The organism is Phycisphaerales bacterium (genome assembly GCA_029268515.1).
Lineage (GTDB): Bacteria > Planctomycetota > Phycisphaerae > Phycisphaerales > SM1A02 > JAQWNP01.
In genome coordinates this window covers 1-57,671 of the sequence record JAQWNP010000003.1, presented here as the reverse complement: position 1 = coordinate 57,671, position 57,671 = coordinate 1, and the positions used below count along the sequence as shown (strand labels likewise).

Annotated in this window: 47 protein-coding genes and 2 tRNA genes (1 of these 49 running past the window's edge); 33 read left to right on the top strand and 16 right to left on the bottom strand. The window is 51.7% G+C overall.

Going from position 1 to position 57,671, the window contains the following annotated elements:
* From P8J86_02615 to P8J86_02590, 6 genes are all read left to right on the top strand, one after another.
* Positions 1-3,232, top strand: the 3' portion of a protein-coding gene (locus P8J86_02615) for a PQQ-dependent sugar dehydrogenase (protein ID MDG2053578.1). Its footprint begins 437 nt before the window's first position; only the last 3,232 of its 3,669 coding nucleotides appear in the window; the start codon falls outside the window, past its left edge; the stop codon is at positions 3,230-3,232.
* Positions 3,233-3,550: 318 nt separating this feature from the next.
* Positions 3,551-5,068 (top strand): GC-type dockerin domain-anchored protein, encoded by a 1,518-nt coding sequence (locus tag P8J86_02610; GenBank protein MDG2053577.1) that lies wholly within the window; start codon positions 3,551-3,553, stop codon positions 5,066-5,068.
* A 27-nt stretch (positions 5,069-5,095) separates the two neighbouring features.
* Positions 5,096-5,374: a hypothetical protein gene (locus tag P8J86_02605; protein ID MDG2053576.1), complete on the top strand. Its 279-nt coding sequence runs from the start codon at positions 5,096-5,098 to the stop codon at positions 5,372-5,374.
* Between the two features lie 229 nt (positions 5,375-5,603).
* Positions 5,604-6,779 (top strand): PHB depolymerase family esterase, encoded by a 1,176-nt coding sequence (locus P8J86_02600; GenBank protein ID MDG2053575.1) that lies wholly within the window; start codon positions 5,604-5,606, stop codon positions 6,777-6,779.
* 27 nt (positions 6,780-6,806) lie between these two features.
* Positions 6,807-6,977, top strand: coding sequence for a hypothetical protein (locus tag P8J86_02595; protein MDG2053574.1), 171 nt, complete (start codon positions 6,807-6,809; stop codon positions 6,975-6,977).
* Between the two features lie 145 nt (positions 6,978-7,122).
* Positions 7,123-8,013 carry an ROK family protein gene (locus tag P8J86_02590; GenBank protein MDG2053573.1) on the top strand — a complete coding sequence of 297 codons (891 nt, stop codon included), beginning with the start codon at positions 7,123-7,125 and terminating at the stop codon, positions 8,011-8,013.
* A gap of 36 nt (positions 8,014-8,049) precedes the next feature.
* Here P8J86_02590 and P8J86_02585 read toward each other — a convergent pair.
* From P8J86_02585 to P8J86_02570, 4 genes are all read right to left on the bottom strand, one after another.
* Positions 8,050-8,123, bottom strand: a tRNA-Met gene (locus P8J86_02585).
* A gap of 76 nt (positions 8,124-8,199) precedes the next feature.
* Positions 8,200-10,104, bottom strand: coding sequence for a CTP synthase (glutamine hydrolyzing) (pyrG, locus tag P8J86_02580; protein MDG2053572.1), 1,905 nt, complete (start codon positions 10,102-10,104; stop codon positions 8,200-8,202).
* A 54-nt stretch (positions 10,105-10,158) separates the two neighbouring features.
* Positions 10,159-10,896 (bottom strand): 3-deoxy-manno-octulosonate cytidylyltransferase, encoded by a 738-nt coding sequence (gene kdsB, locus P8J86_02575; protein MDG2053571.1) that lies wholly within the window; start codon positions 10,894-10,896, stop codon positions 10,159-10,161.
* A 48-nt stretch (positions 10,897-10,944) separates the two neighbouring features.
* Positions 10,945-12,402: a hypothetical protein gene (locus tag P8J86_02570; GenBank protein ID MDG2053570.1), complete on the bottom strand. Its 1,458-nt coding sequence runs from the start codon at positions 12,400-12,402 to the stop codon at positions 10,945-10,947.
* A 133-nt stretch (positions 12,403-12,535) separates the two neighbouring features.
* Between P8J86_02570 and def the strand changes: the two genes are divergently transcribed.
* The 3 genes from def to P8J86_02555 are packed head-to-tail and all read left to right on the top strand — an operon-like array spanning position 12,536 to position 14,589.
* Positions 12,536-13,075 (top strand): peptide deformylase, encoded by a 540-nt coding sequence (gene def, locus P8J86_02565; protein MDG2053569.1) that lies wholly within the window; start codon positions 12,536-12,538, stop codon positions 13,073-13,075.
* Between the two features lie 5 nt (positions 13,076-13,080).
* On the top strand, positions 13,081-13,998 hold the full coding sequence (gene fmt, locus P8J86_02560) for a methionyl-tRNA formyltransferase (GenBank protein ID MDG2053568.1): 918 nt from the start codon (positions 13,081-13,083) through the stop codon (positions 13,996-13,998).
* A gap of 15 nt (positions 13,999-14,013) precedes the next feature.
* Positions 14,014-14,589, top strand: a complete 576-nt coding sequence (locus P8J86_02555; protein ID MDG2053567.1) for a hypothetical protein — start codon at positions 14,014-14,016, stop codon at positions 14,587-14,589.
* Here P8J86_02555 and P8J86_02550 read toward each other — a convergent pair.
* A complete protein-coding gene (locus tag P8J86_02550) occupies positions 14,569-15,012 on the bottom strand; it encodes a hypothetical protein (GenBank protein ID MDG2053566.1) in 444 nt (147 codons plus the stop codon). The genes P8J86_02555 and P8J86_02550 overlap by 21 nt on opposite strands.
* Positions 15,013-15,256: 244 nt before the next feature.
* Here P8J86_02550 and queA point away from each other — a divergent pair, with 244 nt between their 5' ends.
* The 4 genes from queA to mraY all read left to right on the top strand — a co-directional run bounded on the left by queA (position 15,257) and on the right by mraY (position 20,601).
* Positions 15,257-16,354 carry a tRNA preQ1(34) S-adenosylmethionine ribosyltransferase-isomerase QueA gene (gene queA / locus P8J86_02545; protein ID MDG2053565.1) on the top strand — a complete coding sequence of 366 codons (1,098 nt, stop codon included), beginning with the start codon at positions 15,257-15,259 and terminating at the stop codon, positions 16,352-16,354.
* A gap of 122 nt (positions 16,355-16,476) precedes the next feature.
* Entirely contained in the window at positions 16,477-17,925 is a 1,449-nt protein-coding gene (locus tag P8J86_02540) for a UDP-N-acetylmuramoyl-L-alanyl-D-glutamate--2,6-diaminopimelate ligase (GenBank protein MDG2053564.1), read from the top strand.
* Positions 17,919-19,358: a UDP-N-acetylmuramoyl-tripeptide--D-alanyl-D-alanine ligase gene (murF, locus tag P8J86_02535; protein MDG2053563.1), complete on the top strand. Its 1,440-nt coding sequence runs from the start codon at positions 17,919-17,921 to the stop codon at positions 19,356-19,358. Before P8J86_02540 ends, murF begins: the two co-directional genes overlap by 7 nt.
* Before the next feature lie 73 nt (positions 19,359-19,431).
* Positions 19,432-20,601, top strand: a complete 1,170-nt coding sequence (gene mraY / locus P8J86_02530; protein MDG2053562.1) for a phospho-N-acetylmuramoyl-pentapeptide-transferase — start codon at positions 19,432-19,434, stop codon at positions 20,599-20,601.
* A 13-nt stretch (positions 20,602-20,614) separates the two neighbouring features.
* Here the strand turns inward: mraY and P8J86_02525 are convergent, their stop codons facing one another.
* The 3 genes from P8J86_02525 to P8J86_02515 all read right to left on the bottom strand — a co-directional run bounded on the left by P8J86_02525 (position 20,615) and on the right by P8J86_02515 (position 23,721).
* Positions 20,615-21,784, bottom strand: a complete 1,170-nt coding sequence (locus P8J86_02525) for an RluA family pseudouridine synthase (GenBank protein MDG2053561.1) — start codon at positions 21,782-21,784, stop codon at positions 20,615-20,617.
* Between the two features lie 71 nt (positions 21,785-21,855).
* Entirely contained in the window at positions 21,856-22,590 is a 735-nt protein-coding gene (locus P8J86_02520; protein MDG2053560.1) for a hypothetical protein, read from the bottom strand.
* Positions 22,591-22,770: 180 nt separating this feature from the next.
* On the bottom strand, positions 22,771-23,721 hold the full coding sequence (locus P8J86_02515) for a phosphotransferase (protein ID MDG2053559.1): 951 nt from the start codon (positions 23,719-23,721) through the stop codon (positions 22,771-22,773).
* 105 nt (positions 23,722-23,826) lie between these two features.
* Between P8J86_02515 and P8J86_02510 the strand changes: the two genes are divergently transcribed.
* On the top strand, positions 23,827-24,726 hold the full coding sequence (locus P8J86_02510) for an HAD-IIB family hydrolase (GenBank protein MDG2053558.1): 900 nt from the start codon (positions 23,827-23,829) through the stop codon (positions 24,724-24,726).
* A 14-nt stretch (positions 24,727-24,740) separates the two neighbouring features.
* On the top strand, positions 24,741-28,142 hold the full coding sequence (locus P8J86_02505) for a hypothetical protein (GenBank protein MDG2053557.1): 3,402 nt from the start codon (positions 24,741-24,743) through the stop codon (positions 28,140-28,142).
* Between the two features lie 3 nt (positions 28,143-28,145).
* Here P8J86_02505 and rlmN read toward each other — a convergent pair whose 3' ends face one another.
* Positions 28,146-29,237 (bottom strand): 23S rRNA (adenine(2503)-C(2))-methyltransferase RlmN, encoded by a 1,092-nt coding sequence (gene rlmN / locus P8J86_02500; GenBank protein MDG2053556.1) that lies wholly within the window; start codon positions 29,235-29,237, stop codon positions 28,146-28,148.
* On the bottom strand, positions 29,238-30,296 hold the full coding sequence (gene ispH, locus P8J86_02495) for a 4-hydroxy-3-methylbut-2-enyl diphosphate reductase (GenBank protein ID MDG2053555.1): 1,059 nt from the start codon (positions 30,294-30,296) through the stop codon (positions 29,238-29,240).
* Positions 30,297-30,417: 121 nt separating this feature from the next.
* Between ispH and hpnC the strand changes: the two genes are divergently transcribed.
* From hpnC to hpnE, 3 genes are read left to right on the top strand one after another with little or no spacing between them, the layout of a single operon-like run.
* On the top strand, positions 30,418-31,389 hold the full coding sequence (gene hpnC, locus P8J86_02490) for a squalene synthase HpnC (GenBank protein MDG2053554.1): 972 nt from the start codon (positions 30,418-30,420) through the stop codon (positions 31,387-31,389).
* The gene (locus tag P8J86_02485) at positions 31,386-32,273 is read left to right on the top strand and encodes a phytoene/squalene synthase family protein (GenBank protein MDG2053553.1); all 888 of its coding nucleotides are present in this window, start codon (positions 31,386-31,388) and stop codon (positions 32,271-32,273) included. Before hpnC ends, P8J86_02485 begins: the two co-directional genes overlap by 4 nt.
* Positions 32,270-33,673 carry a hydroxysqualene dehydroxylase HpnE gene (hpnE, locus tag P8J86_02480; GenBank protein MDG2053552.1) on the top strand — a complete coding sequence of 468 codons (1,404 nt, stop codon included), beginning with the start codon at positions 32,270-32,272 and terminating at the stop codon, positions 33,671-33,673. Before P8J86_02485 ends, hpnE begins: the two co-directional genes overlap by 4 nt.
* Before the next feature lie 58 nt (positions 33,674-33,731).
* On the opposite strand, the gene P8J86_02475 is transcribed toward hpnE, so the two are convergent.
* The 3 genes from P8J86_02475 to hutI all read right to left on the bottom strand — a co-directional run bounded on the left by P8J86_02475 (position 33,732) and on the right by hutI (position 38,233).
* Entirely contained in the window at positions 33,732-35,897 is a 2,166-nt protein-coding gene (locus tag P8J86_02475; protein ID MDG2053551.1) for a prolyl oligopeptidase family serine peptidase, read from the bottom strand.
* Between the two features lie 204 nt (positions 35,898-36,101).
* Positions 36,102-36,917, bottom strand: coding sequence for a type I methionyl aminopeptidase (gene map, locus P8J86_02470; protein ID MDG2053550.1), 816 nt, complete (start codon positions 36,915-36,917; stop codon positions 36,102-36,104).
* Positions 36,918-36,973: 56 nt separating this feature from the next.
* Positions 36,974-38,233 carry an imidazolonepropionase gene (gene hutI, locus P8J86_02465; GenBank protein MDG2053549.1) on the bottom strand — a complete coding sequence of 420 codons (1,260 nt, stop codon included), beginning with the start codon at positions 38,231-38,233 and terminating at the stop codon, positions 36,974-36,976.
* A 260-nt stretch (positions 38,234-38,493) separates the two neighbouring features.
* Here hutI and P8J86_02460 point away from each other — a divergent pair, with 260 nt between their 5' ends.
* Positions 38,494-38,883 (top strand): STAS domain-containing protein, encoded by a 390-nt coding sequence (locus tag P8J86_02460; GenBank protein ID MDG2053548.1) that lies wholly within the window; start codon positions 38,494-38,496, stop codon positions 38,881-38,883.
* A 14-nt stretch (positions 38,884-38,897) separates the two neighbouring features.
* Here the strand turns inward: P8J86_02460 and hutU are convergent, their stop codons facing one another.
* Together hutU and hutH are read right to left on the bottom strand one after the other, a co-directional pair.
* Positions 38,898-40,562 (bottom strand): urocanate hydratase, encoded by a 1,665-nt coding sequence (hutU, locus tag P8J86_02455; GenBank protein ID MDG2053547.1) that lies wholly within the window; start codon positions 40,560-40,562, stop codon positions 38,898-38,900.
* A 90-nt stretch (positions 40,563-40,652) separates the two neighbouring features.
* Complete coding sequence (hutH, locus tag P8J86_02450; protein MDG2053546.1) at positions 40,653-42,209, bottom strand: histidine ammonia-lyase; 1,557 nt, start codon at positions 42,207-42,209, stop codon at positions 40,653-40,655.
* Between the two features lie 83 nt (positions 42,210-42,292).
* Here hutH and P8J86_02445 point away from each other — a divergent pair, with 83 nt between their 5' ends.
* From P8J86_02445 to P8J86_02395, 11 genes are all read left to right on the top strand, one after another.
* Positions 42,293-43,120: a hypothetical protein gene (locus P8J86_02445; GenBank protein ID MDG2053545.1), complete on the top strand. Its 828-nt coding sequence runs from the start codon at positions 42,293-42,295 to the stop codon at positions 43,118-43,120.
* A 93-nt stretch (positions 43,121-43,213) separates the two neighbouring features.
* Complete coding sequence (locus tag P8J86_02440) at positions 43,214-44,764, top strand: acetate--CoA ligase family protein (protein ID MDG2053544.1); 1,551 nt, start codon at positions 43,214-43,216, stop codon at positions 44,762-44,764.
* Positions 44,764-45,684, top strand: a complete 921-nt coding sequence (locus P8J86_02435) for a CoA-binding protein (GenBank protein MDG2053543.1) — start codon at positions 44,764-44,766, stop codon at positions 45,682-45,684. The genes P8J86_02440 and P8J86_02435 overlap by 1 nt, the downstream gene beginning before the upstream one ends.
* Before the next feature lie 30 nt (positions 45,685-45,714).
* Positions 45,715-46,482, top strand: a complete 768-nt coding sequence (locus tag P8J86_02430) for a citryl-CoA lyase (protein ID MDG2053542.1) — start codon at positions 45,715-45,717, stop codon at positions 46,480-46,482.
* A gap of 86 nt (positions 46,483-46,568) precedes the next feature.
* Positions 46,569-47,174: an HDIG domain-containing protein gene (locus P8J86_02425; protein ID MDG2053541.1), complete on the top strand. Its 606-nt coding sequence runs from the start codon at positions 46,569-46,571 to the stop codon at positions 47,172-47,174.
* Complete coding sequence (locus tag P8J86_02420; protein ID MDG2053540.1) at positions 47,174-48,187, top strand: hypothetical protein; 1,014 nt, start codon at positions 47,174-47,176, stop codon at positions 48,185-48,187. The genes P8J86_02425 and P8J86_02420 overlap by 1 nt, the downstream gene beginning before the upstream one ends.
* Positions 48,184-48,753, top strand: a complete 570-nt coding sequence (locus P8J86_02415) for a hypothetical protein (GenBank protein MDG2053539.1) — start codon at positions 48,184-48,186, stop codon at positions 48,751-48,753. Before P8J86_02420 ends, P8J86_02415 begins: the two co-directional genes overlap by 4 nt.
* 33 nt (positions 48,754-48,786) lie before the next feature.
* Positions 48,787-50,742 (top strand): homoaconitase, encoded by a 1,956-nt coding sequence (gene lysF / locus P8J86_02410; GenBank protein MDG2053538.1) that lies wholly within the window; start codon positions 48,787-48,789, stop codon positions 50,740-50,742.
* 142 nt (positions 50,743-50,884) lie between these two features.
* Positions 50,885-52,033: an isocitrate/isopropylmalate dehydrogenase family protein gene (locus tag P8J86_02405; protein ID MDG2053537.1), complete on the top strand. Its 1,149-nt coding sequence runs from the start codon at positions 50,885-50,887 to the stop codon at positions 52,031-52,033.
* Between the two features lie 48 nt (positions 52,034-52,081).
* Positions 52,082-53,512 (top strand): MmgE/PrpD family protein, encoded by a 1,431-nt coding sequence (locus P8J86_02400; protein MDG2053536.1) that lies wholly within the window; start codon positions 52,082-52,084, stop codon positions 53,510-53,512.
* A 2-nt stretch (positions 53,513-53,514) separates the two neighbouring features.
* Positions 53,515-54,426 (top strand): PfkB family carbohydrate kinase, encoded by a 912-nt coding sequence (locus P8J86_02395; protein MDG2053535.1) that lies wholly within the window; start codon positions 53,515-53,517, stop codon positions 54,424-54,426.
* On the opposite strand, the gene P8J86_02390 is transcribed toward P8J86_02395, so the two are convergent.
* Positions 54,415-55,326, bottom strand: a complete 912-nt coding sequence (locus P8J86_02390; protein MDG2053534.1) for an N-acetylmuramic acid 6-phosphate etherase — start codon at positions 55,324-55,326, stop codon at positions 54,415-54,417. The two genes, P8J86_02395 and P8J86_02390, sit on opposite strands and share 12 nt — an antisense overlap.
* 14 nt (positions 55,327-55,340) lie before the next feature.
* On the opposite strand from P8J86_02390, the gene P8J86_02385 reads away from it, so the two are divergent.
* The 3 genes from P8J86_02385 to P8J86_02375 all read left to right on the top strand — a co-directional run.
* Positions 55,341-55,429, top strand: a tRNA-Ser gene (locus tag P8J86_02385).
* A gap of 238 nt (positions 55,430-55,667) precedes the next feature.
* Complete coding sequence (locus P8J86_02380; GenBank protein MDG2053533.1) at positions 55,668-56,024, top strand: HU family DNA-binding protein; 357 nt, start codon at positions 55,668-55,670, stop codon at positions 56,022-56,024.
* 591 nt (positions 56,025-56,615) lie between these two features.
* Positions 56,616-57,671, top strand: a 1,056-nt coding sequence (locus tag P8J86_02375) for a hypothetical protein (protein ID MDG2053532.1), incomplete at its 3' end; no start/stop codon positions are given.

Sequence of the window (57,671 nt, the reverse complement as noted above, 5' to 3'; positions counted from 1 at the left end):
GGGCCCAAAGTATGAAATCAATGCATATGAAGGTAGCCATATTGCAGCTGCCGACTGCCTCAGTTGTACTGGCGATACGGTTTTTAAGCGTATTCAGATTCCGCATGCTGACTTGGATCCAGCGCTGAATGACGGCTGCCTCTACTTCGCCACGGCTCAGTACATCTCTCCAGACGATGCTGCAGCGGGCAATCACTTTAACAATGAGTCTTATCGACCAGCAACTGTAAGCCAGACATCGAGCTCGTACACAATGCAGGTAACTGGATCCACCCAAATAGGGCAATCTGCTGCTCAGATTTGGCAGGACTATGACGCAAGCGTGACCGAAACAGACATCTTTATCCCGGATGAAGGCCTCCTGATTATGGCGGCAAAGGCGACTGAAACATCGCCTGGTGTATGGCGGTACGAATACGCATTGCAGAATTTGAATTCACATCAAAGTGTCCAAAGCCTGTCTATTCCTTTTGCAGATGGCGCCAATATCTTCAATGTTGGCTTCTCGGATGTTGATTACCACAGCGGTGAGCCATACGACCTCACGGACTGGGGCAGTAATGTTGATTCTGGCAGTAATACAATCACTTGGACCACGGATAGCTACAGCTCAAATCCAAATGCAAATGCGCTTCGCTGGGGCACCATGTACAACTTCTGGTTCGATGCAAATGTTGAACCGGGCTCGAGTACTGGCCTGGCATCCATGGGATTGTTCCGCCCACCATCGACGCGAGCTGGAGCAACCTCTGTCTCCGGCCTGACTGTGCTGCCTCTTGGTGATAGTTCAGTGGCCGACTGCAATGGAAATGGCATTGATGACTTCGATGAAATTGCCAACGGTACGGTTGCAGATTGCAACAGCAATAGTGTCCCCGATGAATGCGAAGATCTTGGTACCTGCACTGTGGTACTCAATCAAGTTGCCTCGGGATTCACAACGCCAACCTATGTCTGCTCGCCACCAGGTGATTTTGATCGCCTCTTTGTTGTTGAGCAAGATGGCTTGATCAAGATCTTAAATCTCAGCGATGGTACGACCAATAGCACGCCGTTCCTCGATATCACAGGGCTAACCAACGGTTCTGGTGAACGAGGCTTGCTCGGCATGGCATTCCATCCAAACTATGACAGCAATGGCAAGTTCTATGTGAACTACACCAACGGCAGCGGTAATACAGTCATCGCTGGATATGAAGTTTCGAGCGGCAATCCGGATGTCGCTAATTCGAGTAGCGCAACCAACATCTTGGGCATCACCCAAGATTTCTCGAACCATAATGGTGGCTGCCTTACCTTTGGCCCAGATGGCTATCTTTATATTGGCATGGGCGATGGCGGCAGTGGTGGCGACCCGAATAACAGAGCACAAAGCAGCAATAGCCTATTAGGTAAAATGCTGCGTCTCGATGTGGATAATCCAGGGGGAAATTATATTCCTGCTGACAATCCCTATGTAGGCTCCTCGGAACGAGATGAGATTTGGGCCTTTGGGGTGCGCAATCCCTGGAGATTTAGCTTTGACCGATTGACCGGTGATATGTATATCGGCGATGTCGGCCAGGACGCGCGGGAGGAAATCAGCTTTGAAATAGCTGATAGCGGTGGCGGTTACAACTTCGGATGGAGATGCTATGAGGGAGATGCGAACTACAACACGTCTGGATGTAGTTCTTCTTCAGCTTATACCTTCCCGATTCTCGATTATGCTCATAGTGGCGGCGTTTGCACAGTGGTCGGTGGCTATGTCTATCGCGGCTGCGATATTCCTGGGCTGCAAGGCACTTATTTTTACGCCGAGTACTGTGCCGATTGGATCCGCAGCTTTGACTATGATCCGGCATCGGACTCGCTGAGTAATGAGCAGGACTGGACCAGTTCTTTGGGTTGGTCGGGCTCCAATGGCGCCATTATTTCATTCGGTGAAGATGCTGCTGGCGAACTCTATATCGTTACCAGCTCTGGTCGTATTTATAAGTTCGCTTGTGATGACGGCGGCACTGATCCTGTCTGTGGAAATGGCATCGTTGAGCAGGGCGAGGAATGTGACGATGGCAACAATGATGCTGGCGACGGCTGCTTCAATTGTCAGTTCGAAGACCTTGGTGATAACAACGATTGTGGTGGCGCTGTTCTAGTCAGCGATGGCGTATGGCCTGTTGATACAACCAATGCAACCACTGATGGCCCAAGTGAAACCGGCTGTAAGTGGGATGGCTCCTATAACGATATCTGGTATCTCTACGAAGCTTGTGGGAGCGGCACACTCACTGTGAGCACCTGCAATCAAGTGAACTACGATTCTGATCTCATGATCTACTCTGGTGATAATTGTGCCACAATGACGCTCCTTGAATGTCAGGATGACACCGATGGGTGTTCTGGCTATTCCTCGATTCTCAATGCTGAAGTGGTCGCTGGCGAGATGTATACCATCAGAGTTGGTGGCTGGGATGAGTCAGAAGCAGGTACTGGCACGATGACTATTACGGGTCCTGGTGATAGTCCTTGCAACAGCGAGCCCAAAGACTGCAACGGCAATCTTATTGATGATGATGAAGACATCGCCAGTGGCACCAGTGAGGACTGCAACCTCAATGGTATTCCTGATGAATGTGATATCGACAGTGGCGCCTTTGCCGACTTCGAAGGTGGACCTGTTGGCAATTTACAGAATGGTTCCATCGTGATGGCCGAAAACAACTGTGCTTTCTGTCACCTTCCTGATGGCAGTGGGCAGACTGGTCCTAATATCCAGAATGCGTCACGCTCCTTCTTGTGGGTGAAGCTCGCTCCAGGGACATCTCACGCAGGTGGCTCTCATGAGCTGACTGAGCAGGAGTTCGCAGACCTTGAAGCCCATCTTTCGCAGAATGGTGGACGAGGCCGACCGGATGGTATTCTTGATGATTGCGCCGCCGTCTTGAGTGACTGTGATCTTGATGGAGTCAGCGATGGCGCTGCGATGGAAGCAGCATTCTTGGCTGGCTCTTACTTGGATATCAATTACGATGGCCTTCCTGATGATTGCACATGGCCAACATGTTCCGCAGACTTCGATCGTGATGGAATTGTTGGGCTGTCTGACTTCAGTATGCTGCTGCTCTTTTATGGCACTCCAGGCCCACCAGATATTGCGGGTGCTGGCAAGGGTGGCACGCAACCAAATGGCGTCGTCGACCTTGCTGACTTCTCACAGCTTCTCATTGATTGGGGATGCACTTCAGACTAACCCTGATCGCGCCGTGTTAATTTAGGATTTTTTCGAGGTTGCCCGCCCTTTACATCGAGTAAGGGGCGGGCAACCTGTTGTTTTGGGGTGATCATTCCGCCATCGTTTAATGTAATTATTTAACTCGGCAGCAGAGCATGGCATACGAGCACCGTTGTCGCTTAGAATGTGTCTTCAGTCGATTAGGAAACAAAAGATTGAGTTGGGGTAGGACTTACCCTTGGATCGGACGGGTTGAACTGTCATGTATCAGTAGAGTTTGAATTTTTCAGTGAGGCCCAGATCTGAGAGATGTGTTTTCAGAAAGAAAGAAGAACTATGCATACTTGCTTACGATTGATTCCTGTGATCTTGGTTTTGGGCATGATGGCCAATACCTCCTTTGGTCAAAGTGATTGTGGTGGAGGTCTTGGTGCTGATGTTGTTGTGAGCGACATCCCCAACGGCCGTGGCTACGGAAGCCTAGATGGAAATGCAGCTTTTAGCATTGCAACAATCGCCGCAAATATCGGCACTGAACAATTGTGGTGGCACGATAATTCAAATGAAAAACCAGTGATCTCCCAACATGTTTATGTTCTTAAGGATGGGCGACTGCGCCAGATTGGCATTGGTTGGCTCAAGCATGGGTTTGGGGCACTACAGCAGGCATACTGTGAATGTGTACCCTCTGGTAGCTTTTATGAACTCGGTGTTGGTTGCGCCGACACCTATACCAGTGGGCTCAATGGCAACCAAAGTCTGCTCGGGCCGCGATTTGAAGTCAATGCGCACAGTGGCTATCACCCCTGGCCAGCGACGGACTATAACCAGACTGGTGATGTGACGTATAAGCGCCTACGAGTAAGCGAAAGTGAGATTGTTGAGGGGCTCAACGACGAAACAAAATATTTTGCCACCTCGCTTTATATCTCTCTGGATGATGCCACCAATCAAAATGGCGACAACAACGAATCGTATCGGCGCATGTATTTCGATACGTCAAGCAATGGTGATTGGGATATTGATATCAGCAGTAGCCATGATCCTCAGGTTGGCCAGGCAGCGGTACGGATCTGGCAAGATCACGATCCCGAGGTTGTCGAAACCGACGTGCGCGTGAATCATGAAGGCCTTGTGATTGCCGCTGGTAAGGCGACTGATCTTGGCAATGGCGTGTGGCACTATGAATACGCTGTCGAAAATCTCAATAGTCACCGAAGCATTCGGTCCTTTAAGGTGCCTATTGATCCAAGTGTCAATGTCACCAACATTGGCTTCAATGATGTTAATTACCATAGCGGCGAACCATTTGATGCCACCGACTGGCCTGGCTTTGTTCATCCAACGGGGCACATTTTGTGGGCAACTTCAACCTATGAAGAGAACCCAAATGCCAATGCCATTCGCTGGGGTACCACCTACAATTTCTGGTTTGACGCCGAAGTTGCACCGGAAGATGGGGTGATAGAAATGGATTTGTTCCGCCCCCAGACTGTTCGTGGGCAGGGAAATTCCGTCACCGCTCAAATGGTGGTTCCAGGCAACACAACTGTTGTCAACTTTGACTGCAACGCAAATGGCGTTGAAGATGCAGATGATATTACGACCGGGACAAGCGCAGATATCAATGGAGATCTCCTTCCAGATGAATGCGTTTGGGAGTGCCCTGGAGATATCGACCGCAACGGCATTACTGATGTGGACGACTTCTCTGTCTTCCTGATTCAGTTTGGTGGCTCGGGTACAGCTGACATTGCTGGCGGTGGAGCCAGTGGCAACGGCCCAGATGGAACCGTAGACCTGACTGATTTTTCTGCTTTCCTTGTCAGCTTCGGCTGTGTTGTTTCGGACTAAGCAAATGCGTATCCGTGGAGGTGGCACTTGAAGCGTTTATTCGTGACCTCAATTGGCCTTGTGGGGGCTTGCGCCCTATGCGGGTGTGAAGCGCCCGTTTCAACCGAGAATCTTTCTGCTCAACAAGAGCAGCTAGAGATCAAAGGACATGCAGCTGAAATGGGGCAGCTCGCGGGTTCCAATGAAACTGATATGCAGGAACTAGAACCAACTCAACCGGAAGGGACTGTTGGGTGGTTTGATGCAGATCCTTGGAGCGAAGCCGAGTCGCAAGAACAGATGCACGAAGCAATGGAAGACGAATAGCAACATGCTCCTTAAAGCGTGAGGTAATGCCAACGCAATGCGAAATCGTGTCCCTACGCCAGCGGCACACAAAAACTCATTCTTAACGAAACCCAATCATTACCCAGAATGACAGTTATAGGAGCTGGAACAATGTTAAGGATGGCCATTTCTGGCTGCTGTAAATCGTGTTTTGGCTAAATGCTCATTTGCCACAAGGCGACCCCGTAAGTCCAGGTATATTAGTCTTATGCTGAAGCTATTTATTCTTCTTGTCTGCGCGATGCCTGCTGTCACTGCAAGTGCACAAAATATTTCATTCCAGCACGATGGACTCGACCGGAGGTATCGGATTCATATTCCGGACTCACTTCCGGGAAATTCGCCGCTGGTCGTGGCGCTGCATGGGTATGGCGGTAACAACAACGACATGATGAATAACTATGGCTGGACGGAGCTTGCCGACGAGGAAGGCTTCGTTGTGGTGTTTCCCAACGGCACGCGCGACCAGTCCAACAATCGATTCTGGGATGTCGACTACGACTTTCATCAGGGAATCGATATCGACGATGATGGCTTTCTCTCTTCACTTGCCATTCATCTTCAGAACCTGCATGGTCTTGACCCAGAGCGAACCTTCGTCACCGGATTCTCGAATGGAGCGGAGATGTGCATCCAGCTCGCCTGCCGAGAACCAGAAACCTTCACCGCTTTTGCCCCAATCATCGGCATGATGCTCGACACCCTCTTCACAAACTGCAACCCCGCGGTAGTCCGGCCGATTCTGTCGATGAATGGAACCTCCGACTCAGTCACGCTCTACAAGGGGGACATGAACAACAGCGGTGGATGGGGTGCCTATCGATCGATCCCTGAAACGATGGCGTTCTGGGCGGACATCATGGAGACGCCCACGATGACTCGGACGTTCCTGCCTAACTCGGATCCTAACGATGGAAGTACGGTCAGGCTCGATATCTACACCTCGACCGAACATGATCGGTCGCTCTGGTACTACCTGGTGATCGGGGGCGGGCATGATTATCCCGGCCAGTGGGGCAACATGGATATCGATGCGACTCGAGAAGCATGGAACTTCTTCAAGTTGATTGATCCGTGCACAGATTGCATTGTTGACTGCAATGACAACGGTATTGCTGATTCAGACGATATTGCAATGGGAGAAGGCGCAGATATCAATGGAGATCTTCTTTTAGATGAATGTGCTTGGGAATGCCCTGGTGATATCGACCGCAACGGGATTACTGATGTGGAAGACTTTTCTATCTTCTTGATTCAGTATGGTGGCTCGGGTACAGCTGACATTGCTGGCGGTGGACCTAGCGGCAACGGTCCAGATGGAACCGTAGACCTGACTGATTTTTCTGCTTTCCTTGTCAGCTTCGGCTGTGTTGTTTCGGACTAAGCAAATGCGTATGTGTGGAGGTGGCACTTGAAGTGTTTATCGGGGACCTCGATTGGTCTTGCGGTGACTTGTGCACTATCCGGATGTAATGACCCCGTTTCAACCAAGAATCTTTCTGCTCAAAAAGAGCAGCTAGAGCTCAAAGGACATGCAGCTGAAATGTGGCAGCTCGCGGGTTCCAATGAAACTGATATGTAGGAACTAGAACCAACTCAACCCGAAGGGACTGTTGGGTGGTTTGATGCAGATCCTTGGAGCGAAGCCGAGTCGCAAGAACAGATGCACGAAGCAATGGAAGACGAATAGCAACATGCCCTTTAAAGCGTGAGGTAATGCCAACGCAATGCGAATCGGAATCGATCTCGGTGGGACAAAGATTGAAGGCATTGCTCTTGATCATGCTGGCGCCGAGCTGTTGCGGCATCGTGTGCCTACGCCAGCAGCTCACTACGACTCAATCTTGGCTGAAATCAAGAATCTAGTCCTTTACTTAGAGAATCACTTAGGCAGCGCGGATTCGGTCGGTGTCGGATCACCTGGAGCGATATCCGCTGTCACTGGATTGCTCAAGAACTCGAACACGGTCTGCTTGAATGGCAAGCCCCTTGATGTCGATCTCGAGAAGATCCTTGATAGGAAGATTCAATTGGCCAATGATGCCAACTGCTTCGCACTGTCCGAATCAATCGATGGAGCTGCAGCAGGGGCCAGATGTGTCTTTGGTGTGATTCTTGGCACTGGTGTAGGTGGTGCAATCTGTATTGACCAAAAACCAGTTGTTGGAGCGAACTCTATTGCTGGTGAGTGGGGGCATAATCCAATGCCTTGGCCGACAAGCCAAGAGACACCAGGGCCCGATTGTTATTGTGGCCGACAAGGGTGCTTAGAAACCTTTCTCTCTGGCAAGGGTATGACTCAAGACTATGTATCGCTTGGCGGGGCGCCTCTGGATGCAGCTGAAATCTATCTGCGTGCCGAAGCGGGTGAGCCGCTGGCGCAAAAGTCCGTCCATCACTATGAAGAGCGTCTTGCAAAGGCCATTGCAACTGTGGTCAACATTCTGGATCCTGATGTTGTCGTGCTGGGAGGCGGCCTCTCTAATATGACTCGACTCTACAATCGCATTCCCGAATTGTGGGGACAGTGGATTTTCAGTGATGCAATTGCCACACGCCTCGTCAAAAACCAGCATGGTGATTCCAGTGGTGTACGAGGGGCCGCGATGCTTCAGTAGCGCGCGGGCCAATATCGAATTGGGAAGCAATAGAAGTGGCGGTAGCTGGATTCGAACCAGCGACCTAGGGCTTATGAATCCCTCGCTCTAACCAACTGAGCTATACCGCCAGAGTACTTTCGAGATAGAGGGCCAGTCTAGGAAACCTCAAGCAGGGGTCAACCCACAAGCGATACAACACTAGAATCAGACCGCTGATGGAACTGTTTTCGTATCTGATGAGCTGCCACCACCGTTGGCAATGGGCAGTAGCCATCGTGTGGAAATCGCTGATGCAGCCAGGTTGGGATAGGCGTGCGCAATCGCATTGGCCAGGAGGCCACAGAACATCGGGTGGGGGGCCAGCGGCCGGCTGGTGAGCTCGGGATGAAATTGACACCCAATGAAATAAGGATGCACCGTCTGAGGCAGCTCCATGATTTGCATGATTGGTTGGCTTGGATGCACGCCAGAGAAAATCAGTCCCTTTGAGGTCATGGCCTCTATGTAGCCGGGATCAACTTCATAGCGATGGCGAAAACGTTCTCGCACCGCGGCCTGGCCCGCATACAAAAAGGAAGCCAAGGTCTTGCTTGTTACTTGCACATCTTGGCCACCAAGGCGCATGGTCCCGCCGAGCCCTTCAATGGCTTTTTGGTCAGGAAGTTCTGATATCACAGCTTGATCGGCAGAGGGAATAAACTCAGTCGAATGAGCATCCTTCAGGTCCACAACATGGCGTGCAAATTCGATCACTGCAACCTGAAAGCCAAGGCAAATCCCTAGGAAGGGGATCCCTGAATTGCGCACGTATTCAACACATGCGATCTTGCCTTCCACGCCTCGTTCGCCGAAGCCACCAGGCACGATGACACCGTCAATTCCTTTTAGTCGATCTGCAACATTATCAGGGTTCACATCTGAGATGTCGATCCAGGAGACATCAGTGTCTGCTGAAAGATGCGCCGAAGCATGCTCAATCGCTTTGTCGATCGACGCGTATGCATCACGGAGTGCCGCATATTTTCCCAAGATGCCGATTTTGATTGAATGCTTACGCCGACCAGAGAGCATGCCTGTAAAGTCTTGCCAATTTGCTCTTGCCCGATCTTCCTTGCGTGAATCCACACGATGGTGCAGATCCAATACCGTCAACACTTCTCTATCAAGCCCCTCAGCTCGCATCGAATCAGGGATTGAATAGATTGAATCACGATCGTGCATTGAGAAAACGCGCCGCTGAGGCACGTTCGAAAACATCGCAATTTTCTCCTGGACGGTATCTGACACGAGGTGGTCAGCCCGACAAGCAATCATGTGTGGCTGTATTCCTGTCTCCATCAATCTCTTGATGCCAAGTTGGGCTGCTTTTGATTTCTGCTCGCCCAATGTTTTGGGCTCGAGAATGTAAGTGAGCGCTACAAAGCAAACAGAGCCTGCACCCTCTTCGAAAGCTAATTCACGGAGCGCTTCAATATAAAAGCCATTCTCATAATCACCGACGGTGCCGCCAACCTCAACAAAGACAATGTCTGCTGAGCCTCCGTTAGGGCCACCAGTCATCGCCAATTCTCGCAACTGCCTTTTTACCTCGCCAGTCACATGAGGAATCATCTGTACGTCTCGTCCAAGGAATCCGCCTTGGCGTTCCTTGGCTAGGATGTCAGTGTAGATCTTGCCTGCAGTTGTAAAATTTCGATGCGTGAGGTTTTGGTCAAGCATGCGTTCGTAGGTGCCAAGATCCATGTCGCACTCAGTGCCGTCATCCAGCACAAAGACCTCACCATGGCGATAAGGATTCAGAGTCCCCGAGTCAATATTGAGGTAGCCTTCAAGTTTGATTGGAGCAACAGAAAGGCCTTTGTCCTTGCAAAGCTTGGCTAAAGAAGAACTAAAGATTCCTTTGCCCAGGCCAGACATAACTGTGCCAAGTACAACAACAAAGTGATGGCGGCCGCGCTGATAGCCATCCGGCTCTGGCGAGTGGAATTCACTATTAGCAACTGAGCGGCTGGTGCTTTGTAATAACGAAGAACCCGCCCGTCCATCCGCTTGGTGGCCCGGGGCGTCGTCAGATGTGTTTGACTTGGGGTGCATGATGGAGTGTAGCACGACGAGGCCACTTCACTCAAGCTGCCCCCTCAGTTTTGCATCGAATCATGCTTCTCATGATTGAGGTGATTGAGTACATCGCGATACAAACTGAGCATACTGTTCAGGCGTGTCAATTCCTTGGTGTTGTACTGGGTAGGTCGCAACGGCGATCGGTAGACCGTGCTCGATAAGTCGTAGTTGTTCCAGCTTCTCCGCTTGTTCTAAGGGCGTCGCTGGAAGATTCAGATAAACAGGCAGGATTGCTCTTCTATAGACATATAGCCCAATGTGCTGCATGGGTTGGATCTGGCCCAGCCCATCTCGATCGTAGGGAATCAGACTGCGTGAAAAGTACAAAGCTCGCCCATGACAATCACTTACAACCTTTACTACGGAAGGATCTAGGGCCATAGATTGATCGGAGAGGGGTGAACACAGGGTAGAAACGTGGGCTTCTGGATCAGCTTCGAGCGCAGCGACAGCCGCATCAATAGCAAGGGGTGGAATCTCAGGTTCATCAGCCTGAACATTGACCAAGATCTCCGCGTCGATTTCAGCCGCTGCCTGGGCAATCCTGCTGGTGCCATTGGGGTGGTCACTGCTCGTGAGGATTGCCTCAGCACCAAAGCTCGCCGCAGCAGCCATGATCTCCTGAGAGTCAGTGGCAATGACGACTCGGTCAATGCTCGTCGCTTTACAAGCCTGCTGATAGGTGTGCTGAATCAGTGGCTTCCCTGTTTCGTCGGCCAGGACCTTGCCAGGGAATCGTGTCGAGTCAAGGCGTGCGGGGATAACAGCTACGACTGGCACTCGATTTAGATCCTCGCTTACTTGGGAGCAAATTTCAGGCTGCTCGCTTTAATCATTTGATTCGCGCAGTTGTTTCAGGAGTTGATCAATTTCCTTACGGCGATTGCGGATATCAAGATAAGTAATGTCTTTACGGGCGATACTAGAGCAAATCTCCAGTGCTTCACGGGCCTGCTCTTCTGATTGCTCCGAAGAAGCCAGATCAATCATCGATACCATGAGATCGTATCGAATAGGCAGTTCCAGATCTGATTGCGAAGAATCAAGGGACGCGATCGCCTCTTTGTACTCAGCAATGGCCTCTGCATGCCAGGTCTCAGCAGCAAAACAGCGTCCTAATAAATGCCCAGCCTTGACCTGCAATTTAGGTTCGTCTTTGGTCCGCTGAAAGCACTCTGTGGCAAGTTCAATATTCCCAGCTCTAAGAGCAACCTGGCCGAGTCGGAACTTGAGGGCCCGGTCTGTCGGATACTTCGCGCTTCTTTCCTGGAATTGGGTTAACTCAGTATTAGCAAGTTCGGCTTTGGCCGTTTCTTTGGCCTCATCATCAGGCATTTCGTCGAGCTTGGCCCGCATCTGTGCAAGCTTGATGTCATCGCCATGCATTTTAAAGCGGAACTCGCCAGTTGCCTCATATCCGCTCATATAGATCCCGATGGCCTCAACTTCAGCCTCCTGGCCACCTTGTTTCTTGACCAATTGGGCCAGTCTATTAATGACATCAGGGGAGTTGGGATTGTTTTCATAATCATCGCGGGCTTGGGCCAGAATTCGCTCTTCGGTGGACTGATTCCCAGAAATCTGATCTGCATCGCTGAGGGCTTGCTGCTTATCCATGTCCTTAACGAATTTTCGGAAGCCGCCCTCCTTACCCACACTCTCTTCATAGCCACCCTGATCCATAGCTCTTTCGGCGGCCATTTCCTTCAGTTCACGGTCAAGCTCAGAATCTGTGGGATCTAATTGCAGCGAGGCGGTGCCAGCAGCGATTGCAACATCCCAAGCACCGACGCTGCTCGCAAGCTGCTTGATTTGCATCAATGAGCCTCGAGAAACACGTTTTGCCCGTCGCGATAGATTCAGTGCATGTGGGGCTACCCAGTGCCCAAACTCTAGAATATCTGCCTTGATAGCGGCATCCATAGCTTTGACAGCAAGTGAACCGTTTTCAATATCCTTCATCCAAGCGAATTCAGCAGCCGCAAACTTGGAAACAGCATTGCTTTCTCCAATTGATCGAACCTCTTTTCCAGAGGCCGGCTTACCGCCGTCTTGCCGGTAGCGCAAGGCAACTTTCATCATTTCTTCATGAGCGGGCATCCGAGACGGGTCCAGTTTTATGCCATTGGCGTAGTAGACCAGGGCCGAGTCATAATTAAATGAGTCAGCCATTGTTCGAGCATGCTCAAACCACTTGCGGGCTTTTTCAGGAGATGGCGTAAAAGCCGATTCCTGAGGTTCAACACCGTCTTCTGATTCACCTTTTTTTCGACCAAAAAGTGCCATGCCGTCCTTTCAATGAATCCCCCCTGCTCGGGGCAGGGTTGGGACGATGCAAGGTAGGAGGATTCTAAGAGGCGGTCAATCTGAATACGAAAAACGGGGCAAATGTTCTGCCCGCAACATAGCATGAGCACATATGCCCATCGATATCTCCAAACTCGAATTGGTTTTCTTTCCAGCAACCATCCTGAAGCAGCCTGCAGAAGAGATCAATGAGATTAACGATGAGGTCAGGGCTGTTTCCAGACGGATGATCGAAATGCTCTATGAACACAAAGGCGTCGGCCTTGCTGGACCGCAGATAGGCCTTCCGTGGCGGATCTTTGTCACCCGAGCTCAGCCAGATAGTGATGAGAACATAAAGGGCTCGGGCAGGGTCTTTATCAACCCAATTCTGACCCTCGATCCCAAACCGCTTGGCGAAATGGAGGAAGGCTGCTTGAGTCTTCCTGATATCCACATCAATATTATGCGACCAATGAGTGCAACCATCAGCGCATTTGATGAGAATGGCAAGGCTTTCGAGGATCAAGATAATGGCTATTGCGCACGGGTATGGCAGCATGAGTTTGATCATCTCAATGGCACGCTCATTATCGATCGAATGACACCAATGGACCGGTTGGTGACACGCAAAGCCATCAAGAGCTTACGTGACTCCCATAAGGAGGCTTAGCCAAGATGCGTGTCGTGTTCTACGGTTCCGGTGCTTTCGGCCTACCGACTTTGTCATGGCTCAAAACCAACCATGAAGTTGTACAGGTGGTCAGCCAACCTGATCGACCAGCTGGTCGGGGTCGAAAGTCAACGCCAACACCGATTACCTCTTTTGCACGTGAGCACGGACTTGACCATGTAACTGTTGAGGATGTGGCTGATCCATCCGTTGTCGAGCAGCTTTCACAGCAGGATGCAACAGCCAATGTCGTCATTGCCTTTGGGCAGAAAATGCCTCAGTCAATCTTGGAACAGCGCTTCGCATGTAATCTCCACGCTTCACTTTTGCCATCGTTTCGTGGAGCTGCTCCGATTAATCGAGCCATCATGTCGGGCAAAAAGGAAACGGGCTTAAGCGTCATTGCTTTGGCGCAGCGGATTGATGCCGGCGAGATCTATCATCAGATTGCTTGCCCATTAGACCCCAGTCGCACTGCAGGTGAGATTCATGATTTCCTTGCCGAGATGGGCCCGACAGCAATTGATTATGTTCTCAATGCTTTGGACGATGGCTCTCTGCAGGGCGAGGCTCAGGATGAAGCACTTGTCACACATGCAGCCAAACTGTCTCGAGATGACGGCCTGGTTCGCTTTCAGGGCGACGCCGATCAAGTTCGTGCGCAGATCCATGGTGTTACGCCATGGCCGGGCGCTCGGGCCAAGTTGGGGCCCCGACCATGTAAGATCGGGCGTGTCGAAGTAATTACTGAGAATGAAGCAGGTCGAACTAGCGGGCAGCTGCGAAGTGACTTTGCAATTCAGTGTACAAATGGTGCTGTAAGGCCGCTTGAGATTCAACCAGCAGGGTCTCGAATGATGCCCTTTGCTGCATTCTGTAATGGGGCCGAACTGACGCCTGGTTCATGTTGCACGATAGACTGAAAGTGGTGCGAGAGGTTGGACACATTGAAACGCTTTGCCACAACACTTTGGGACTTGCTTAAGACACCGCTCAAGAGCGCCGCGCCGGTAAGCCCGTCGGATGTGAAGGTTCTGCGTTCACCTCGAAGCAAGAACAAGTCGGCTGAAAATACAAAGCCGATGCAGCGACGTTACGACGCGCTCGTCGACGAAATGAAAACCACCTATGAGTTCAAGGTACGCAAATGGCGAAGCAGTACTTCTGGCTGTGCTTGGGAGGTCAAAGGCGTTGATGGGAGCTTGGGAAGACTGATCGAATCGCCTTATCCACGCGGGCCCATGAGCTGTGTTGTCTTCTTACATGAGGTTGGACACCATGCCATTGGCTTCAATCGATACCGACCGCGCTGCTTGGAGGAGTACCACGCCTGGGAATGGGCGCTTGCGATGATGAAGACCAAGCAATTTAACATAACGAAAGCAGTCCTCCGACGTCGGGATATAGCCCTCCGTTATGCGGTCGACAAAGCCCGGCGGCGAGGTCTCAAGCGGCTACCTGTTGAGCTCATTCCATGGAAGGGCCATTTGGTCCTAACAGAGGACATCCATTAGCGAGCCGAGATTGCTTATATAGGCATAGTTGATTGGAACCACAATGGTCTGAGGCGATTCAACCACCTCATCAGACGCGGCAATGGGAGGCTTCTGCCCAATATTGCTCGAGTGAGGCTTTGAGACTGTGAGAGGATCAGGACCACACTCTGTGGGGCCTGCCATGGGCAGAGCCTGACTGGCCTCATTCGGAGCAGTTGCCAAAGTGGAAACTGGCTGCCAGCACCATTTCTGTAGCCACCACCATGGCGGCGGGGCATTGGGATCACTTTGCAGATCACAGGGCCATGGTTCTGGTGGCCTATTGGCACTCGCCTGAGCAGGTGGAACTGAACTGGTCTGCTCTATTTTGAGCTGCGGAACAGCCAGCGTGTCAATAACACGTATTGGAACCATGGGACTCGATGCAGCAAGGATCTCCATAAGAGAAATGGTGCACAGCTTGCGCCATCCCTTGCTCGGCCTTACGCAACCGTTGCCCGGCCGATAAGATGAGGCCAACAAGGATGTAGGTACCGCTGCTGGCCTTCAGATCTATTTATTCGGTTTGTCGCAGCTGTACCGGATGTGGTTTTGCGACCCCCCTCGGTGGTGAGCCACGAAGCGCTGACCTATTTGTTGACTGAGCTTTGCCTCAGGAGACAATCGGAATGCCGGAGCAACATGGATGCGGCTGGAAACCGAGGCTCTTGATTACCAATTACCGCCAGAGCGACTTGCGCTGACACCTTGCCAGAGCCGCGATCACGCAAGACTTATGGTGACACATAAATCGACCGGCGAAGTTGAACACGCACACGTAGCTGACTTGCCGCACTTTCTAAAACAAGATGATCTCATCATTCTGAACGAAACGACGGTGATCCCCGCTCGCTTTCATGGCGATCGCGTTGATAGCGGGGGACACATTGAAGGTCTATGGATTGAGGCGTTGAAAGAACCCAATGGCCAACAGGGTGGACAGTGGCGAGTCATGATTAAGAGCAATGGGAAGTTGCGCCCAGGGCTCAAGTTGGCAATTAATGATCGGCATGGTTGCCAGGACGCGCATACGTTGGTGTTGGACGAGTTTGACAAGAACACATGGATTGTGCATCCGGAGCCTGCACTCGACGCAAAGGCGTTTTTGGAACAAGTTGGCCTTGCTCCGTTACCACCCTATATCCTCGCAGCTCGACGCCGACAGGGGATCGCTGGGCTAGATCGCGAAGATCAGGACGCTTACCAAACCGTCTATGCAAATCCCCAGTGCACGGGATCAATTGCAGCACCAACAGCGGGACTTCACTTTACACCCCAGGTGATAAAGTCAATGACCGAAAAAGGCGTTGACCTTGCTTACGTCAATCTGACCGTTGGGCCAGGCACTTTCAAGACGGTCGAGTGCTCTTACATTGATGACCATGTCGTTGACCCTGAAACTTTTTCGGTACCCAAGCAAACGATCGAGCAACTCTCTCAGGACCGAAGTGGGCGACGCATTGCTGTGGGCACCACAACTGTGCGTACCCTTGAGTCGCTGGCCTACCCACTTCCTCATCAGGCACTCGCAATTCATGGCCAGGCCTCTCTTGTCATCACCCCTGGGCACACATTTCAGTTCATAGACGCATTGATGACGAATTTTCATCTTCCATCCTCTTCGCTCCTTGCACTAGCCGCTGCATTCGCTGGTCTGGAGCAAATTAAACACTGGTATGAAATCGCAATTGCAGAAGAATATCGCTTCTATAGCTATGGCGATGCCATGCTGATTCTTCCTTGAACGGTATTTGTCCATGTCTCTCAGTGTCATGATCCGATAGAAACGAACAGGAGGCTCATCACATTTATATTGAAGCTCTTATCGCCGGACTTCCAATTAGTTTTAGCTGCCCCCAGCCTGGCGTGTCTATTCATGATGTCCGAGAAGATTCTCGTAGTGTTGCCCCAGGCTGCCTCTTTGTCGCCAGAAAAGGTGGCACCTACGATGGCCTGTCGTATCTCACCGATGCTCAGCAGGCCGGTGCGGCGGCAGCACTGGTTGACCAGAATGACGTTGTTCCAGCCAGCTGTGAAAGAGGCATGGCAATCTTACGAACGACAAATGTCGGACAAATGGCCCGTACGATTGCTGAGCGGGTGCATGGCAATCCAAGCCAGCGACTCAAGGTTGTGGGTATTACGGGCACGAATGGCAAGACGACGGTCGCCTATTTCTTGCAGTTGATTCTGCGACATGCAGGCGTGCGTTTTGGATTGTTAGGAACGATCTGGTGCGATGATGGACTAGGTCGCCATACAGCGAACCTCACAACGCCATCAGGAACGGATATTTCGCGGCACCTGGGTCGCATGGCTCGAGCAGGCTACGTCGGCTGCGCTATGGAGGTCTCAAGCCATGCGTTGGACCAAGGGCGCGTCGATGCAATTAACTTTGATGGAGCGATCTTTACCAATCTCACGGGCGATCATCTCGATTATCACGGTTCAATGGCTTCGTATGAGGCGGCAAAGGCGAAACTCTTTAAACAGATCCCGGCCAGCGGCTGGGGCGTCATCAATAGTGATGACGATGCTGCGATCGCCATGAGCCATGCCTGTGGCGGGAAGATCATTACCAGCAGTACTGAGGGGCAGGCAATGTGCCAGGCGACGGTCAGGGATGCTCGCCTCAACGGAACCCATGTGACCGTCACGGGCGAGTGGGGTGATATTGAGGCGTTTGTCCCTGTTGTGGGTTTGCATAACACCGCAAATGTGCTTCAGGCGGTGGCTGCAGCATGGGCACTTGGCGTTGATCGTGCCGGCCTTGAAAGAGGTCTTTCTTGCTGCCAACCGCCTCCGGGTCGACTGGAGTTCGTTGCTCACGACGCTGCCTTGGAGGCCCCAACGGTGCTGGTTGACTATGCCCATACTGATGATGCCTTAGATCGCGTGCTCAGTGCTCTGCGGCCGCTTGTGCCTCAAGGAGGCAGACTTCGCGTGGTCTTCGGCTGTGGAGGCGATCGTGATCGGACGAAGCGGCCTCGGATGGGACAAGTGGCTTCGCGATGGGCTGACGAGCTCTTTGTGACTTCTGATAATCCTCGAACAGAAGACCCTCAAGGAATTATCAATGAGATCTGTCGAGGCATTCCATCTTCCCCGCAAGTCAAGATGCAGCAGGATGCTGATCGGGGGATTGCTATTGCTAGGGCAATTGAAGATGCGAGTCATTTAGATCTCATTCTCATTGCTGGCAAAGGACATGAGCCTTACCAGATCATTGGGACTCAACGTACGAACTTTGATGATCGAGAAGTTGCCCGAGCAGCTCTAGGCCTTCGCGCAGGAGTTGGTTCTACCTCATGTTAATGGCGACGAAAACATGGTCACCTGCATGGGTCGCAGAAGTTACAGGCGGCACTTGGTTACAAGTGCCGGAAGGTACATTTAAGGGGCAAGTTACTACGGACTCTCGAAGCTGTGCGCGAGGTGATCTCTTTCTCGCCATCAGGGGGGACCGCTTCGATGGCCATGACTTCATCGAACAAGCCATTTCTATTGGAAGCTGGGCCGTGGTTGTTCAGCCTGGCTGTGATCGACGATGGGATGGCATCGCCCCCAGTGGCCAAGGTGTTCTTGCAGTTGCTAATCCGAGGGCGGCCCTCGGTGCACTGGCTCATGCTTGGCGTCAGCACCTGACCTCAACATGCGTCATTGCCATTACAGGCAGTTGCGGCAAGACCACGACAAAGGATCTCTTGCATAAGACACTCGGCAAGCACCTGAGAGGGACCGCTGCCGCAGCGAGCTTCAACAACGATTTGGGTGTTCCATTGACCATCCTTAACGCATCGCCAGATGACGAATACTTGGTTGTTGAAATTGGCACTAATGCAATGGGGGAGATTGCATCGCTTGCGGAGATGGCTCAGCCAAACATTGGTCTCATTACGATGATTGGTACAGCCCACCTTGCTGGCTTTGACTCGCCTCAAGCGATTGTCGACGAGAAGCTGTCGCTTTTAGAGCATGTGCAGCCAGGCGGGCTTGCGGTCTTTCCATACGTTTACAAAGATCAGGTGCAGGTTACTGCAGCTTCTTTGCAGGTCGTTACCTCTGGGGCAATGCCTGGTGCTGCGATGCAGTTGATTGGCCGCGGTTGGGATGGGCAGGCCAACCGTGGATGGTTTGAAGTGGCAGATGCGACTGGCCATTCGATGCGTTTTGATCTTGCTCTGCCAGGCGAACACAACGCTCATAATGCGATCGCGGTGTTAGCAATCGCAAGATCACTTGGTGTTCCTGATCAGGTGATCGGTGAGTCGTTTGTATTGGCTGAACCATCTTCAATGCGATTTGAGATTCAAAATATTGATTTGGGTGATGAAGGCAGTGTGACATTCTGTAACGATGCTTATAACGCCAACCCAGATTCTGTCAGGGCCTCACTTGCTTCCTTTTTAGAGCAGTCGCCGCTCGATGCTCGGCTTGTTGTCGTGCTCGGTGACATGTTGGAGCTTGGCTCTACCAGTGAGCAGCTGCACCGGGAACTCGCGTTTGGCCTTCTTGAAATGGATGTGAGTCAGCGTATTGCTGAGGTCGTCTGCGTTGGCCCAAATGCCTCTTTTGTAGCAGAAGAACTACAGGCCAGCGGTCGTTCTGCAACCGCGAGATCTAATTGGAGGCAATCAGATCTCGCCCATGCGTGCAAATCCATACGAGCTGATGATTGGGTGTTGCTAAAAGGTTCTCGCGGCATTGGCCTCGAACGTGTTATTGAGATCGTCAGTGGTTCCAGATGATCTGAAAGGTCGTTTTGTTCTGATTGGCATTGGTATGCCTTTGTGAATTGACTCTTCTTTAAAGTGGACGGTGATGTTCTACAACTTGCTTGAGCGATATAACGGCGTCCTTGATGAGATGGGGTTGTATTCGCTTTTGCAGGTTCTCTATCAGTTGGAGTTCCGCAGCTTTGCTGCGGTGGTGGTCAGCTTTTTGTTTGTGTTGCTTGGCGGCAAGCCGATGATTCGTTGGTTGCGTCGCCAAAAGCTTGGAGATGCGCCCGAGTTTTATCGTGAAGACGTCAATGCTCTTATGGCCAGCAAGCATGCCACGCCAACGATGGGGGGGTTGCTGGTTTGTGGATCAATTCTCGTAACAGTGATTTTGTTTGCTGATCTGACTAATCGCTACGTCCATCTCGCCTTATTGGTTTTGGTTTGGTTGGCAGTGGTCGGCGGATTTGATGACTGGCTGAAGTTGACGACCGCTCGCCGTAAGCCAGGTTCCCGAGAAGGGCTCTATGCTTGGGAAAAATTACTGTTTCAGTTGGGTGTTGGTGTCCTGGCAGGTGTCTTTCTTTATCGCAATGGAATCGGATCTTCTACCGCTCATGTGCTGACGCTGCCATTTCAACGCACGTATGAACCAGGGGCTGAGGCACTGGCGCCTGTTGCTGGCGTCATCACACTTGGGGCGATTCCATTTATTGTCATTTGCACACTGTTGATCGCAGGTACTTCGAATGCTGTTAATCTGACTGATGGTATGGATGGCTTGGCTGCGGGTTGTATCAGCGTCGCAGCATTTGCATTTATGGCATTAGCCTTTATCGCGGGTACGCTTGCTGCCGCCCATACGCTGCTCTTGCCTTTTGTAGAGGGATCTGCAGAAATGATGGTTGTCGCAGGCGCGATGGCTGGAGCCTCTTTGGGATTTCTGTGGTTTAACTGTGCGCCAGCGCAAGTATTTATGGGCGACACAGGCTCATTACCACTTGGTGGCCTCTTGGCCCTCATCGCAGTAACGATCAGGCAAGAGGTCTTACTAATCATTATTGGTGGTGTGTTTTTTATGGAACTCGGCAGCGTGGTATTGCAGGTTGGTTACTTCAAAGCCACGAAGGGCAAAAGGCTCTTCGCTTGTTCGCCCATTCATCATCACTTTCATCTGCGCGGATGGTCTGAGACGCAAGTTGTGCAGCGTTTTTGGGTCTTGGCCATTATTCTGGCAATGGTTGCCCTGGTTTCATTGAAATTACGTTGATCGTTTTTTGGCCTTACGACTCAGGTAAAAATGGGTCGAGGTCTACCGTTGCTCCAGTGACTCTTGGCGTTGACTCAAAACGATGTTTTCTGAGCATGAATAAGAGTTGAGCAAAATCTGTTGGCAAGGGCGCCAAATGGGTCAGAAACTTTTTGGTTATTGGATGTGTAAAACCAAGAGAAGCGGCATGCAACGCCTGTCGTTGCATCAACGGTGTGGATGCTTCTTGAGTAGCGTGCAGATCGCCAGATACATCTGAAAGGGTGAGGTGTTTGCCGCCGTAAATGTCATCACCAACGATGGGATGGCCTATGTGAGACAGGTGTATGCGAATCTGGTGGGTGCGACCTGTCTTGAGTTCCAATTCAACGAGGGAGAACTCTTCGTAGATCTCTCGTACTCGGTAGATCGTCACCGAGGCCTTTCCAGTCTGATCCCACCGGACCGCATAACGATCGCGCACCGTTGGATGACGACCAAGTGGTAAATCAATAATGTCTGTGTGAGGTTCCATTCTGCCATGAACAACTGCCAGATAGCGTTTGTCAACTTTACGATGCTCGAACTGTTTACCAAGTTGCCAGTGTGCTTCCTCACTCTTAGCGAAGACCATGGCGCCTGTGGTGTGGCGATCGAGTCGGTGAACAACACCAGGCCTGGCAAGGGACTCGCCGACCGGTGAAAGCTGGCCCCCTCGAGCATTAAAGTGCCAGGCCAAGCCATTAATAAGGGTGCCGCGAAGATTCCCTCTGGCGGGATGCACAATAATGTCATCCTGTTTGTTGAGGACCAGAAGGTCGTCATCTTCAAACAAGATCTCAAGATCCATCGGTTCAGGGGGAATGTCTTTACTCGGCGGTGGCGGTAATCTGGTTTCGACGACATCACCACGGCGAAGGCGTGTTGAAGCCTTCGGTAACCGACCATTTACAGTCACTGCGCGCTCAGCAATAAGACGCTGGAGGCTTGTTCGGCTTAGAAACGGAATACGATCGACGAGATAGCGATCAAGGCGCTTCACAAGATCGCGTTGAAGCACGAATGTCACAGTGGGGGCCTGATCTTCCTCACCTCCAGACGACTCCCAGAGTTTAAGGAGGCGATCTCGATCAACCTGCCCACCCGGTGCAATCACCTGTGGTTTTTGATCCTTTGGTGAAGGTTTTTTAGAGAGATCAGCCATGGTTGGAACAATCGCGCCAGCCAAACAAATGCCTGATGGTTCTATCTCGCGGGGTGGGAATATCAGCTCCGCTATGACCCGCTGTCAGGGGCGCTCATAAGGTCTCTGAGAGTGGGGTCAACCGTCAGTGGCGTGGTTTCGTCACTTATGATTGCCGAGTTCTCTTGGGTTGGTGTTGGGAGATTCAACTCGGCAGGTACTTCAGACTCAGCTCGAGCAAGCAACCGCTTGGCAAGCATGGGATATGAAGTATCCGCCACCTTTGCTGCTTCCATTAAGAGTGATTGGGATTTGTCGGAATCCTGTTGAATCTCTGCAATAGCAGCCAAGCCTGCTAGTGCATTAATGACCACAAGTGTACGGTCGTAATCTGTATCCGGCTCGTCAATAATAGAACGGAAAAGCCTCTTCGAATCAGCGAGATATGTATCGCGCTGTTCGCTGGTGAGTATCTGTGGATCATCTGGCGTGTGATTGAAATTACGCATTGCATTCACACTGGCGAGATAACGCTGTGCTGCACGCAGGCGTGCCAAGTCCGACACGGCGCCCACATCAGGATATTGTTGAGCAACTTCAAGTAATGAATCCGGAAGTGTCGCTGTCTCTAGTGAAACCCAGCCATCACGAACATGCATCGCCTGGCCTTCTTTGTACCGATTCCAGAAGAGAAACGCCGCGATAAAGACAAGGCAGAATAAAAGCCAGAAAGGCCCCTTGGTTTTCATCCAAACCACGAAGTCCTCATTGACCCTGCTCTCACTAAGGTCACTTTGATGAATATCTTTGAGTCGATCGCGGTCCATATGCTTCTCTGTCAGTTTTTATAAAAATGGGGGTGATCAGGCTGGTCTTCAACCCAGAGAATATACGCTCAATTCGATGGGCTGTGCAGTTCTAAAAAGGCCAATAGAAGACGGCGATGGTATCCCCGTTCTAGAGCCTGGGCAATCTACTGATTCCTCAGGAGGTCTGACAGGCGTATTTTAGAGAGATGCCAGGGCTGACTCCAGCCGAGTGAGGCAGGCTGCAAGATATTGAGGATGCCCCTCTGAACGCATGAAAGCAGGGGCTGAACCGGCGAGCAGCGCGCGGCGAATCATCGCTAATCGCCCAAACTGAGCCTCAACATCGAGGCCCAGCTGGCGTCGAGCTGTGGCAATAGCTCGGACAGGACGTGTCTTTTTCATTCGCTCTGGCATCGCCCAAAGCCGGCGTTCCAGATAAACAGCATCTTCTAGCCAGTGCCCAACATGGACTTCCGCAAGATCAATGAGCACCACCTCGCCCTTCGTAAATTCCCCTCGCGTCATGGCATTGGCCATATGCAAATCACCATGAAGCCATTGGTTAGTTTTTCTCGCCCGCCATTGCTGCACCAACTGTTCCGAGCGACGTTTGAGTGTCCTGAGAGCTGAGGCCCATCGCTTTCGCTCAGATATTTTATTAACCCTCACCGACTTTTGAGCGTCGCGGATCAGGTCTTCCCATGGCTCTCTTTTAGGTGCTTGGTCGATCTCATAGGCACCAGCTGCGGCATAAAACTGAGCTGATGCCGATGCAATTCTCTGGATATGATTCTCGTGCCAACGCAGCGCCAGCGGCCCAGTCGGCAAACATTCGATGATCAGCCATGCAAGGTCATATCCACCCAATTCATGACCAGATGCAAAAAGATGGGGGATCGGCAATGGCTTGCTTGCTGTTTGTAGTCGCCGCGTCCATATAAGTTCTTGCGGGCCAACGGGTAACTTAACAACGACGTTATGTTTGCCATTGTGGTCTTCAAAAATACTCTTTCCAGTCGCGGCCCCGCCGCGCTGCCAATCGGCTTTGAACCAATGGATTGGTTGCAGTTTTCCTTTGAGCAATTCCTGTAGTGCTGGCTCAAGCGAGCTGGCCAAAGCACGTTTGTCCTTGGAATTAGACTTGCTCACAGATTAGTGCCCCTTTGGGGATTCATCATGTCAGTAGCCTACGGTGGGCGGCTGAGGTGGGCAAACTGACTTGCCTCTCCTCTCTGTAGGGCTTACTTTCAGAACATGGCTACGGACTTTAAAGCGATCGTTATAGATCTTGACGGAACATTAATGGGTCCTGAAGCTAAGGTTTCCGATCAGAATCGGCGGGCTGTTTTTCGAGCCCTCGAGGCCGGGCTGGAGATCATTATCGCAACTGGCAGGACTGCCTCAGAGTCTGCCGCGGCCTTGAAAGCCGTAGAACACCAAGGGCTCGTGATCAGCGCTGGCGGTGCACTGCTCACAGATAGTGCCGGCCGCACCTTGGATCGCATTGTTCTTCAGCCAGAACAAGTCGAGCTCATTGCAAATCTCTTGATTCCTGCTCAGCACAAAGTGCTTTTGCTCAAAGACGCGTCAAGGACGGGATATGACTATCTTGCTGTCGGAGATGCAACACTCGATCCGGTTACGGAGTGGTGGTTTGATCACCTTGCAATGTCTTGCCAGTACCGAAGACGACTCGATGATGATCCTCATCCCGAGCATTCTATTCGCGCTGGTGCCGTATCAGCTCACCAGACACTCGCTGAAGTCGCAGAGATTCTATGTCGGGAATATTCCGATCAGCTTGAGATACTCTTCTGGCCAGCAGTCACGCCTGAGGGTGATCAGCAAGCCAATCGGAAGAAGATAGGGCGCGTTCAGCTACTCGAGGTGTTTGCCAAGGGTGTATCAAAATGGGTGATGCTAGAGCGGATCATGCTGAGTCGATCTTGGGATGCGTCGCAGGTTGCTGCAATCGGAGATGGTCTCAACGACATTGATCTCCTCAAAAATGTGGGCATGGGAATTGCGATGGGGAATGCGGATGAACATGTGAAAGATGCGGCTGATCACGTCACAAACGACCATCGTCATGACGGGGTCGCCCAAGCAATTGATCAGATTCTTGCGGGTAAGTTGACGTCGGGATCAGCATAGGCGATGGTCCAGGCGTGGAAACTGGATCAAACAGACAGGCGCCCCATGCACTGAATACCGGCAGTGGACTTGTCTATCTCACTTATGCTCAGACTATTCTCAAAAGTGCCCTGGAGTGCGAGCCCCCAATTTCGCTGATTGCGACGCCAAGGCTGGGGCCGGCCGATCTGGCCTCCACTGGGGAGGAGTCCCTGACAAAATCGATTCTCCAGCAGCATGACATTGAGTTGCTTTCCACCTTGGACTCCGCTCGCGCGGTTCATTTGGCTTGGAATGAAACACTTGCTGGTCGCAATGTTCTTTCATCAGTCCCAAATAACCAACTCGCCAAAGTGTGGGATGAACTAGAGCGAATGACTGAGGCAACCCGTTCTACGAAGGGTGTCCTCGTGCTGCTACTTGAGGATGACCACGATAATGAGCCCCGCCTATGCCCTCGGCAAACCGCTGCAAAATTTGGCATCCCATGCTTAGAACCAGCAAGCCTCTCACAACTCCGCGACTCTATTGAATTCGCACTGCGACTGGGCCGAGCGGGCAAGCAAGTGGTTGCAATCATCTGTCATTCCTCCTTGGTTCATTCAGGAGGTTCAATTGAGGGGCGACCGAATCGTGGTGATGAACCTGAAGTGTTACGACAACATGAACGTCGACGCCGTTGGCGCGGGCAAGAGGGTGGAGGGCTTATGCGTGTCGCCAGACGCATGGAGCTCAATAGTGCCTCAGCACTACCGAGTCCTGGCGAGCGAGCAAACTTTGGTTTTATAACCGTGGGCGTTGCTGATCCATCGCTTGATTACCTTGTCGAACTTTTTAACTTGACGGGGCGCGTGCCCATTTTGCAATTGGGCTTGATCGATCCAGTTGACTTGCCAGCCATCAGTCGAATCCTCACCCGATGCCACCAGGTGATTGTGCTTGAGACTCGGCCTGGATGTGTGATGGATAAAATTATTGATGCCGCAGAGACACTCCGAGCCCAGGGGCAGAAGCCAGGCCTCATTTGGGGACGTACGCTACCTCAAGATCGCGATGGCGTGGTTCGTACGATTGCACCTGGGGATGTGGCTCATCCATCCTTGCTAGCGAGATCTATTGATCATCTACTGCATGAGATTGGCCCTAGTCGACAGGTACAACACCATCTTACGCCGGCCATCCTAAGCCCAGAGGTAATGCTGCCGCCACGCGGTGAGATAGTCGGTCCTGCGGCAGCTTGGGCAGCGCTGCAGGCACTTGTTGTTTCAGCATTTCAGTCACTGGTAGAAAATCCTGGAGAAATCGAACCAGCCGCCTTGCCGACAGGCCTCGTGATTGATGGTGACTTGGAATTAGGGACACGACAACAACCAACATTCATTGAGAAATGGTCTCACGACGCATTTGTGCAGCATGGCGCGGGAGCGATACCGCAGGCAGCCCTCGCTAAAAAGAACTGCGTGATGTTAATTCTGGAGTCATCAGGCCAACTCGATCTTGAACGTTTTGCAACTGCATTAGTACCTGCCAAAGTCACTGAAGGAACAAAAATACTAGTTGGCAATTTGGATGATGTGACTGCATTGACAGAGGCGATTGCAGAAGGGCTGCTTGGCGCCAAGCTTACAGTTCTAATTGTGCGAGACGGCCCACCGCCACGCTTTGATGTGCGACGGATCGAACAAATGTTGGTGGAAATTGACGAACGCGGATTTCAGCCCTTGCAGCGATTAAGGCAGGCGGCTGAAGAAGCTTGCCGGATTCGTGCAAGGCGAGCTACTGTGACAAGTGAACGCGAGCATCCCGATACCGTAGAGCCGCTTGCTTCGGTGTTTTCTGCACAAGCGGTGCCAGCAGGTCATCGAGCTACGTTTAGAAGCCGAATTCGTCCGCTCCTTGAGCAAGTTGAGGTCATACGCACTCGGCCGCCAGTTCATCGTCTCAGAGAACTCGGGTCTGAAGTATTGCCAACACCAACGCCGATTCATGGCAAGAGCGCCCACTGGCGTGTCCATCTCGCAGGGTATCGGGGAGATCCACCTGGTCTCATTGCACAGATACTCTGTCAGGCCGCACATGAGATGGGTTACGCAGTTGCAGTGCGGTATCAGCCCAGTCCAATTGGTGCTGGTCGCCGGGCATGGTCGCAGCTCCTCTTTTCTCAGCCGCGTAGTGATGGCCTCACTGATCCGCCAACAATTCCCTTTGGTGATGCTGATTTGCTCCTGGGGCTCGATCCGATTGAAACAGCTCGAGCTATTGCACCCGATCGGTCACTTCGTGTGGCAAATGCTGAGCAAACTTATGTCGTCGCCAATACCGGTGAGTTTGATGCGGATCACAGATCTCCTGACATGGGTATTTTGGATCAATGGCTCAGAGAGACAGCGAGAACAGATATCCGCCTTCTCGAAGATGTCGCATCTCTGGGGCGAAGCTGGTTCTTAACCGACCGTTTGACCGATCTGGTTCTTCTTGGCAGTGCGTTCCAGTTGGGACTCATACCACTGACGGCAGATGCGATGGAAAGTGCTGTGCGCGCAACAGAATCGCCTCAGTTTGGACGCTTGATGGAAGCTTTTATATTTGGAAGACGATTGGTCGTACATCGGGACCGAATTGTCAGACCTCGCGTACGTACGGAGGGATCAGTCAGCCGACTTGTGCGACGCCTTGAACTCCTTGTACCACCACGGCGGTGGTGGCAGTGGCGGCCTGGCCGCTTTGCCAAGAAGCACGATCCCAAGAGATTCTGTCAGCTCCTCACACACTCAATCTCACTCATGCCCGGCATGCTTGAAACCGCACCTGGAAGAGAGTCTGCCAGCGACTTCGTCCATAGTCTCTACAGGTGTATGCAGTGGGGTGGGTATGAGTACGCGAAACGATATGCAGATTTAATCACTGGGCTCTACAGTGTTGACCGCGCAGATCATGGCCGACAGCTCACGAGATCTGCCGTACTTCCACTTGCGGACTGCATGCTCATTCGCGATCCAATTTATATCGCTGCGATGATTGTCAGTCGAGCACATCGAATGAGAACGCGCCAGCGGCTTGATGTTAAGCATGCCCGCGGCGATGAAATCGAAAGACGTTTTTTGGTGCGATTTGAGCTGACTGTTCTCAAGTGGCGTCTTCGTGCAGATGTTCGAACAAGTGATTGGATGGCTTGCCTCGCCTCCGAGCTTCGGCACACGGTGCCATTTCGATGGAGAGGCACGCGACGGCAGAGGGAGCTCCGGAGGCTCTTGGTCTCGATGGCAGAAGATGTGGCCAATGCTTCCTCGACTGACCACAAGCGGATGCTGCTGATGTTTCAGACGCTTAATACAATGGTCGAAAGTGGCGAATTTCGGAGCGCTACTTCAGATGACATTACGAGAATTATCGCTGGCTTCACAGAATCAGACGGCCAGATTCCAAGCGATGACTAGCGATTACGACTTGCTTTTAAGATCACCGGCGGTCTGCTGAATCGTTGGCTGAGTCAATCGCCGCAGCTGGCCACATGCGGCAGCGATATCACGACCCCGGCTCTTACGAATATGCGCGTTGACGCGCTTGCCACGTAGGATCTCTTGAAAACGAAGCACGTCATCTGTGGCAGGACGCTCATAAGGCAGGCCTTTGACTTCGTTATATCTGATCAAGTTTATGTTGGCACGCAACTGTTTCGCTACAACAGCCAGCTCTCTGGCATGTTCTGGAAAATCATTGACCCCACCCAGAAGAAGGTACTCGAGCGTAATCTCTCGACCGGAGCGACGAAAGTACTCTTGGCACGCATCTAGCAATTCAGAAATAGTTGCATATTCAGCCCAAGGTATGAGCTCGCGCCTTAGTTCATCGTTGGGAGCATGGAGGCTCAGTGCAAGCGTAATAGGTAGATCAAATGCCGCCAAGCGACGGATCGCTACCGGCAAGCCCACGGTTGATACGGTAATGCGACGTGCTCCGATACCAAATCCCCAGGGAGCGTTGAGGGTTTTGATTGCTTTGGTCACGCTTGCAAAATTGGCCAATGGCTCACCCATGCCCATGAAGACAACATGTGTAATACGCTCACGACCTGCTAAACGAGTCAGATGATAGACCTGTTCAACGATCCTTCCAGCGGTCAGATTTCCTTCTAATCCACCCAGCCCCGAAGCGCAGAACCGGCAACCGACAGGGCACCCAATCTGACTCGAAAGACAGGCTGTTGCGCGCTGGCCATCCGGAATCATTACTGACTCACCAAGCTTGAGTTCATCACCTGTATCGGGCCAACGAACCAATATTTTTTGTGTGCCATCTGTGGCAAGCTGGTGACGGTTCACCTGGCCCTCTAGAAAAACCATCTTTTCAGCCAAGAGATCGCGCGTCGATTGGCGGAGATTGCTCATTTCTTGCGGATTGGCGCAACCGTGCTGATAAACCCATTGTTGTATCTGGCCTGCTGTATAGCTGGGCAGATCATTCTCATCGCACCAATGGACAAGCTGGTCCTGATCGAGATCAAAGAAAGCAGTTGTTGCGGAATGACTCATTTAGCCGTTGGCAGACACAGTTAGATCAACACGGCGGTGTGCAATTCCGTGGCCATCGAGAAAACTATCAATTGATGCCGTCTTATCCATTTGAATACGGCGACCAGAAGGATCAATGCCGCGTGACCGCATGAAGTGCTTTAGTGTACCGGGCAGGCCAAACTCAACAGCCTCCTGCGAAACATCACGCTGTTCAACCTCGCCACCATATTCATCAATCATGTGCAAGATAAGATCTTTGACGAGGTGCTCTGGTGCACTGGCGCCTGCAGTAATCAAAACACGATTGATGCCCTCAAACCATTCTGATTTTAGTTCAGATTTATCATCAATAAGAATGGCACGCGTTCCTAGCCCCTCCGAGATTTCTGTCAGTCGCAAAGAGTTTGAACTCGTAATGCTACCAACAACTAAAACCAGATCGCAGTCTGGAGCAATCGCCCGAACTGCAATCTGTCGATTTGTCGTGGCATAGCAGATGTCATCACTCGGCGGCGACTTGATCTCCGGGAACGCTCCTTTGAGCGCCTGGATAATCACTTCAGCATCATCCATGCTCAGTGTTGTCTGAGTCAGATAGACAAGCTTCTTGGGATCCAGAATATTGAGTCCTGGAATATCTTCAGCAGCCTCAACAACCTGCATTGCTTCTGGTGCCTCACCTCTGGTTCCAATGACCTCTTGGTGATCTGCATGTCCAATCAAGAGTATTTGATAACCTTTGCGGGCATACCGAACAGCTTCAGCATGTACCTTGGTGACAAGCGGACAAGTTGCGTCGATCGCAGTAAGGTTTCGTTCGGCCGCTTCTTTTCGCAAAGCCGGACTCACACCGTGAGCGCTGAAGACACAGATCGATCCCGATGGGACCTCTTGAAGATCATCAACGAAAGTAACGCCTTCTTCTCTGAAGCGATCGACCACGTGCTTGTTATGGACGATCTCGTGATAAACAAAGATTGGCTCTTCTGGGCAAATTTCTAACAGCTGATCGACCACGTCAATCGCCATATAGACTCCGGCACAGAAACCCCTCGGATTGGCAAGAATAAGTTCCATTGTGTTTTGATACTCCAGGAAGATCATATGCCCCCCCTGCGGGCGACTCAAGACCTGATCGACTGGTCTGGTCACCTCAGGCCCGATACAGTGGCCCATCTCAGTGGAGTTTCCTCTAAAAGTGAACAGCAATACCCATCTTAATCCGGCCTCTCAGTTGGCCCTTTATGGCCCAGATCAGGTCCAGCCTGTGACGCTCGATGAGGCCCAGGCCTACTGCCGACGGCTTACGACCGGACATTATGAGAACTTCACCGTTCTCAGTCGCCTCGTCCCAATTGAGAGGCGACCAGATTTTGCTGCGATCTATAGCTTCTGCCGCTGGTCAGATGATCTGGGTGATGAGATAGGGGACAAAGATCGGTCAACTGAGCTGCTTCAGTGGTGGCGCAGTGAACTGCATAAATGCTTTGCCGGAGAGAGTCGGCACCCTGTCTTTGTTGCTCTACAGCCTGCGATCGAACGGCGAGGCCTCCAAGTCAAACCGTTTGATGACCTCATTTCTGCATTTGAGCAAGACCAGCACAAAACACGATACGAAAGCTGGGACGATGTCTTGGCGTATTGCCAATTGAGTGCGAACCCGGTTGGCCGACTGGTTCTTGCTGTTTGTGAGGACGAGCCAGTCAGTAAGCAGCAGCTCAGCCAAAGCGATGACATCTGCACTGCACTACAACTCACAAATCATTGGCAAGATGTTCAGCGTGATTGGCTGGAGCGAGATCGACTCTACATACCAAACGCGTTAATCTCGAGTACTGATTTTGAAGCACGACTGGATGCCTCATGCAGACAAGGGTACGCGCCGGATCAGACATTCTTGGGAGAATTTCAAAAGACGATCCGCCTTTGTGTAGATAAAACTTGGATGCTCTACGAGCGAGGCTGTCCATTAATTGATCAGGTGTCGCCAACCACTCGGCCGTTGATCTGGCTCTTTGCAGCAGGAGGCCGCACCATTCTCCGCCGAATAGAACAGTGGAACTGCATGACGTGTCTGATGAGGCCCCGATTAACGAAATTCACGAAAGCCCAACTGCTACTCAACGCTTGGTGCCTGGCCTGGCGGCTTAGAAGGAGTAAGGCGAATTGACACAGCTCGCTAGCACAGCACAGGCATTTGAAACATGCCGTCAGATTACGCGGACCAGAGCCCGGAATTTTTACTACGGACTCAAGCTCCTTCCAGAGCCGCAGCGATCTTCACTGTATGCGGTCTATACCTGGATGCGAGAAGCTGATGATATGGTCGATGATGCGGTTGACTCCAAGCAAGCTGAAGAAGCGTTAAATCAGTTTGCACAGCTGACCGACATCGCACTACGAGGTGCGCCCGCTTCAGACGAAGCAGTATGGATCGCACTCTCAGAAGTTGCCCAACGCACATCCTTAGACCACAAGCCATTTCATGACATGCTGCGTGGCCAATTGGACGATGTTCAAAGTACACACTACGAGAGCTTCGAAGATCTTGAACAATACTGCCATCGTGTGGCTTCGACCGTTGGTCTGGTTTGTATCGCTATCTGGGGCTACCGAGGTCCAAGTGAGAAAGCCAACGACCTTGCCATCAAGCGTGGCGTTGCTTTTCAGCTCACAAATATTCTTCGCGACTTCCGTGAAGATTATTCCATTGGCCGGGTCTATCTTCCTGCGGATGAATTCGCACAACACGAGATCACGCCAGAGGATTTTTACAATTGGACCGATGGCAAGAAATGCCGCGAATTCATCATCGCCCAGATCGATCGAGCCCGGTGCTTTTATATCGAGTCTGCACCGCTTGACGCCCTGATTAACCCGGCGTGCCAATCAACTCTTTGGGCCATGACAAAAATCTACCGCCAGTTGCTTGAGAAGCTGGCTCAACAGCCTGATCGATTGGCGAGTAATCGTCGCCTGCGACTCACTGCACTGCAGAAGAGCTCCATTGCACTCCAAGCTCGCTTGAGATCATCGCAGGTCATTCGCAAGTGAGCGACCGTGTGGTCATCCTAGGTGGCGGTCTTGCTGGCATTGCTGCAGCCATCAGCTTGGTGGATGCTGGTCGTCCGGTGACACTTATTGAAACAAAGAAGCGACTCGGAGGCAGAGCCACTAGCTTTGTCGACCCGCGTACTGGCGCCGTCTTGGACAACTGCCAGCATGTCGTGCTGGGCTGCTGCACAAATCTTCTCGACCTCTATCAGCGACTGGACGTGCTTGATCAGATCCAGTGGCATCGAACCCTGTACTGGACTGATGGGAAGCAAAAGGCTGATAGAAATGGAACAGATCGCTTTGAAGCCAATTGGCTTCCAGCACCATTACACCTGGGCAAGTCTTTGCGTCGAATGAAAATCTTCGATCGTGCCCAAAAACGTCAGATTCAACGTGGAATGCTGCGCATGTTGCGCCTTGGTATTCGTCGAAGGGGTGACTGGGAAGGCAAGACCTTCAGGCTCTTCCTTGACGAAGCAGGACAGTCGCCAGAAATCATAGATCGTTTTTGGAATCCAATCGTCGTGAGTGCCTGCAATCTTGATGTGGACCGGGTTGGTGCGACACATGCGCTGCAGGTGTTTCAGGAGGGCTTTCTTGGCAATCGTTTTTCCTATGTCATGGGCCTTTCGCAAGTGCCACTGGTCGAACTCTATGGGACTGTCGAGTCATATCTCAATAAATATGGCGGCGAAATTCAACTTGGCGTTTCTGCCAAAGCCATCAACTTTGATGGGCGCCGTGTCACTGGCGTGGTCACAGCAAATGAACTCATTGAAGCCAAGACGGTGATATCAACGCTTCCGTTTGATCGTTTAGACAAGATTATCTCAGAACCATTGCGAAGCGCCGATGCAAGATTGCAAGATCTTGGCCAATTCGAAGTGAGTCCGATTCTTGGAGTCCACCTGGTGTTTGACCGGCAGGTGATGAGCTTGCCCCACTTGGTCTTTGCAGGTGGTGATGTCCACTGGATTTTCAACAAGGGAACTGACAAGGACGGGCAGCAACATATTCATGCTGTTATCAGTGGCGCAGAGCAATGGATGACTCTTGATGAGGGGGCGATTGTCAATCGCGTTCTTGATGCAATAGGTGACGCATTACCAGACATCAAAGATGCCACTTTGCTGGTTCATCGATCAGTGAAAGAGAAGCGAGCTACGTTCGCCGCTACAGCTGATATCAACGCCTATCGTCCTGGCCCAGGCGCCCCGGCGCTCGGCGGTGTCTCCAATTTACTGATTGCTGGCGATTGGTCTTCAACTGGCTGGCCAGCAACGATGGAAGGGGCGACACGCAGCGGCTATGCAGCAGCGAGCCTGGCCGGAGGCTGCATTGAAGAGCGGCCAGATATCTCCATCAGTTGGATGGCTCGCTTGCTCGGGCTCCGCTAAATTGTTGAGCATCGCCGAGGTTCAGATCTCTATCGCCACAATCCTGCGAGTATCACATTTACTGCTGCTCGACTGGCTCATCCACAATCATTTCGGCCTGTTGCTTCATGCCCAATTCATTGGCCAAGAATGACCAACTATCTGTCACGGCATCGATCCGTTTTGTGGTCGGTGTCCCCGCGCCATGGCCAGCTGATGTTTCAACCCGAATCAGAACCGGAGCATCGCCTTGATGGGCTTTTTGAAGCGCCGCTGCATACTTGAAGCTATGCGCAGGGACGACACGATCATCTGTGTCGCCAGTGGTAATCATTGTGGCTGGATATTCAGTGCCTGGTTCTAGGTTGTGTAGCGGCGAATATGCGTAGAGATTGGCAAACTCATCGGGATGATCTGTGCTGCCGTACTCGCTGACCCAAAGATGACCAACTGTAAAATCACTAAAACGCAGCATGTCCATCACACCAACAGCAGGAAGCGCTGCGCCGAACAACTCAGGCCGCTGCGTCATGCATGCACCAACAAGGAGCCCGCCATTGCTGCCGCCTTGGATGGCCAAGTGCTGAGGACTTGTGTATCCCTCATCGATCAGGTACTCAGCAGCAGCAATGAAATCATCAAATACATTTTGCTTTTTCATCAGCATGCCATCTTCGTGCCATGCCTCTCCATATTCATCACCACCGCGCAGATTGGCGACCGCAAAGATGCCGCCCATTTCCATCCACACCAGACGTGAGATTGAAAAATAGGGGAGTATTGCGATGTTAAACCCACCGTAACCATAGAGAAGGGTCGGGTTCTTTCCGTCTCGCTCTAGTCCTTTTCGATAGGAAATAAACATCGGGACCCTGGTGCCATCTTTGCTCTCATAAAAGACTTGCTCAGTTTCAAAGTCTTCAACTTTTGCATTGATGTCGGCCTGCCAGAGTTTTCGCATTCTGCCCGTACCAACTTCGTACTGGAAAATGGTTGGTGGTGTTGTGTAATTGGTGAATGTAAAGAATGTTTGATCATGTGAGGGCCGCCCCGTGAGGCCACCAACTCGGCCAGGACCAGGCAGTGGCACATCTCGAACATGATGGCCATGTTTGTCGTAGACGCGAACATGAGAGGTGACATCAATGAGTTCATTGGTAATAAAGTGATTGTCGATGTACTTGACACTTTGAAGCGTTGCGTCCGTTTGTGGGAGGATTTCGGTCCAGGCTTCTGGGCTCGGATTTGCCACATCCATGGCGATCACGCGCCCCCGAGGCGCATCTCGATCTGTTTTCATAAACAATGTGGACCCGTCATTGCCTAGCAGGCTGTAGTCATTTTCAAATGCGCCTACCAATTCAGTTGGTTCGCTGCCTGGATCCTGAAGGTCCCAAAGGTACACCTTGTACTTATGTATTGTCCCGTAATACACCCACACCAAAAGATAGCGGCCATCTTCTGTAACCGTTGGAGCAAAGCCCCATTTTGGCTGCTCGGGCATCGAGAAGATTAATGTGTCTTCCGACTGAGGCGTTCCCATCGCATGAAAATAAATCGCTTCGTTTTCGTTCGCGGCTGAGAATTCTTGCCCCTCTTCTGGCTCGGGGTAGCGAGCGTAATAAAAGCCCTTGTTGTCAGCCGTCCAGGCGACTGATCCATCTTTCGTCCAACGAATAACGTCTGGCAAATCTTTGCCGGTCGCTAAATCACGAACCCGCCAGACCTTCCAATCAGAGCCGGCCTTCGACGTGGCGTAGCCCATCAGACTTCCATCGTTGGTGAAAGAAGTTCCCGCAAGCGCTACGGTTCCCTCATCGGACCATGAATTTGGATCAAGCAGCACTTTACCGGGCTTGATAATGTCATCGGTGGCAAACAAGACGTTCTGATTCTGTAGACCAGTGTTATGAAAAACGTAGTACTTCTCACCGTGGCGGAAGGGCGTCGTGAATTTTTCATAATCCCATATCTCGGTCAGACGATCATGTATCTGGTCGCGACCTGGAATGTCGTGAAGATATCCAAACGTCACTTCATTTTGCTGTTCAATCCACTGCGCAACTTCCGGTGCACTGTGAGGATGCTCCTCGAGCCAGCGATAAGGATCTGATACCTGAACACCGTGGTAGATATCAATATGATCGACAGTCCGCGTCTCGGGGTATTCCAGACTGCTTGGTGAGGCAATCGGCGTATCCTGGATCAAGAAAAGGCAGGCAAACAACAGCACTGAGGTAGACAAATCACAGCTCCTTGGATTGAGACAACATAGCGAACCGGTGATGATAGCTCAGTCAGAGATTTCGCGAAGCCAAATGCATCTCCATTCAATGCTCCACCTCAGCGACCGATTCACAATCGGTAGCGATGACGCCAACAGGGCCCGCACCAGCGACAAGCACTGGCTGATCGCATATCACGGATTCTCTTTGGCAGGACTTGAGCCTCAGTTACCAACAATATCTGGCAGCTGGCTCATTCCTTTGGTCAGGTCCCGGGGGCCATCACTGGTAATGAGAACATCGGCCTCATAGTGCACGCTCATCGATCCATCATCACTGAAAATCGGCCAACTATTGCGTTCGGAAGTAATAGCAGCAGTGGTGGGTGAGATCATGGGCTCAACGGCCAGGAGCATTCCAGGGTCGAAGGTCTTAAAAGCATCAGGCCACTCAGCACCATGCCGAGGAACCACGTTGGAGATGAACGGTGGGCCATGCAATGTCGTGCCATAGCCATGGCCGCCAAGGCCGCGAATCAACTGCATCTTGCACTCATCTTCGACATAGGTCTGTACTGCCCGAGCCCAATCTAATAAGGGCCGTCCCGGTTGCATTGCTTCAACGCCACGGGACAGTGACTCACGCCCGGTTCGCATGAGTGCCAAGTTGTCATCAGAAACCTCTTGAATGCCGTAGGTCCATGCAGCATCCCCAATCCAACCATGGTGCTTGACTCCGATATCAATTGAAATCATGTCACCTGGCACAAGTGGCTCTAGACGCATGTTATGTGTTCCATGAACAATACACTCATTGACCGAGAGACAGCTGTGGCTCGGAAATGGAGGAAGCCCGGCAAGTTTGTACTTCCGAAAAGCGCTGCGGCAATGCAGTGATTTTAGAATTCGTCCCACCTCTTCATCAATCTCCGCCAAGGTGAGTCCAGGCTTAACGTAATCAACCAACGCAAAATGAGTGTCAACGACGCACTTTGCGGCAGCAGCAGCATTATCAATATCACGTTCACGCGACACAATCATCAAGTAAATCCTAACAGGCTAAGGAAGAAAACAGGGGGTGCCCTAAAGGCTTGTTTTCAAGACTCTTCTTCATCGGTCGCAATTGCTCTGGCATGCACAATGCGACCGCTGACCGCCACAAGCAGGGGGCCAGCATTAGCAAACTCGTAAGCAAGCTCTCTTTCATCGTCTGTATCTAGGAGCTGCAGATCTGCCCGCTTTCCTACTTCAATGGTGGCCGTGGAATCCTGTATCCCCAAAACACATGCCGCGTTATAGGTGGCCGCTGTAATCGCTTCGGCACAAGTCATCTTCATTCGCCGAACGGCCAGTGAAATAGTAAATGCCATCGATGGCGTGGGCGCTGATCCTGGATTGTAATTTGAAGCAATGGCCAATGCGCATCCAGCATCAAGCAGGCGACGCCCCGGAGCATAGCGATCATCGAGGCTAAAGCCACTACAAGGAAGGAGTACTCCAATCGTCTCGCTGTCTGCGAGTCGCTTGACGTCCGCATCTGAGATCGCCTCAAGATGATCAACACTCACCGCACCCATTTCGATTGCAGCCTGAGTCATACCCAAAGAGTTAAATTGATCGGTATGTACCCGCAAGGGGCATCCTTGCTGGCGAGCTGCTTCAAAGAGTCGAATGGTATCTGCCACAGACCAAGCGCCCTTTTCACAGTAGGCATCACAAGCAATACCAGGAAACTCACCACATACAGCTGGCAAACACTCGCTAATGGTTCGTTCTACAAAATCTGGCACATCAGGGTCGATTGCATGAGCACCAAGGAAAGTTCCGACCAGCAGCTGGACAGACTCTTGACTGGCGGCGTGAATCGCCCGAATCATCTTGAGTTCGTTCTCTGTGTTGAGGCCATAACCTGACTTCACTTCGACCGCTCCAGTACCGAGCGCTGCCATCGAAGAAAGCCTTCGCATTAACATCGAGACCAGATCTTCTTCGCTGGTCTCACGAACGGCTCTGACCGTCGACATAATGCCGCCACCGTCTTTGAGGATGTCCAAATAGGTACGACCAGCCTGAGCCATTTCAAACTCATCAAGTCGGCTGCCGGCCCAGCAGGCATGGGTATGCGAATCCACAAATGCTGGCATCAAAACACAGCCGTCAGCATCGAATACATCTTCAAGACCATCTTGCTCAGGGAGTCCTGCTCCAACAGCTGAAATCATCCCGTCATGAATGGTGACATAGCCGCAATCAATAACACCCATTTGATTCATCGCATCACCGCGCCGAGGACCTGGAGCATCCTTGTCGCCAGCGAGGGTCACTATTCGGGCATTGATGATGGTGAAATCGGCCATTGGGCCGACACTCTAGCACCCAGAAAGGTTCGGGTCAGCCCCGTTACCAGAGAAGCAAACCAGGAGCGGGGGTTGGTCTGTGACAGAGATGCAGGCCAGAAGGTCCGAAATAATGGCAAGGAGGCATATGAGAGCGGATTTAAACCTGGTTCTCGGGCAAGTCCGGGTGGCGTGATGTCGATCCCTTCTCATGAAGCAGGGTAAAAGTTCCCATTATTCCTGGCCTCGCTGAAGATGGCCGGCCAGGAGGAGGCAATGACATGCACAGCTCAGTGCGAGGCACCGAAAAACCAGCAACGCTGTTCGTAGACTTTTCAATCGAACAATCAGCACTCCTGATCACACCAGTCGGCCCCAATATTGGCACACGAGAAGTCTCGATTATTGCCCAAGCAGTGCGGAGACATCTTGCAGCCATTCCGTCTCACATCACGGCATTGGTATTTGATTTCAATCGCGTCAAATTCCTCAATAGCATGGGCCTTGGAATGCTGATTGAGATTCGTGGCGAGGCCAATCGTCTTCACCTTGGTACAGGAATGGTCAACGTCAATGACGAATTGACCACGATTATCAAGTCAATGAAAATCAACCGGCTTATCCCGATCTGCAACACCGCTCGCAAACTTCGTCGGCTCATGGCTGCATAGTTACTGCAAGCAGCTTATTGATCTCGCATCGGAATTGGCACATCCTGCTGGTCAGCAACCCGCTCGGCCAACTCATATCCCGCGTCAACATGACGAATGACACCCATCATTGGATCATTGGTCAAGACACGCTTGAGGCGAGCGTCTGCTTCCTTTGTTCCATCTGCGACAACAACGAGACCAGCATGCTGAGCAAAGCCAATACCAACACCGCCGCCATGATGGAAACTCGTCCAACTTGCACCGCTTGCCGTACTGACTGCAAAGTTAAGCAACGGCCAGTCGCTGATCGCATCTGATCCATCGAGCATTCCTTCAGTCTCTCGATTTGGCGAAGCAACCGACCCACAGTCGAGATGATCGCGACCAATCACGATTGGAGCACTTACTTTTCCAGACGCGACAAGCTCGTTAAAGGCAAGGCCGGCCTTATCACGCTGTCCGAGGCCAAGCCAGCAGATACGACAAGGCAGCCCCTGGAAAGCAACCCGCTCCTGCGCCATTGTGATCCATCTCTTGAGAGCCACATCATTGGGAAAGAGATCAAGAATAACCTGATCAGTTGCTGCAATATCCGCTGGATCTCCCGAAAGTGCAGCCCAGCGAAAAGGGCCACGCCCCTGGCAGAATTGCGGTCGGATATAAGCGGGCACAAAGCCAGGAAATGCAAAAGCATCGGCAAAGCCATTGTCTAGCGCACGCTGGCGAATATTGTTTCCGTAGTCAAAGGTCCGCGCACCTTGCTTTTGAAGGTCCACCATCAATCTGACGTGGGTCTCCATCGTATCCATTGAACGGCGAACATAGTCTTCTGGATCTTCCTCTCGAAGGTTGTCTGCCGCCGCACGCGAAAGTCCGGCTGGGTAGTAGCCCGCAAGAGGATCATGAGCACTCGTTTGATCTGTCAGCGTGTCAGGAACAATACCGCGAGACTTCAGTCGCTCAAGCAAGTCGACGGCATTGCCTAGCCAGCCAATTGATACCGGCTCTTTTGCATTCTTGGCTGCCACGGCCCGATCGATTGCTGCGTCTAATTCCTCTATCACTTCGTCCAAATAGCGATCGTGTACGCGCTTTTCCAATCGTTCACTGCAGATCTCTGCAATGAGACATGTTCCTTCATTCATTGTGATGGCCAGTGGCTGGGCGCCACCCATGCCGCCACAACCTGCAGTCACGTTCAGGGTGCCTGCAAGCGTGCCCCCAAAATGTTCTCGAGCACATTGCGCATAAGTTTCATAGGTCCCCTGAAGAATGCCTTGCGTACCAATATAAATCCAAGACCCCGCCGTCATTTGCCCGAACATAATCAGCCCACGCGCGGCTAGATCATCAAAGTGTTCTTGCGTCGCCCAGTGGGGGACAAGATTTGAATTCGCAATAATGACACGAGGTGCATCAGGTGTCGTTTTCATGATCCCGACAGGTTTGCCTGATTGAATCAGCAGCGTCTCATCCGGCTCCAGCGACTTAAGGGAGGCAATAATGGCGTCGTAGGCAGCCCATGAACGGGCTGCTTGCCCGCGCCCACCGTAAACGACAAGTTCATTGGGCTTTTCAGCAACTTCCGGATCAAGATTATTCATCAACATGCGCATCGCAGCCTCGGCCTGCCAGGTCTTGCATGTAAGTGATGCTCCTCGTGGAGCACGAATGGTTCGAGCTTCTGTTTGTGTCATTGGGTAATCAACTTTACTAGAGGGCTGCGTAGCATTAATCAGAAACAAAGATCTGTGCACTGAGTTCGATATCTTAACATTTTGCTCCCACTACATATTGAGACTATCCCCAAACTCACGCAGCCCACCTGCCACAATCAGTTGGCAGATCGCTTCAATGTCTGGAGCAGGACTACGATCCGCTTCTAACGGAGCAACCACATCTCGCAACAGTTGGTGGCCTCGCTCAACCTGGTCACCACTCAGTAATGGACGCTGATGCTCAAGCCCCTCAGCCATCGCCATGAGTTCAATCGCAATAACATTACGAGCAAGACCGACAGCTTGGCGCACCTGATGAGCAGCAGTCGCACCCATGGAGTTGTAGTCCTCGATGCCAGCAGATGTAGGAATGTTGCCAACACTCGCTGGCGACGCAAGGCATTGCAGCTCATTGCAGCAGGCGGCAGCTGTGTACTGAACAATCATCAGACCACTGTGTAAGCCTGGGTCGGATGCAAGGAAGGGGGTAACAGGATTTTGATCATCGCGGCCAGAGAGTAGCCAGTTCAACCTTCGTTCGCTGATACCAGCCATGTGACAAATTGCAATTGACAGCGTATCGAGCGCGATAGCGAGTGGCATTCCATGAAAATTACCTCCGGCAACAAAGTCTGCCTCACCACTGGATTCCCCTGGAAAAACAAGTGGATTGTCTGTGACGGCACCGAGCTCTGCATCGATGACCACGCGGACATGTTCAATGGTGTCGAGCACAGCGCCCAGCACCTGCGGCGTTGCTCTCAGGCTATAGGGATCTTGTACTCGGGGATCGTCTTGTTGGTGATCTTGAATAATTTGTGAGCCCGCTAGCAATGTCCGCACACATTTCGCAACACGCCTTTGGCCTGGCTGACAGCGGACCGCATGAAGTCGATCATCAAGAAAACTGTCAGTAGCACGGCAAGCGTCAATACCCATCGCCGAAGCAAGCAAGGCGGCAGGAAGAAGATTCTCAAGATCAATCAATGCAAGCGATGCGATCGCAGCCATTAGATGCGTACCATTAATCAGTGCAAGGCCAACCTTTGCAGCCAATGGCATTTTGGAAAGTCCACGCTTTGCCAATGCAGACCCACCATCCATTCGTTCGCCGTCAACCCAAGCTTGCCCCTCACCAATCAAGACCAGGCCTAAATGAGACAATGGAGCAAGATCACCAGAAGCACCCACTGATCCCCGTGACGGAATCACTGGGGTGATGCCGTGATTGAGAAGAGCGAGTATTTGCTCAATGACGTCACAAGAAATGCCTGAGTGTCCGCGCGACAGGCTGGCTGCGAGAAGCAACATCATTGCTCGAGCCACATCTTCAGGAAGTGCTTCACCAACCCCGGCCGCATGTGAGCGGAGAATATTTTCTTGAAGCGTTGTGATATTTGTGGAATCAATGACTGAACGCGAGAGTGCACCGAAACCCGTATTAATGCCATAGACAGGCTCAGCACCATCTTGCCAAACAGCATTGACCGCGTCTTGGGCCCTCATGATGACTTTACGCTGAGATACTGCCAGGGTGACATGACGCCCAGCGCGTGCCACATCTGCCAAATCATCAAGGTGGATTGGACTGCCCGTTAACTCAAGTGATCCAGATTTTTCTGCCATAGCCTTAGATGATAACCTCGCATCACCCGGTACCTAAAGCGCAAGGGCGGCCACGGGTCTCTATAGTTGCCAACATCCTCATCATGAGCGCATTACCACGCCAAATACTCTTTACCGCGTCACTCCTTGTCGCAGCCCTGATTTGTGTCGCTGTAGCCCCATTTATGAGGCAAGCTTCAGGATCACTTGGGCCGATTGCCATGACTGCTGATTCACCAGTCCTGGCCGTAACAACCATCATTTTAGCCCTGGCATGTGCCACGGCTCTGGGCATCTTGGTCGGCAGGGCATACAACGCCTCTATGGGCCTCTTTGTGGTCGGCTTTGGATTGGCCGTTTTGAGCCTTAACCTGGCACCACTTCAGGAGATCGCCTTCCATGGAAAACTGGGCCCTGTCGTCATTTCTTTGGCCGTTTGGACTGGCTTGGTACTTCTTGTGAGCGTGATTGTATTTCGCTGCTCTGGACCGATCCCTGAGATCAAGCCGCTTGCTGGGGAGCCACTGCCTGATCCATTCAAAAGCAATCAAGCACTTCAAAGCTGTGCCTGTGGCCTGATTGTGCTGCCGATTGTTTGGCTGGTCGCAAAAATACCCGTAGATGGCCAAACCCTGGCAGCCGTGACAATTGGCGCGACCCTGGCGGGCCTGGTGGGCCGACTCGTGGCACCTAGCGTACAACCCGTGCTGCTGTTCGCGGCACCCTGCGCAGCAGGATTTCTCGGCGCCTTATGGGGGTGGCTAGAAGCCGGCCCCACATCCCAGCTCTCAAATGCCTTTGTCATGCAAGACCTTCTGCCATTAAGCTACCCAATGCCGCTGGACTATGTGGCTGGCTCCCTGATGGGGGTAAGTATTGGCATTGGATGGAGCAAGTCCTTCCTGCAGGAAGAACAACCTCCCTCCAGATGATGGCAGCCTATTGTCAGCATCTGCATGCGACCATACGATCCGAACCTTCCGAGCAATTTGCTCATATCAGTTTCTTCAGAAATGGAGTTCCCAGTGGCACGTCTGCATGAACATCAAGGAAAGAGCCTATTGAGCCAGGGTGGCATCAGCACGCCCAGAGGTCACGTCATTACGAGCCCTCAAGAAGCCCAAGAGGCGTACGAACAACTCAACACAATGACTAGCAAAGGCGTCATCCTTAAAGCCCAGGCATGGATCACTGGGCGCAAGGCGAAGGGAGGAATTCTCTTTGCTGAATCGAGCGAAGAAGCAAAGGACGCTGCCAAGAAGCTCTTGTCACTGTCCTTTGGCAACTTCCCGGTGCAAGAGGTTCTCATTGAAGAGCTGATTGATATTGATCAAGAGCTCTTTGTGTCACTCACAATTGATGACTCTACGCGAGCACCTGTCTTATTGGTGGACCTGCATGGCGGCTCCGGCATCGAAGAACGCGCCGACCAGGTCGCCCGACTCGCTATTGATGTCGAAACTGGCGTGAGCCGATCTGAGCTTGAGCAGCTGCTCAAAGGATCAGCTATTCCAAGTGAAACACATGCGAAGATTGCTGATGCAATCGTTAATGCGGTAAAGATGGCTCAGAAGATTGAAGCAAGATCGCTTGAGATCAATCCCCTTGTCACAACCAAAGACGGCAACGTCGTGGCCGCCGACTGCCGCGTCACCGTGGACGACTATGCCGTTTTTCGTCACGACGAACTTGGCATTGAAATCGCCAGAGAATTAGATCACCCCGCGACTGAACTAGAACGTATTGCTTATCGCATTGAGCAAGAAGATCATCGAGGTACTTTTTACTTTGCTCAACTGCCGACCGATGGACATGAGGCAACACTTGGCTTGATCGGCTTTCATGGCGCTGGTGGCGGCGGTTCAATGATGTCTATGGATGCGGTATCAAGCCTGGGCTTCACCTTGGCAAACTTTACTGATACATCAGGCAATCCATCTGCAGCAAAAGTTTATCGCGCGGCTCGGGTCATACTGAGTCAGCCAGGCCTGATCGGTTACTTCGGCTCTGGTAGCGGCGTAGCAAGTCAAGAACAGTTTCATTCTGCCTATGGCCTGGCCAAAGCATTCAAAGAGATGAACGTCTCCATGCCAGTGGTCATTCGCCTCGGTGGCAATGCAGAGGATCGAGCTGTCGAGATTCTGGAGTCAGCTTGCGATTCGCTCCCCGGAACAATAGAAGGCTACCGCAAGGATGATACCCCAGCTTTCTGTGCGCAACGCTTCGCGACACTCGTTGAATCACGAAACCCCAATGCACGCTCAGACAAACTCAAGAGATCTGTCCCAGACTTCGTTGGAACCAATAACGCCACGCAATTCCAGATCAATGGAGGCTGCATTTGGATTGACCAAAATGCAATAAACGACAAAGCTAAACAGGTCATTGCAGAATTTGGAGAGGGACTGTTGAATCTAAATTCAGATGGCATCACACTCGCCATTTCAGAAGATGAAGCGGCAGGAAAAGATTCGGAGTTCATTGGCTTAGAGATCGAATTACAGAGAGCGGGATGCCCAATCCTCTTTGTAGACTTGGCGATTGAGGGCATCGACACGGAGGCAAAAAGAAGCTGATGGCGATCATTATCGATAAAGATAAAAAAGTGTGCGTGCAAGGCATTACCGGGCGAGAGGGCCGAGCCCGCACGCGGCTTATGAAATCATTTGGAACCAACATCATCGGTGGCTGCACGCCAGGAAAGGGCGGGCAAGAAGTCGAGGGCCTGCCTGTATTCGATTCAGTCGCAGCAATGACAGAGTGTGTTGGAAGTGTTGACGTCTCAGTCATCTTCGTGCCGGCGCGGCTTGTTAAAGCCGCTGCGATTGAAGCAATGCAAGGTGGCATCAAACGCATCATGCTTGTACCTGACCGGATACCGGTTTGGGATGCCATGGCTATCGCTAAGCAAGCAAAAATCTGCGGCGCTGATTTCATTGGCCCCAATACACTCGGCGTGATTAGCCCTGGTCGCGGTGTGCTTGGCATGATTGGCGGCCGCGCTGAGTCTGCCCGCCAATGGTTTAATGAACCCATCCCAGGAAAAACAGTGGGCGTGATATCGCGCAGTGGTGGCATGTCTTCATCATGTGGGTACTACCTCAGCAGAGCAGGCCTCGGCATTAGCACGATTTGTCATGTGGGAGGCGATTCAGTACTTGGCCTTCGCATCCCCGATGTCGCCATGATGTTTCAAGACGATCCTGAAACCGATGCAATTGTGATCTTCGGTGAGATTGGTGGTTCCCAAGAAGAGCAACTTGCTGAACTCATGGCTGCTGGACGAGTGACAAAGCCGGTGGTCGCCTACATTGGAGGCAAGGCAGCCCGCGAAGGCACACGGTTTAGTCATGCTGGGGCAATCATTGAAGGCAATCGCGGCACACATGCGGGCAAAGTTGCGGCTCTGACATCAGCTGGCGCGACCGTAGTCGACGGATTTGGTGACCTTCCCGCCGCAGCACTCGCCGCATTGGGTATACCAGCCTCCAGCTAAACTCATTCAATTTGAAAAAGGGTGTGACTCATGGCAGACACGTGGCCGACAGCAATTACAGAAATCAAGCCCAATGAGGTCCGAGTCCGCGGCTATAACATCGCTGATCTCATGGGGAGGGTGACATTCGGACAGGCCGTCTACCTAGTGCTTCGGGGAGAAATGCCCAGTGATGAGGTCGGTCGACTGATGGATGCCATCTTGGTCTCGAGTATTGACCATGGCGTGACACCACCTTCTGTGCAATCAGCTCGCCAAGTCGCTTCCACTGGAGCGACTGTCTCAGCCTCTGTTGCGGCAGGAATCATGAGTGTCAATGAGTTTCACGGGGGCGCGATCACCAACTGCGCGCTACAATTGAGTTCAATTATTGAGCGCGCTGGTAAAGATGGTGATTTAGTAGGAGCCGCAAGCGCCTTTTTGGATGAACTCAAGTCCAAAGGGAAGCGAATGAGTGGCTTTGGTCATCGTGTCCATAGCAACGACCCCCGCACAAGTCGACTGTTTGAGCTGGCTGAAGAAGCGGGGGTCTCAGGTTCACATATGGCTGCAGCAGATGCCGTCGCCGAGATCTTCGCTGGCTCAGGCAAGACCCTGCCTCTGAATGTAGATGGTGCTATTGCAGCGGTGACTGCTGATCTGGGCTTCGAGCCACAAATTATGAATGGCCTCTTCATGATTGCCCGGACCCCAGGGCTTCTGGCCCATGTTGCCGAGGAGCAAGACCGTATGCGACCAATGCGGCGTATTGACCCAAAATCGCATACCTACGATGGCCCAAAGACAAGAACACTTTAGTGAGCCAACCAGAGCTACACTGCACGCCTTCGTTTTGTCAATCGTGACAATAAATCAAAACCATAACCAACCGAGAAGAAAATCTTATGACGTCAGCGACAACAGAAAAGATGAAGTACACCACCCCACAAATTGCTGAGCTCTTTCCTAATTTAATGGACATCCAAAACACCTCACTGCGAGACAGCGTTTCCGCAGTCTGGAATGAAGCAATCACGACAGGTTGCGGCGGGAGTGGTTGGACCTTCGACGAATTAAGGGAAGTAAAATTCACACTCCTCGCTGGCGACATCGACATGACTTTTATCGCTCATCTCAACTCATGTGTCCGACAGTGCATCGCGATCGCAGATGTACTAGAGAGCGCTTTTAGTTGCGACATACCAATCAATCGAGATCACCTTATCGCTGGCTCGCTACTTGCCGATTGCGGCAAGCCTCTTGAGTTTGATCGCGATAAGGATGGCCACATTGTCAAAGGGCACTTTGGCCAAATGTTGCGTCATCCGTTTTCCGGCGTCGCGATGTGCTACAAGCACGGCATACCTGCAGAGGTCATGCACATTGTCGCCACGCATAGTCATGAAGGTGACAAAGTTGATCGGACCATTGAATCAATCATCTTTCATCACGCCGATTTTGTTGACTTTGATATCGCCAAGTTCCTGGGCAAGCAGGCCGCCTCTAAGTAATGGCTTCGCTCATTTTCGCCCTAGCTTTTGTGCTACTGACTGTGGCCATGTCTGTTCGGCCGCTTTTTCCTGAGCGACGATTGCCTCTTGATAAAGAAACTTTTCTGGAGTGGTCGCCAAAGACGCTGTGGCTGCCTTTGCCTGGTCGACACGAAACGTTAGCTCACGAAGTCGTGCTCATTTTGTTTCTTCTGCTTCTAGCTATTTTTCTTATGGTGAGTCTTGGCGCTCGATCAAATGGCATCGTCGGATTTCTCGTTTTACTCGCTGCGCTGCTTTGTTTGTTCCTCGCTCTCAAGGAATTCAAATCGCGTCGATATACAAAAAAGCACCTTAGGCAAACATACGTTGCAGGCCTGCTTTCTGTCATTCAACAAGCGAACTTGCCTCAAAGATCATCCTCTAGCCAGCATGCAAAGTCGACAATCACGGCTCTTGACTCCGGTTTTAAGCAACAAGGAACCTCAAGACCTGAGGTCATTGCTGATCTTGCTTTTATTCAATCTCTAAGGAGCATCGCGCTGTTGCCTGGCCTTCCTGAGCCAGAGCATGTTCTTGCAAGCTCCAAGCGTAAGATTTCAAATATCGTGATCTCATTGATTCTCGCCGCCAATGCTCTAGGCCTCGCGCTCCTGTATGGTCAAATAATCTGTCTTGCGGTTGGTTTTGTTTTCTTGATCAGTGGACTGTTGCCTTTACCACCTGTTCGCCGTTTTGTTCGACAGTTCCAAAGAGATTCGAAGGGCCTAATCGCGGGACCGGGTTTCACAGTCAGTTCGAGCGGGCAGATCTGGAATACTGAAGACTCAGTCGCCATTATTAGAGCTGCCCAGCTATGTCCGAATAGGTTTGCTTCTGTTTATCTTCAGCTGATCGGCCCAGCGGGATGTAAGCAAATGAGCTTCGGGTCAATCAGTGATCCTGATTTTTTATGCTTTTGGCAGCGTTGGACCCATCCTGAGGCCCGCCCGGAACTGGCAGCTTCGCTTGCTGCCGATATGCTGCCATCATGAAAAACACCGCACAGCCGAAGCGAGTCCGTATGGCCTGGATTTCAGTCATGGTGGCCATCCTTCAGATTAGCGCTGGTATCGCTGGCGTGATTGCCTCTACAGCCATAAAGAATATTTCTGATGAGGTAAACACCACTACAGCGCAAGTTGGCGATCTACTAAATCATGGGCTTGAGGCGATCACTATCAATGAGGTTTCTATCCCTGGTGACATCTCTAAAGTTGATGGAGCCAATAGAGGGCTTGAAATGCTTCCGGGCCCGATGGTCGTGCTCATGGTCTACTGTGTCGTAACCCTGCTGGGAATCTTATTGCTGATAGGATCGATCCACTTGATTGTGGACCGGCCCGGTGGAGCCATCATGACATGGGGCTGGGCCATCTTGGCGCTGTTATGGACCTTCATCCCATTTACGGGCCACTATGAGTCTCTTGCTGTGCTCCGGTTTATCTCAATTGAACTCCATATTGCAGTTGGGATCGTATGCCTTCTCGGGGCTGCCTTTGTTCAGATCTTCTGGCCAATCTGGCTGCTGTGCCACCTTCGCCCCTTTAAAGGCTCCTGAACCTTTTTTAGAAACAGGGCGTAAAATGGCATCATGAGCACTCACAATAAATCACAGACACTCGTAGAGAAGATCGTCCAGAAACATGTTCTGGACTATCCAGAACTTGTTCATGCCGGGGACTTTGTACGTATAGCGCCCAAGCATATTATGACCCATGACAATACCTCTGGTGTCATGCTTAAGTTTGATTCCATCGGCGTAAGCGAAGTATTCAATTCGCGACAGCCGGTATTCGCCATTGATCACGATATCCAGAACACGACGCCCGAGAATCTAGGAAAATATGCCAAGATCGAGAAGTTTGCTCGGACCCACGACATTGATTTCTATCCAGCCGGTACAGGCATTAGTCATCAAGTCATGGTTGAAGAGGGATACGTTATTCCCGGCAGCATGGTCGTTGGTTCAGATTCGCATTCAAATCTATACGGTGGTGTGGCGGCATTGGGGACACCAGTGGTGCGAACAGATGCGGCCGCTATTTGGGCCACTGGAGAAACATGGTGGCAAGTACCGCAGATGGCGAAAGTCACACTGACCGGCGAGCTCCAGGCAGGGGTGGTTGGTAAAGATGTGATCATTGCTTTGTGTGGACTCTTTAATAACGACGAAGTTTTGAATATGGCCGTTGAGTTCACTGGTAATGGACTCGCCTTGCTATCAATGGATCAGCGCCTCTCAATTGCCAATATGACGACAGAGTGGGGCGCCTTAGCTGGCGTGCTTCCCTTCGACGAGGTCTTGCGAGAGGCTCTCTATAAGCGAGCGGACTATTTAGCGCGGCGAGCAGGCAAGAAGGGCCCACGATTTACCCGTGATGATGTTGATCATTGGTGGGCTGATAGGCTCGATAGTGACCCGGATGCTCACTACGCCACAGAGCTAGAGCTCGATCTTTCTACCGTCATTCCACATGTTTCAGGACCAGACCATGTGAAAGTCATGCGAGCTTTGCCAGAGATCGAACAAGAGCAAGTAAAAATTAACAAGGCCTACTTACTGAGCTGCGTCAATGCGCGACTTGAGGATCTCCAGGAAGCAGCTTCAATCGTTGCTGGCAAGAAGGTTGCTGAAGATGTCGAATTTTATGTCGCGGCCGCATCAAAGAATGTCCAAGAGGCCGCCAGTGAAAGTGGGCACTGGCAACAGCTTCTTGAAGCTGGAGCGATTCCATTGCCGCCAGGCTGTGGCACTTGTATTGGGCTCGGAGCAGGCACATTAAAAGCCGGTGAAATTGGCATCAGCGCTACGAACAGAAACTTCAAGGGCCGGATGGGAAGTCGCGATGCACAGGCATACCTTGCAAGCCCAGCTGTGGTTGCCGCGTCTGCTTTGGCTGGGCATATCTGCGCTCCAAGAAACTACGTGGATCAAAAAGCAAGTACGCAAACAAAGTTGATCGGTGCACGCACAAGTGGAGGCGGCAGCACAACGATGGCGGAGGGCTTTCCAGTAAAGATGTCTGGCCGCGTACTCTGGTTGGACATTGATAACCTCAATACCGATGGAATCTATTCTGGAAAACTCACCTATCGCGATGATGTGACAGAGCAAGAAATGGCCGCTGCGGCAATGGCGAACTATGACCCAGGATTCGCCGAAATGGCTCGCCCGGGTGACATTATTGTTGCAGGACGCAATTTTGGAACCGGTTCTTCCCGTGAACAGGCTGTCATCAGCCTGCAAGCCGGCGGAATACAGTGTGTGATTGCCTCGTCTTTTAGCCAGACCTACAAGCGAAATGCCATCAATAACGGTTTTATCGTGCTCGATTGCGCTGAGCTAGTGGATTGGTTTCGTGCTCAGGAGCAGGAAAATAAGGCGCTAACCGTCATTGGGCCAGAAATAACCATCGATTTTGTCCAGGCAACGATCTTGATCGAAGATCAGACGTATCAGTTCACCCCGCTAGGTGCCGTCCCACAGGAGGTCATCGCGGCAGGGGGGGCTGAAGCACTCGTCGCAAAGAAGTTGGCCAAGGCCTAACCCGCCAAATGCGGCCTCCTTGAGGTTCCGCGCAGTTGCACGGCCTATGGCTCCCACGGAATCCGGGGCCACGTTATATTCATCGCTTACCCATGAGCCCTCGTCTTGTTTGGGGGGGCCAACCTACTTAGGAAAGAGACCCATGTCGAAGTACAAGATTGCGTGGATGCCTGGTGATGGCGTCGGTATTGAAGTAATGGATGCAACAAAAGTCGTGCTCGATGCGATGAAGTTTGATGCCAGTTACCACCCAGCGGATATTGGCTGGGAATATTGGATCAATGAAGGCAATCCACTACCTGATCGAACAATTGAAGTGCTCAAGAATACCGATTGCGGATTGTTTGGTGCTATCACAAGCAAGCCCCGTGAAGAAGCCCAAGCAGAACTACTTCCTGAACTTCAGGATAAAGGCCTGGTGTACTTCAGCCCGATCGTCAAGCTTCGACAAATGTTTAACCTGCACACAAATTTGCGCCCGTGCAAGGCATATCCAGGCAATCCACTCAATTATCGAAGTGACATCGATCTGGTTGTCTTCCGTGAAAATACCGAGGGCAGCTATGGCGGCGTTGAATGGTACCCTCTGCCTGAGAAAGTTTACGATGCGCTGTGTGACAATCCAAAGATGATTAAGTGGAAAGACAAAGGTTTAGAAAATGTTGCGCTATCCACACGCATCATGTCTCAGCAAGGCTGCGAGTCAATTTGCCGCCAGTCATTTGAGTACGCCAAGAAGCACGGCCGAAAGAGCGTAACGCTGGTCGAGAAGCCAAACGTGCTCAGAGAAACCGGCGGGCTTATGACTCGTGTTTTCCGTGACGTTGCCAAGGACTACAGTGGCATTGAGGCTTGGGAAGCGAACATCGATGCGATCTGCATGTGGCTGATCAAGAATCCACAAGACTACGACGTACTGGTCGCAGAGAACATGTTTGGTGATATTGTCAGCGATCTCTGTGCTGGCCTTGTTGGTGGCCTGGGCTTTGCAAGTGCGGCTAACATTGGCGACAACTATGCCGTGTTCGAACCAACCCATGGTTCTGCACCAAAGTATGAAGGCCAAAATGTGGTCAACCCCATGGCCATGTTACTCACAGCCAAACTCATGCTTGATTGGCTCGGCGAAGCTGAAGATGCTGCCCGACTTGAGAAGGCGATTGCTGACGTGATTGCGGAAGGCACTTCAGGAACATATGACGTGAAGGGTCGGGGCAACGGCGATTCCACGATGGAAGTTGCTGAAGAAGTTGCCCGCAAGGTGACGTCATCTCAGGCCTGTGCTAGCTAAACTCAACGAAGTAGCAAATATCATTACTCGTGTGAAAGGACCCATCTCATGGGCGGTCATGACACCTCAAAGTCGAACACTGATTTTATTACTTGGCAGCTCGCTCAATGGGCTGCAAAACTAAAGTATGAAGATCTCAGTGACGAAGCGATCCATACGGCAAAGCTCTACCTGTTTGATTCATTTGGTTGCGCCCTTGGCGGCAGCCAACAGCATGATCTACAAATCTTCCTTGACTATGCCAAGCAACTCGGTGGCCATGAGCTTTGCACCATCTTTGGCTCCGGCTATCGAACCGATCCGGTCATGGCAGCGATGCTCAATGCACTTTGCATTCGGGCAATGGATTACAACGATATCTATTGGAAAGCAGATCCAGCACATCCATCAGATATCATTCCAGCGGCGCTATCGATCTGTGAAATGAACGGTCTTTCCGGGAAAGATCTCATCCTTGGAACAGTCATCGGCCACGAAATCGAAATGCGGTTGGCTGAGTTCGGAGATCCAGGCGTACGTGAGTATGGCTGGCACCATGCGACAATCACCTGCATCGCATCACCAATTGTCGCAGGCAGGATGCTCGGGCTTCCTGCAGAACAGATTCAGCAGGCCATTGGTATCAGCGCCTCTCCATCTATGTGCTTGGGTGCGGTCACTGCAGGCAAACTTACTAACATGAAGAACACCGTCGATCCGATGGCGACTCGCAGCGGTGTTGAAGCAGCAATGCTTGCTTCGCGTGGCTACTCTGGACCAGAACATGTCATCGACGGCAAAGAGGGACTGGTCCATTGCTTCGAGAAGTTTGGTGGCAAGTTCCACCTGAATATGCTGACTGATGACCTGCCAGCTTCTGCCAGCGATCATTACAAAATCATCGACTGCGGAATGAAATCATTCCCAATCGAGGCTCTGAGCCATGCGCCCTTGACCGCAATGATGAAAATCGTCAAGGAGCAAAATCTGAATCCAGATCAAGTTCAAGAGATTAAAGTTGAGGTCATTGCACGAGCTGCAGATATCCTTGGCGACCCTGCAAAGTACCGACCAACGAGCAAAGAAACGGCAGATCATAGCTTGCCTTATTCTTTGGCTGTCGGCCTTGCTGATGGCATGGTCACACCACTGCAGTTCAAACAAGAACGAATTGATGACCCTGCTTTGATACCAGTCATGGATAAGATCAAAGTTGTTCCCAATGATGAATTCGAGGCACTCTTCCCGAAGTTCCAGCCAAGCCAAGTGACCATTACATTGCAGGATGGCTCCACATATCAACATCGCGTCGATGTACCCAAGGGTGACCCACGCGACCCGATGACTGAAGATGAGATTGCCGTGAAATTCAATGCCCTGGGAAGTAGCGTGGTTGGATCCGAGGCCTGCAATGAGCTACGCCCATTGATTATGCATATGGAAAATGAAGCAACGCTCGAACGCCTTATGGATCTCATGACAGCAAAGGTGACCGCATAACAATGCCACTTCTCGTTACTGGGACAATTGGGATTGATTCGATTGAAACCCCCACTCAGAAGCAAGAGGGTGTCGTTGGTGGTTCCTGCGCACACTTTGCAGCGGCAGCGTCACTCTACGGACCAGTTCGACTTGTGGCAGCAGTGGGGGGCGACTGGCCAGAGTCGCATCGACAGGCGCTTAGGGCGTTCAAAAACATTGACATGTCTGGTCTTGAGGAGCGACCTCAAGGGCGTACCTTTGCCTGGGGTGGTAAGTACCTAGATGATGTCAATCAGCGTGAGACAATCTATACGGAGCTGGGTGTTCTTGATGAAGCACCGCCTGAAGTTCCAGCTTCGTTTCAAGACAGCGATACGCTTTTTCTAGCGAATTCACATCCTGCTGAACAACTCACAATGCTTGAGCGTGTACCCGGACAAAAACTTTGTGTCGCGGACACCATGAATCTTTGGATCGATATCGCCCAACCAGAGTTACGAACACTTTTGGCCCGTGTAGATGGTCTGGTGCTCAATGACCAAGAAGCCATTGAACTCACTGGCTGCACCAATGCGGTTAGTGCTGGTGATGCGATCCTAGAAATGGGACCATCATTTGTGGTGGTCAAAAAAGGTGAGCACGGCTGTTTATTGAGATCCAGTGAAGGGACGGTCGTTCTGCCAGCATTTCCTGCAAGACAGAAAGATGTGGTCGATCCAACTGGCGCAGGCGACTCCTTTGCTGGTGGCATGATGGGGCATCTAGCCAGAACTGGGGATCACTCCTTTGAGACGTTGCGTGAGGCGCTCGCCTGGGGCACCATCACCGCAAGCTTTGCGATCCGTGACTTCGGGCTTGGTGGTCTCGCTGGCCTTTCCACTGATGACCTTAAGCAAAGACTCGCTGACTTCAGAAAAGTCTCATCTTTCTAAAGACTGAATCGTCTCAGACAATGCCTGTTTCAGTGAACCGCCGCATGCCTTCAATTTGGCATGTGCATCGGAACGCGATAGCCCCGGGCGTAATTCTGCCAGAATACGAATCGCTCGATCTGCCAATTTATCGTTGGTACATCGAATATCAATCATCAGATCGCGATGGACTTTGCCAAGACGAACAAAGGCGATGGTCGTAATCATGTTCAAAGCGGCTTTTGTTGCTGACCCTGCCTTGAGCCGCGTAGAGCCACGCAGTACCTCAGGACCGGTGGGTATGACAATCAGATGGTCACAGGAATCCACGGATGTGACTGATTCTGCGCATGTTAAAAGGCCTGTCATAACGCCAGCCTTCTTGGCGGCGGGCAATGCACCTAAGACATAGGGCGTCGTGCCTCCAGCAGCAATCCCCAGGAGCGTGTCACTGCTATTGAGCCCAATATCGGTGAGAATTTCCTGACTCCCGTGAGGATCGTCCTCCATGCCCTCGCTGCTGAGCCTAAGTGATGAGTCGCCACCTGCAATGATTCCGAGCACCTGATCTGGCGAGCTCATAAAGGTAGGGGGGCACTCAGATGCATCTAATACACCGAGTCTTCCAGAGGTACCTGCTCCGAGATAAATCAGCCTACCGCCACCTTTCATACGGCCCGCAAGATCGTCAACAAAGCTCACGAGGGCCGGCATAGCCATTTCTAGTGCATCGGCAACGGCCCGCTGCTCGTCGATCATTAGTGCGACTGCGGCACTCGTTTCGATCGCCCCCAGATCTGAGCTGCCTGGATGGGGAATTTCGGTGGTGACATGGCTACGGTTAGGCGGCAATTGTGACATGCCAGCAAGTCTATCCGCCTGAGGAATATTGGCACCCATTGCCTCACGAAGGCGGTACAATTCCTGCCTCGCATGGACAGGTGGCCGAGCGGCTGAAGGCACCGGTTTGCTAAACCGGCGTAGGGTTTTGGCTCTACCGCGGGTTCGAATCCCGCCCTGTCCGCTTGATGAAGCGGTCGGCTCTGACAAGGGCTGGCCGCTTTCTCATGAGCGACCTCAGCACCCATAATTGGACATTGCCAAAAAAGACATACAAAAACCCTATTTTTCCAGGGTCAAATGGGTTGCCGCAGAGACACGTCCAGCGTATATTGCCGCGCATCAAGGGAATAGGCCCGAGGCAGTCAATCGGAACTCCGGGAAGCCCTAAAACAACCAATGCTTGAAAGGATTCACGACAGATGGCAAAAAAGAAAACCAAGAAAAAAGCATCTTCTCGCAAGAGTTCAACCGAACTCAAGCCACGCACCAAGAGTCAGATCTTCAGTGAAATTTCTGACAAGACTGGACTGACCCGCAAAGAGGTCGGTGGTGTCTTTGAAGAAATGTCGGGTCTGATCAAGAAGGATCTTGGTCGTCGCGGACCTGGCGCATTTACAGTGCCTGGACTCATGAAAATTGTCAAAGTGCATAAGCCACGTCGCGCTGCTCGCAAGGGCGTGAATCCATTCACTGGTGAAGAGATGATGTTCAAAGCAAAGCCTGCACATAGCATCGTCCGCGTTCGACCACTGAAGAACCTCAAGGAAATGGTCTGATACAAATCAGATTATTGAACTTGTAGGACGTAAGTCTTGCTCTTCAAAAGCCGCCACAGCAATGTGGCGGCTTTTTTTTCTTCCATCAAGGCAAACAAGTGCTCACTGATCTGAAAGGAATAAAAATTGCAGATATCAACAATGGCTTGACTGCGTGCACTGAAGACTTCTGCCTGTTTATTGTGGAATGAAAAACATGCCCAGATAAATCCAGCGCGAATGGTCCCTCTGCCAATTACAAGAGCGCTGCCTATAGACATTCATACACCAAGTCGCTCCAGCAAAACCGTTGTGCCCGCCTCTTGAAAATTCATTGCCACACGGTCTAAAAAAGAGCCGATGGTGCGACTGGGTTTTACGATGAGCACTCTCTCAAATGATGCTCTGGCCCAAAGGGCAACTGAAGCCCTATATGTCGAGAAGGAATTCTGCCAAACAGTGCTTCTTGGCTGCATCAGGCATGTCTGATTGACTTATCAGCCCTCAAACTCTGTTCTCGTGGCAGCTCGCTGTAATTTATCATTGCTCTGTATACCTGCCAGTGGTACCGTGATTGTTCAGGGGATAAAAAAGGGGAGGGAAGCTATCAGTATGTCATGTATAAAACCTTGCAAAAGCGTTGCCTTAACGGCGATCGCAACCAGTCTATTTGTGACAACATCGCTGCAGGCAGATCCTATATCGATGCAGGTTGACTCAGAAATGAGTAGTGCGTTTCTTGACACCTCTCTCTCACTGGTGATGAATGGGACATTCCTCGGAGACCACGACGAAGAGACCAATCCCGAAGGCACCATGACGAGGCCAGGGCTTTTTGGTGGAAGTGGCAATCAACCAGTGACCACTTCGGTCACGCCAAGAATTGAAGCACTTCTCGACAGCAACCCCGTGGGCAGCATGGATGTTGAGCTCGACTTTGATTTAGGCACCATCTTGATCACCAATACGCAGCTTGATCTGCTTGGCGACAGCACAGGCTCCATGCCCTTATCAATCGTGCTTGAGTTCGTGACCTTCCGAACCTATAACCCGGGCTCTTTATTTATTGGGGGATTCTCGCTTCCCATCCCGATTGGTTCTGGCTCACTGACAACGCTTACGTTTGAGCAATCAGAACTTCCCAGCCCCGGCTTGCTCACCGAAACGGCGCCAGGCCAATACGACTTTGGATTACTGATTCCGGGCCAACTCACACTGGGAGCCTCGTTGCTGGACCAGGAAATTGCGACGCCAGGCTTGCCCATGCCGCTACTGCTACTGGGATCCATCGAGGTATCAACAGATGGCGTTACGATGACACTGTCACTTGCTGAGTCATTTGAAGACGCACTTGACCTCAGTGAGACACTGCCGCCAATTGAAAACATTCCATTTCCATTGCCAACGATCCTGCCTCCTGGCGGCATTGCAAATCTCTTAGTGTCTGCGCAACCAATGAACCTTGAAGCTGCTATTGCAATCGCTGGAGATCTCATCATCTTTGGCGAAATGGAGGCGCCAAATTTATGTCCAGAGGACATCAACGGCGATGGCTTTGTCGACCTTGCTGACTTCTCTGATTTTCTCGTCAACTTCGGAGCCACTGGCGAGAACCCAGCAGACATCAATGGCGATCTTGTCGTCGATCTTGTGGACTTCAGCGCCTTT

What these genes read in the sequence shown, in the direction of transcription:
- P8J86_02610 (MDG2053577.1), top strand. Translation starts at nt 3,551, where the DNA reads ATGCATACTTGCTTACGATTGATTCCTGTGATCTTGGTTTTGGGCATG.
- P8J86_02600 (MDG2053575.1), top strand. Translation starts at nt 5,604, where the DNA reads ATGCTGAAGCTATTTATTCTTCTTGTCTGCGCGATGCCTGCTGTCACT.
- P8J86_02590 (MDG2053573.1), top strand. Translation starts at nt 7,123, where the DNA reads ATGCGAATCGGAATCGATCTCGGTGGGACAAAGATTGAAGGCATTGCT.
- P8J86_02570 (MDG2053570.1), bottom strand. Translation starts at nt 12,402, where the DNA reads ATGGCACTTTTTGGTCGAAAAAAAGGTGAATCAGAAGACGGTGTTGAA.
- def (MDG2053569.1), top strand. Translation starts at nt 12,536, where the DNA reads ATGCCCATCGATATCTCCAAACTCGAATTGGTTTTCTTTCCAGCAACC.
- fmt (MDG2053568.1), top strand. Translation starts at nt 13,081, where the DNA reads ATGCGTGTCGTGTTCTACGGTTCCGGTGCTTTCGGCCTACCGACTTTG.
- P8J86_02550 (MDG2053566.1), bottom strand. Translation starts at nt 15,012, where the DNA reads ATGGAGATCCTTGCTGCATCGAGTCCCATGGTTCCAATACGTGTTATT.
- queA (MDG2053565.1), top strand. Translation starts at nt 15,257, where the DNA reads ATGCGGCTGGAAACCGAGGCTCTTGATTACCAATTACCGCCAGAGCGA.
- murF (MDG2053563.1), top strand. Translation starts at nt 17,919, where the DNA reads ATGTTAATGGCGACGAAAACATGGTCACCTGCATGGGTCGCAGAAGTT.
- mraY (MDG2053562.1), top strand. Translation starts at nt 19,432, where the DNA reads ATGTTCTACAACTTGCTTGAGCGATATAACGGCGTCCTTGATGAGATG.
- P8J86_02525 (MDG2053561.1), bottom strand. Translation starts at nt 21,784, where the DNA reads ATGGCTGATCTCTCTAAAAAACCTTCACCAAAGGATCAAAAACCACAG.
- P8J86_02520 (MDG2053560.1), bottom strand. Translation starts at nt 22,590, where the DNA reads ATGGACCGCGATCGACTCAAAGATATTCATCAAAGTGACCTTAGTGAG.
- P8J86_02510 (MDG2053558.1), top strand. Translation starts at nt 23,827, where the DNA reads ATGGCTACGGACTTTAAAGCGATCGTTATAGATCTTGACGGAACATTA.
- rlmN (MDG2053556.1), bottom strand. Translation starts at nt 29,237, where the DNA reads ATGAGTCATTCCGCAACAACTGCTTTCTTTGATCTCGATCAGGACCAG.
- ispH (MDG2053555.1), bottom strand. Translation starts at nt 30,296, where the DNA reads ATGGAACTTATTCTTGCCAATCCGAGGGGTTTCTGTGCCGGAGTCTAT.
- map (MDG2053550.1), bottom strand. Translation starts at nt 36,917, where the DNA reads ATGATTGTGTCGCGTGAACGTGATATTGATAATGCTGCTGCTGCCGCA.
- hutI (MDG2053549.1), bottom strand. Translation starts at nt 38,233, where the DNA reads ATGGCCGATTTCACCATCATCAATGCCCGAATAGTGACCCTCGCTGGC.
- P8J86_02460 (MDG2053548.1), top strand. Translation starts at nt 38,494, where the DNA reads ATGCACAGCTCAGTGCGAGGCACCGAAAAACCAGCAACGCTGTTCGTA.
- hutU (MDG2053547.1), bottom strand. Translation starts at nt 40,562, where the DNA reads ATGACACAAACAGAAGCTCGAACCATTCGTGCTCCACGAGGAGCATCA.
- hutH (MDG2053546.1), bottom strand. Translation starts at nt 42,209, where the DNA reads ATGGCAGAAAAATCTGGATCACTTGAGTTAACGGGCAGTCCAATCCAC.
- P8J86_02445 (MDG2053545.1), top strand. Translation starts at nt 42,293, where the DNA reads ATGAGCGCATTACCACGCCAAATACTCTTTACCGCGTCACTCCTTGTC.
- P8J86_02435 (MDG2053543.1), top strand. Translation starts at nt 44,764, where the DNA reads ATGGCGATCATTATCGATAAAGATAAAAAAGTGTGCGTGCAAGGCATT.
- P8J86_02430 (MDG2053542.1), top strand. Translation starts at nt 45,715, where the DNA reads ATGGCAGACACGTGGCCGACAGCAATTACAGAAATCAAGCCCAATGAG.
- P8J86_02425 (MDG2053541.1), top strand. Translation starts at nt 46,569, where the DNA reads ATGACGTCAGCGACAACAGAAAAGATGAAGTACACCACCCCACAAATT.
- P8J86_02420 (MDG2053540.1), top strand. Translation starts at nt 47,174, where the DNA reads ATGGCTTCGCTCATTTTCGCCCTAGCTTTTGTGCTACTGACTGTGGCC.
- P8J86_02415 (MDG2053539.1), top strand. Translation starts at nt 48,184, where the DNA reads ATGAAAAACACCGCACAGCCGAAGCGAGTCCGTATGGCCTGGATTTCA.
- lysF (MDG2053538.1), top strand. Translation starts at nt 48,787, where the DNA reads ATGAGCACTCACAATAAATCACAGACACTCGTAGAGAAGATCGTCCAG.
- P8J86_02405 (MDG2053537.1), top strand. Translation starts at nt 50,885, where the DNA reads ATGTCGAAGTACAAGATTGCGTGGATGCCTGGTGATGGCGTCGGTATT.
- P8J86_02400 (MDG2053536.1), top strand. Translation starts at nt 52,082, where the DNA reads ATGGGCGGTCATGACACCTCAAAGTCGAACACTGATTTTATTACTTGG.
- P8J86_02395 (MDG2053535.1), top strand. Translation starts at nt 53,515, where the DNA reads ATGCCACTTCTCGTTACTGGGACAATTGGGATTGATTCGATTGAAACC.
- P8J86_02380 (MDG2053533.1), top strand. Translation starts at nt 55,668, where the DNA reads ATGGCAAAAAAGAAAACCAAGAAAAAAGCATCTTCTCGCAAGAGTTCA.